Here is a 57671-nt window from a genome sequence, read left to right on the forward strand (position 1 = left end):
CGACCGTCAGCACCATGACTTGCTCGTGCAAGACATGATTGTGCTCAAGGTTGTGTGCCATCACCTGCGGCACGCCATGCAGGTTCTTGGCTAGATACATGGCCGAGCCCGGCACCGTCACCAGGGACTTATCCAATATTTTTTCTTCCAGTTCCTCGAACAGTACCCGTTTTTCATCCAGATAAGCCGCCAACAGTTCGCGGCCCTTGATCCAGGTGGTCATGGTCAGAAACAGCACCGTACCGATGAGCAGCGGCAACCAGCCGCCGGTCGGAATTTTCAGACTGTTCGATGACAGGAACAGGAAATCGATGGTAAGGAAAACCGACAAAAAAGTGATGCTGGTGATTTTGTTCCACTTCCAGAGTTCCTTGATGACGATGAATGCCAGGACCGTGTCGACGATCATGGTGCCTGTCACGGCAATGCCATAGGCCGAAGCCAGCGCCGACGAGGACTGAAAGCTCAGCACCAGCACGAATACCGAAACCATCAGCAGCCAGTTGACCACCGAGATATAGACCTGCCCCATCTCCTCGCCCGAGGTATGCAGTATCTGCATGCGCGGACAATAACCCAACTGTATGGCCTGCCGCGTCACCGAAAAGGCGCCGGAAATGACCGCTTGCGAGGCAATGACGGCGGCGAGCGTCGCCAGCAGCAGCAACGGATACAGTGCCCAGGTCGGGGCGAGCAGATAGAACGGGTTCTGTATCGCTTCGGGATGCTTGAGCAGCAGCGCGCCCTGGCCAAAGTAATTGAGCAGCAGGGCCGGAAATACAAAGCTGAACCAGGCATAACGTATCGGTTTCAGGCCGAAATGCCCCATGTCGGCATACAGCGCTTCGGCGCCCGTAATGGTCAATACGATGGCGCCCATGATCAGAAAGCCGTGCCAGCCCAGTTCGATCAGCAAATGCACGGCAAAATAAGGATTAATCGCAACCAGCACGCTGGGTGCGTGAGTAATATTGATAACGCCCAGGACAGCCAGTGTCCCGAACCAGAAACACATGATCGGCGCAAACAGTTTGCCGACATGGCCTGTACCTTTGGCCTGCAACACAAACAATCCGCCCAGCACGGCAATGGTAATCGGCACCACATGATGGGCTAACGGCGGGGCGACAATGCCCAAGCCTTCGACCGCGCTGAGTACGGAAATGGCCGGCGTGATCATGCTGTCTCCGTAGAATAACGCCGCACCGAGCAGGCCGATGGTGACGATAAAGCGCATCCTGCCCGGCTTATCCCGGGAACCGTGCAACGCCAGCGCCATCAGCGCCATAATGCCGCCCTCGCCTTTGTTGTCGGCACGCATGATGAAGATCGCGTATTTGGTCGTAACCACCAGCGTCAACGACCAGAAAACCAGCGACAGCACACCGAGCACATGGATGTGATCGATCGGCACGCCGCCGTGGAAAACTTCCTTGAGCGCATATAAAGGACTCGTGCCAATGTCGCCGAACACCACGCCTATTGCACTCAATGCCAAGCCGGCCAGTTGTTGCTTGGAATGACTTGGCTGAGTAGACACAGTTGCGTGTTGAATAGGCATGGCTAGCGTTCCAAATTTCAAGTCAGGATTAAAAGGAACCGGCGTTAACCAGGAAGTGCACGCCGATGGCTGCAAAGTAGCCCAGTAAAATCGCCGGAAGCCATTTCATATGGCTGCTGAAAGTATATTGGCCTTTGGCTTGTCCCAGCAAGCCTATTCCCGGCGCCGAGCCGATTGCCAGCAGACTGCCGCCGACGCCCAGCGTCAAGGTCAACAGCAGCCATTGGCCTTGAGGAATATCAGGCTGCATAGTAATCACCGCAAACATCAGCGTGCCGTTATCGACAAATGCCGAAGACAGGCCGATCAAGATATTCGCCAGCGTGGGGCTCAACTGGCCGTACAGCATATGCGAAATGGCATCCAGATAGCCAATATAGCCCAGGCCGCCGATGCCCATCATCGCGCCATAGAAAAACAGCAGCGTATCCCATTCCAGACGGCCGACTTTTTCGAACACATCGAGCTTCTTGGCGTGGGCATCGGCAATATCGAGATCACTGACATCGGCGCCCGAAAATAAATCGTACTCTAATTGCCTTAAGCTCCGCGAGTTTGAGGTTTTGTGCAGATAGAAAAAGAAAAATTGCAGCAATGACAAACCGGCCATCATGCCTGCCGCCGCCGGCAAACGGAGTTTCATATCAAAAGCGACAGCCAGGGCGATAGTGGCCCCAAACAGAAAAATGATGCGCTTTGCGCCGCGCGGCAAAACCACCCTCTCGGTCTCGACAGCCGGCTTGTCTTTGGGCAACGCAAAATGCATTGCCAAAGCCGGAACTAAAAAATTCACCAGGCAAGGCACGAACAGCTTAAAAAACTGAAGAAATCCCAATATGCCGTGTTGCCAGACAAACAAAGTCGATATACCGCCCAGAGGACTGAAAGAACCGCCGGCATTGGTGGCTATTACAATATTGATGCAGGCTAAGGAAACAAATTTCGGACTGTCTCTACCGACGGCGACCACTACAGCGCCCATCAACAACCCCGCCGTCAAGCCGTTGACGACGCTGGAGATAAAAAACACCATGAAGCCGGTAATCCAGAACAGTCGCCGATAACTCCAGTGTTTGCTGACCAGCCAGAATTTGATCGCTTCGAATATCCGCATGTCCTCCATAGCATTCAAGTATGTCATGGAGACCATGATAAACAGCAGCAATTCCATGTAAGTCTGCAAATTGCCCCTAAAGGCCGCGATGGCAAGCTGGTTTTGACCTTGCTGTTGATAGACTGTCACGATGACAGCCCAAATCAGCGCCGAAGCCAGCAACATCGGCTTGGATTTGCGCAGTTCGGTAACATCTTCGAGCATGGCCGCGATATAGGCGACGACCATCACAGCCAATGAAAAATAGCCTGCCCAGTGATGAGTCAGATCAAGCTGCTGCACCGCCGGCGTTACCGCTTCGTCTTCGGCATATCCCAAGCCCGGCACTAGCAATCCAACCGTTCCAAGCAGATAAAACAAATACCGCACTTCACTCTCCTGTGCCGATCAGACCAAGAAACTGATCGACAAGCCTTGATTATTAACAGATACAAAACGGCAGCCAGAAACTGCAGTTCACAAGGCCGGGCATTGTAATGAGCTGAGTGTAAAAAATGCGTAAAGAACCCAAATTCTTTCGTAGGAAGTGCTGATCTGCGATTGCAGTTTAGAGGAAGAGGCAGGCAATCTCCGGCCAGCGCCGAGTCTAATCGACCTCAATCTGAAACTGTTGAGAAGCGAGGAGTAGGCTGGGCTGGAGCTTTAGCGGAAACCCGGCAATGGGCGGCATGATGCTGGGTTTAGCAGCCCAGCATCATGCCATCAACATGCGGCGCAATACGCTCACACTATTGCGCCCTACGAATGCACCTTACCGCGTTGCTCGGGAGGATTCGAGAGAAATTCGGATTAACCGCTTCGATGATGGCGGATTGCTGACGCGAATCCGCCTTACGAGTTTTGTGTAAAAGTGCCTAACGTTTGAATTCACCAGCGTTGCGCGGCTTTTCGCAGGTCCGGTGGAATGATTTGGTTGGGCAGTTCACATTACGCCGATCGCTTTAAGGCTGGCTTTGCCGAGCTCGAGACGTTTAGCCGCATCGGCGGCCTCCCGAATGTCGATATTCAACGCGAAGACATATACATGACCGTTCTTCTTCGCCCAGCCGACCCACCAGCCGACTCCCGGATTCGGATAGTTCTCCCAACCGGTCTTGCCATAGAGCGTCCAGTTATCCTGCTGTTCCAGTCGGATAGATTCACGCACGGTCTCTTGTTGTGTTTGTGGAAATGGCAATGTCCCTTGAACCAGCCTAGCGAGAAACTCTGTTTGTTCCACGGCGCTGATTTTTAAAGGACCATCCAGCCAAAATCGATCAACAGCTGTCCCGACTTCTCCATTCCCGTAGCACATCGCGGCCAAGGAATCGCGCATGCGCGCAAGCCCGATACGTCTGGCGAGCTCCTGGTAGATGGCCACGTTAGACAGGGCGATGGCCTCGCGCAGGCTCATGTCTTTTTCCCATGCCTTGACGGATTGAGGTTTTCCGCCATAGGACAGAGTTTCATCGATACTCTTCACCGCGCCGATAGACAATCCTACGAGGGTATTGGCAATCTTAAAAGTGGAAGCTGGAATGAACGGCGTATAGGCCCGTTCACGATTGTGACCGATCAATTGGTGTTGTGTTACGTCATAAAGGACAAATGTGCCCGTCACGCCTGCACTGCGAAACAGTTGGTCCACTTGTGGGCTGTCCTGCCAATCAAGAGCGCCTACCTTGAACGAGTGCAGAAATAGAAGAGCCCCCAGCACAATTTTTATGACTTTCATGTCAAAACCTTCTTGTTTGATGAATAAACATTAGCGATGTAGGGTGGTTTCGCGCTAGCAAACCGCCATTGCCTCACGAGCAAAGCAACGACCCAAAAACATCTTCTGTTCGGAAAGATTCGAGAGAAATTCGGATCAGCCGCTTCGACGGCGGCGGATTACTGGCGCAAATCGCCTTACGAGTTAGGCTTTGTTTGTCATCGATCAACATGCGGCGCAATACGCTCACGCTATTGCGCCCTACGAATGCACCTTACCGCGTTAAAGCGGATTCTGTGGATGCAGCATCAAATACTTCCATCTCAGCTCGAGCATCTAACATTACGTCGTTTTGAATACTTTCCCAGTCAGACATACCGATAACTCATTTTTTGGAAATATAACGTAGAGCTAAGGGGCGTGCCGCTCACGGACGCTAAACGAAGCCCCAAAGCTTGATAAATTACAAAACTTTAAAACCGCCAAGGGGCGGCACGTCCCTTTGAGCGCCATGTTATGTCGCTTTGTATGTTTTGATTCAAAGGCTAAGTGCAAATAGAAGTAAAACTGTGGCACCAAGCTGAGAAATTGTGTACATGCCTCTATCAATCCTTTCTGGAATGCTTTTGTTTTTCCAAGTCTCGATGGCCCAGCCGCCGCGACCGAGAGTTGACGAGAGCGCAATAACAACCGCAGCAACACGAGTCCAATGACCTTTCTTTAACACTGAATACTCGCAATAGTGAAGAACGAGTAACGTACTCATTACTACAACAGACACGAGCCCAAGCGCTTTCCAGAAACGCGCTCGCATAACCCAAACTCTTTCTTCCCATTCGTTACGGTTTGCCAGTTCAGGAAACCACCGTTCACCGACAACAAAGAATAGTCGGGGCGACACATAAACCAAAATCCCCAACAGAAAAACCTTTCCAGATTCGAGCATTCGCTCCCCCAATTAGTGGAATTAGTTCAGAACAACATGACGTCAACATCAGTTTTTGCGAGTCCAGCCCAATGCAGCTTGGCTTGGCAACTTGTTAATGATGCTTGTTTTCTACTGCCTCACTAGAAGCAGCAAACTTTGATTGAGCACGCTTCATTTGCCAAACAAGCAACGCACACGGCCGCAGCAAGGAAATTAATTGCACTTGGACCACCATAAGTTACGAGCTGAGGCAATACTGCTAGCACCATAGCTGTAATATGAGTGCCTTTCGGTCGTTTTCTTAATGGTGGAATAATCATTGCGATTATTAGCCAAATTGCAGCTATGCCGAGAGATACGGCAAACGCACCAACAAATGCTCCAATTATTGCGGGATTCATAATTTATCTCCTGAGACATAACGTAAAGCTAAGGGGCGTGCCGGGCGGGGACGCCGAACGAAGCCGTAAAGCGTGATAAAAAACCAAGCTGCAAAATCGCCCTGAAACGGCACGTCCCTTTGAGCGCAATGTTAGGCTTCATCGCTCAGATTTTCCTTCTTACCAAATCGCCTGAGAATCTTTTCAACTATATTCGCTTCAGTTTCAGTGAACTGAGCTTCTTCACCTTCGGGCGTATTACTAATTTTTTGTTTTAGTTTGTAAAGCCGATAGCCACCGTACCCAAGACCGGCGGCACCTCCCACCGCTGCCCCACCAGCTGCTAACGGAACCCAAATTGGAGTGGAAGAAATAATGCCGACTGACATTAACGCACCAGTAATTCCTGACGCTCCGACAGTTGTGCCAAATATACCTGCACTACCAATAATGCTGCCCGCTGCGCCAGATAGGTATAGAGCACCAGCACCAAGAGCAGTTGAAGCTGCGGTAAGTAACCCTCCTATAGCTGCGGTGCTGAGATATGTTCCTGCAACGTAACCAGCAGCTGATGTAACAATCATTCCACCAGCCGCATGGGGCACAAGTGTGCCTCCAGCCGCGAGAGCAGAGATTATTGGGATGAGCGGTAGTGGCATTTGTATTCCTCCGAGTTTTTATTGAAACCTAACGCCATGCTCAGCTGCCATTTGCCGCGGGGATTTTTTGGGGGATAATAGCGAAGCGGCCCCAAAAAAGCCCCGCGGCAAATGGTCAGCTGGAGCTATTTGTTATGCGCTTTTACTAAAATTTTTGTGTATCCGATTTACGCCAATGTTCTGGAAAGCTTACCCATTCATGTTTTGACCTACTCCATGCAGCTGCCACAGGCTCAGGAAATTTTGGATCTTCAAAGCAGCCCACTGCAACACCAACTGCGCTTGGCATAAACTCGGCCTCCCAATGAACAGTAGTACCGCAATTAGGACAAAACACTCTTATTATTTTCCTACCTTCATCGTTAGTTTCAGTAAAAATATTTTTGTCACCACTGGTAGATATTATTTGATCATTACCAAAATATGCGCTAACTCCAAAGACAGACCCCGTTCTATTTTGACAATTTAAACAATTACAAGCGACAACCATTTTAGGATTACCACTCAAATTTATTTGTAAATTGCCACATGAGCACTGCGCTTTTCTTTCCATTTTCTATCCTCTGCCTTATCAAACTCTCTATGAATCTTTTGACGCATAACGCCTTGCTAAGGGGCAGCCGAAACGCAGTGTAGGCTATCCCGCGGAGGCCGCGCTTTTTGCGGCCGGAGTGAACTTGAGCAACTTGTTAGGCGCTGGTTTCATTGTGGTAATTTACAAGCGATTTCCGCGCTTCTTTAGCTTGGCCGGGATAACGCCCCGTAAGAATTTTACAGATTAAGGCAAAGACAACACCTACTACAAAAAAGAATATTACGATGGCATTTATTAGCCAAGCATATACAGCATTGCCTAGATCATCTGTGAAGGTGTACCAACAGACTGCAATAATTAAAATTACCTGGAGGATATTGCTCAGCCAATTCCATGCTGTGCGAATTATGCCTAGGAAATCAGATATTCTATTTTTAAATAGCTCGTCACTGAATTTTTCCATTGATATTTCGATGATTTTTGGCGCAAGCTGCTCGATTTTCTCTTCATCTTCCAGATCGGCAACTGGAATACCCAATTTTAACGCAAGCTCCCCAGTGGCTCTTTTCTTGTTCCTTTCCAATTCCCACGAAGATATGAACAAGATGATCAGCCCCAGAATTATTGAGACAATCACTGCTCCAGCAATATGACCAATAGCAATTAAAATATCCATAGTTCTATGTGCGCCTAACATAGAGCTAACCGGGCGCGGCCCTAAAAGCTGAAAAATGAAACCGCATTATAACCGCGCTCCGGTTGAGCGCCATGTTAGCCATTGAAGATCAACTCCTTCAAGCATGAAATATCTTCTTGTACTTTGGCAATGACGCCTGCAAATGAACTTGCTTCGAATGAGGAAATGCTTTCCCATGGGTTCCCTTCAATGTTGCGGGGATAACGACACAATTGGTCAGTCGGCGTGGCTCGCTTGTGCTTAGCAATCTGAAGCTTGAGTTCTTCGAGAATGCGTGGGTCGGGATTAACCAGAGCTACCTCTTCGTCACGGAAAGGGGTCTCGAAAGCGTACTTTATTTCCAGGGTAGAGATTGGCATACCGCTTGTGAAGATGCTCCAAGTCATGACCGGCGTTTCCACCAAATTGTTCGGTTGGAACTTTCTCAAGGATTGCGGCCTTTAGAAATAGCTCGACGCCATGGAACGTGAGTGACAAGACGACAGCGCCCTTAGGATAGGTTAATTCGTTGGGAGATGCAGCAAGGGCGCTACAGAGCCGCCCGGCTGACTCAAGGTATGCATCAGAGAACGCAAGAAACTGTAGCGAGGCGCTAAATGACTCGATCTCTGCGATGTGAACCATATGCCAAGTCATCATTGCTCCAGATGGCTAACGCCGCAATTAACTTGCGCGAACGAAGTGAGCGTCAATGTTAAATTGCATTGTTAGATGCATTTCTTTGCGCCTCTAGCTCATCATCATTTTCTTCTAACCAGGCTTCTAAAGCTTCAAATTCTGCTGGCCATATTTCGTTGTATTCGTACTCAAAGACATGTAAAACAAACTCTGTTGCTGGCTCTTGCTCCACACCAAAGTTACGAATCCAATTACTTTCGAACGTAGTCTCATACTCTGCGGGATTGGAATTGGAGTAGCCGTAAAGAACGCCGTCATAGTTAGGGTGAGCGCTTTCACTTAGGCGCTCGTGTAATGCCACAATCCCTTCGTGAGCACGCTCTGCTTTTTGGAGAACAGTGAGAATATTCACTGTTGTTTCCGGTGTAGATTCATTCCTTGAGCCCATTAGCAGTTTCTTAGTTACATCATCAAACTTAAAGAATGATAACTCCCCATTCACAACCGCATTCATTTTTTGATTCAGATAAATCAGTATGGCAAGTGTTTCCAAAGCGCTTCGTAACAGAACTCTAGCACCCAAATAATATTGGCGCTCGGAGAGGATCTCAATTTGCTCACCAAGGTCGTGCATTCTCCAAATCAGTGCCTCACGCACGACTAGACTGCGAAACGGCGCCTTCCATTTATGTGCAACAGCATTTCGTGAAATCAAGCCGCCAACATCCACAGATACTGGAAGGGCACCTTTCCAACGAGCCAATAGTTGTGCGTTTGTTTCCATTTTCATCTAACGTGATATATACGACATTGACTGTCCTATAAAAAATCTGATTTGTCGTATATTTCTCATAAATCCATTTAATTGATTGTTTTTATTACTCCAAGTGTACCTCAACAGGACACGGCGATCAAACAAACGCGACACTTCTTCTTCCCGAACAAATTTACTAAAAATATTCCGTACCATGGCAACGGCTGATCGATCTGACCGAATATGCATTGAATTCTCAGCCTGTTTTAATTGAAAGCCATCAGCTATCTGGCGCCATCCCATGTTAGAGGGCAAAACGACATATCATTGATACATCAAGCAGACCCATCCTGATTAACCAGACTTTCCAGTTCCCTATTCAAGGCGATATACGGCAACAAACTGGCCGGCAAGGTCATGTCAATTTCCTTGTAAATCCGCCGGTAGCGGTTGACCTTTTGCCTTTCGCGCGGCTGCTCGAAATAAGCGGCGCAGGTTTCGGCATTTTTGAGCGCCATCGTCTTGACCAGCTTGCCAACCGTACGCTGCATGCCTTCCTCCAGGTCATTGGCGACTCTTCTTTCCCAATGATCATGGCGCGGCATGGCTGCCAGGCGGTCATAGATAGTGTAAAGCCCCAGATAAGCGGTAGTGTCGTTGAACAGTTTCAGGATTGCGATGAAATCCTTCTCGGTTTCGGCAGACAGCGCCACGATCATCGGGAAATTTTCAAGGCTGTTGATAAATACGATCCTGCGAGCCAGCACCTCAGGAATGCCCTGCTGCCGGTAGGCATCAAAACGCGCCTGAAACAGCTCAGTTTCGATGAGGCCGGCTTGGTCAAAGTACATTTCGTAAGCCGTCAGATAGAGGCGGTAGCGGCGGATGGTCTGTTCGTCCGGATGGATTTTCCGGCCATGAATCAAAGCCCAGCGGCAGAAACCGGCCAGGATGCTTTCCAGTTCAAGCAACAGCGAATATTGCCTGTCGGCGGCCAGCTGATTGTCCAGCGCATGAATAGCCTGCCTGAAGGCATCGCCGTCCAGCACCTGGTCGAAGGTCAGGTAGCAGGTGACATTATCCATGGTGTTGACGTTTTGCCTGTCGATGTCGAGGCTCAGAAAGCTGCAGCCGGCCTGATTGATGATCTTGTTGCTGACGAAGGTGGCCCTGATTTCGCTGGCCAACGCATGGCTGGACAGATAATCACTGTAGCGCTCATTGACCTGTTCGGGAAAATAGGCCTGCAGATAACATTCACTGCAGGCCTCTTCGAGCAAAGAGACCTGCTCTTGTATCTGTTGCGTCAGCTGCATCTTGGCGGCAGCCATCAATACGGCCAGCTCCGGCCGGGTCAAGGTTTGCCCCGGCCGGGCCAGCACCTGCTTGGTCAGCGGAAAAGATTCGACCACCCGATCGAAAATGCCGGCGGCTTCCAGGCGCTCGGCCAGCAGCAGAAAAACCTCCGGGTTGTCGGCGCAACGCCGGACATCGAGCGACAGGCAAAGGCTTTGGGCGTAGTTATCGGCCAGCACCAATTGGCAGACTTCATCGGTCATGCTGACGAACAACTGTTGATAGTCGCTGATGACATTTTTCTTTTGCAGGCCGGTCAGCAGGATCTTCAGATTGACTTCATGGTCGGAGGTGTCGACGCCGGCCGAATTGTCGACCGCATCGGTATTGATGCGGCCGCCTTTCAGGCTGTATTCGATGCGCGCCTTCTGCGTGAAGCCCAGGTTGGCGCCCTCGCCCACCACGCGCGCGCCGAGCTCGGCCGCATTCGCGCGCACGTTGTCATTGCTGCGGTCGCCGACCTCTTCGTGTTTTTCTACAGCCGCTTTCACGTAGGTGCCGATGCCGCCCAGCCACAGCAGTTCGACCGGCGCGGTCAGCAGATAGCGGATCAGCGATTCGCCGTCCAGGATTTGGTAGCGCACGCCCAGCCATTTCCTGAGTTCGGCCGAAATCGGGATGTCCTTGGCCGATCGAAGATAAACGCCGCCGCCTTCGGAAATGAGGCTGCGGTCGTAATCGTCCCAGCTCGATCCCGGCAGTTCAAACAGGCGTTTGCGCTCGTTGAACGGCGCATCGCCCGGCATCGGATCGGGATCGATAAAGATATGCTGGCCGCTGAAGGCCGCCAGCAGGCGAATGCACGGCGACAGCAGCATGCCGTTGCCGAACACGTCGCCATCCATGCTGCCGATGCCGACCACCGTAAACGGTTCTTTTTGGATATCCTTGCCCAGCTCGCGGAAGTGTCGTTTTACGCATTCCCAGGCGCCGCGGGCGGTAATGCCCAGCGCCTTGTGATTGTAGCCCCTGGAGCCGCCGCTCGCGAACGCATCGCCGAGCCAGAACCGGTAGTCTTCCGAAATCCCGTTGGCGATATCGGAAAACCCGGCCGTGCCCTTGTCTGCGGCCACGACCAGATACGGGTCGACATCATCGTAAGTCACCAGGCCTTCGGGCTTGACGACCTGATCGCCGTCATAGTTATCGGTCAAGTCGAGCAACCCCTTTATCAAGGTAACATAGGCTTTTTTGCCGGCCGCTCTCAGATCAAGAGGCGCACCGTTTTTCTTGAGGACGAAACCGCCTTTCGCACCGGTCGGAATGATCAGCGCGTTTTTGCTGATCTGGGTTTGCATGAGCCCGAGAATCTCGGTCCTGAAATCGTCAGGGCGGTCGGACCAGCGTATGCCGCCGCGCGAAATCCGGCCGGCGCGCAGATGGATGCCTTCCATATCGAACGCATGCACGTATATCTCATGCTGCGGCCTGGGAGGCTGCATATCGATGACACCGAGGCTGTTGATCTTGAAGGCGACAAAATACTCGGACTGGCTGCGGCGCCGATGGAAATTGCAGCGCATGGTGGCGTCGATCAGATTGAACAGCGTGCGCAAAATCCGGTCGTCGTTGATGTCGGACACCGAGGCAAAGCTTTCGAGCAGTTGCAGGCGCAGCGGGAATAATATCTGGTCTTCCCTGACCATGAGATCCTGCCAGGCAGGGTCCGGCCTGAAGCGGGCTTCAAAATATTTGAACAGAAAATGCGCGACAGCCGGATTGTTCAACAAAGCGCGATGCAGACTGGCCAGTGTGGTGTTATGGCCCAGTTGCAAGTAATAATTGCGGTAAGCCCTGAGCACGTCGATGTCCTGCCAGTTCATGCCGGTCATGACCAGCAGGCTGTTGAGCGCGTCATTTTCGGCCTTGCCGTCCAGCATGGACTGGATCATTTCCAGCATGCGGCATTTCAGGCTGTTGAAACTGGCGCACTGGCTTTTGGCCGCCTTGACAGTGAAGCTTTTGATAAACAGCGCAGTGCCGTCGAGCGTGAGGCAAAACTGCATCTGGTCGATGACTCTCAGTCCCATGTTTTCCAGCATCGGAATGTATTCATCGAGGAAACGCTCCTGCCGGCTGAAAAAATGCAGCCGGTAATGCTCGATGTCCCGATAAGGGCTCAGCAGGTTGACGCGCTGGGCGCCTGATGCCAGCACCTGCTTCAAGTGCACGATATCCTTGATCGCGTAACGCGGCGACACCCGGGTTTTATATTCCACCGAGAACAATGACGGGTATTTCTGCCACAACCGGACGTTAATGTCCCGGCCGAAAGCCCTCTCCGCCAGTTGCATGAACGATACGGACCAGGGCCGGGCCAGCCGGTTCAGCTGGCTGTCCAGCCTGTCGACATTGATCGTGGTCAGTTCCCGTTCAGGGATCAGCGCCAGTTGCAGGCCGATGTAACTGCCGCCCGGGATAACTTTGCGGCTGTTTTCCACGCGACAGGCCAGCTCCCGGCACAGCAAATCGAACAGAACCGCCTCTATGCCGTCCCTGTAAAGCGCGATCGGCACGATGATCAGGGCTGATAGCCTGTTCGGGCTGGCGCTGGCCAGTATCAGCAACTTGATGACTTCGGGCCGGTAAAGATAGCGTTTCAGCGACTGCGCGATCAGGTGCAGCTGAATGTCATCGGACAGAAACACTTCGACTTTTGGAAACAGATTGAAGATTTCCTTGAGCTGAAAATATTCATGGCTGTTGCAGTAGACTTTGATGGCATGCAGCGTACGGTCTATTTTTTCACTCAGCGCCGGAATCGTATTGAGGGTTTCGTTCATCTCCACTTCATCGAACAGACCGAAGAACGCGTGCTCTATCCACGCGCCATCCGCCCCGGTCTGCCTGAAGCCCAGATAGACCAACGGACGCGCCTGGGCAATCGGGCTGATGACCGGAATGGCTTCAACGATGACTTCGGTTTGCCGGGCCAGTATGTTTTTCAGGCTGCATGGGAAATCCGCATCATAACAGGTATAAGGCGCAATATCGGTTAACGCGTCCTCTGCCAGACTGATCATTTGCTGCACCGGCAAATCGGAGGAAAACCGCTGCCAGGCGACAAAAACGAATGCGTCATCCTTAAGCCAGTCGATAAAGGCGGCGTATTTTTCCAGCGCGGCGATTTGCTTCAGCCCGTTCAGTTTGCCGTGCATCTCGGCGCGGCTGCGGTCGACCTTTAATGCGGCGGCAATGACCCGGGCAATGCCTTGCAGCAGCAACGCATCATATGTTTCGTCGACGAACCCCAGACGGATCACAATCAGCAGTTCGGTACCGCCCGATAGCGCGTCGTTTTCCAGATAAACCACATGCCCGTCGCGGCGCCTGACGCTTAGAACCGGGTGCGCCAGCAATTCGATAGCGATGTCCAGCTTGGTCTGCAAAGCCATGATCGAATCCACGATATGCGGGACATTCTGGCAATTGACCAGCAATAACCGGTTGTCGCCTTCGTCCAGCGGGACAATTTTCATCGCGGCGGCTTCGGGCTTTGTTTCGATAAAGTCCAGTATGTGATCGATCAGCCCGGCCAGCAGCGGAGCCGGAAAAGCAATCAAATAACTGTCGGGGAACAGCAGATAATCGGCCAGTTTTCTTAAAAACCGGCGCCTTTGGTGGTCTTGGTGGGAGTCAAGAAGACACTGGACGGCCACCAATTGCTGGCGTTGCCGCGTCCCTTTGACGGCATGTTCATCACTGATCAGCAAGATATCCAACGGCACTCCCTCATTTCAGGTATTTGACAATCTCCAGCACATTGTAGTCTTCTTGCCGCGTATACGTCACCGAATCCATCAGGGTCTTGATAAAAAAAAGGCCCATGCCGCTTTCCTTGGGATTTTCAAAGTCCGGTACCGGCACGGCTTCGAGATCGAATCCCTGGCCGTGATCGTAAACCTTGATTTTGACGGCATCTTCCTGAATTTGAATCGTTATTCTGACCGTCTCTTCGGGGTTGTTGTAATTGGCGTGCTTGATGGCGTTGATGGTCGCCTCGGTCAGCACCAGGTTTAAATGATAGGCCAATGCCTCGCGATCGCCGGCAAAATTTTCCAGGTATTTGCCCAAGCCTTCTCCGACACTGCCAATCAAATCCAGATATTTCGTCTGTGTCGGAATGACGACATCAACCTGGATGTCCGAACTGTACATACACCCCTCTAAGATTCACTTTCAAATGCCTCATCCAAATCAGCATAAATTTCAAAAACCCGGTTCAAGCGGGTCAGTTCAAACATCGACAGCACCTGCGGCTGCAAGTTGGACAAAGCCAGCTTGCCGGATCTGGCCGCCGTATTTTTATAGCCGGACAGCAAGGCGCCTAAACCTGAGCTGTCGATAAAGCGCACGCGCTCCAGCTGCACGATGATATTCGTCTCGCCCTGCTCGATCATACCCAGAATATATTCCTTCAATTCCCCGGAGTTGTGGGCGTCTATCCTTTCAACTTGAATGAACAGCACGTTATAGCCGTCTATTTTTTCCTGATTCAATTTCATCTTGTTTTTCTTCTGTTCCGGTTCAATCGGCAGGTCTGCCGGCTCGCAAGCCCGGCACCCTATAAAAATGTCATCTCTTTTTGCATGTTATCAGGATAATTAATTCATGTCGTCATCCAACAAATTTTTGAGATATCCCTTGTTTCATTAGTCTAAAATTCAGCAAAAAGTTCACGATTTTATGGGCGGAACCCGTATGGCAGACACATCGACAACAACCTTGCGCACGGCGATCAGCCAGGCTTATCTGGCCGATGAGAAGGATATCATCGCGGCGCTGAGGGCAAGCCTGAATACGTACGATGCGGCTGCCGTCGGCGCATCTGCCGAAGCGCTGGTGAACGCGGTCAGAGCCCGAAAGCGGCACACCGCAATTGAAGCGTTCCTGCACGAATACCAGCTCAACTCCCAGGAAGGCATTGTCTTGATGAGCATTGCCGAAGCCCTGCTCCGCATTCCCGACCGCCGGACGCAGGACCAGTTTTTGCAGGAAAAGCTGACTGTCGCCGACTGGCAGCGCCACGTCCAGCAAAGCGATTCCTTCTGGGTCAATCTGTCGACGCGCGCCTTGGTGTTTACGCGGCAATTCGAAGAACTGACGGCGCCATCGGAACAGCACTGGTTTCCGGTCTTCGAGCAACTGCTGTCCCGAATGGGCGCGCCGCTCATCCGCAACGCCCTGAATCAGGCCATGCAGCATATGGCCCTGCAATTTGTCATCGCCGAAACGATCGAGCAGGCCATCGCCCATAGCGAACAGCAGCCAACCTACCGTTATTCATTCGATATGCTGGGCGAGGCCGCGTTGACGGCGTCCGATGCCGAGCGTTATTTCCAGTCCTACGCCAGGGCCATCACTGCACTGGCCGGGCATGCTGGCAACAACGACATTTATGCCAATCCGGGCATTTCGGTCAAATTATCGGCGCTGTGCCCGCGCTATGAGCCGCTGCAACGGGCGCGTGCCGTTAGCGAACTGACGGACAGGCTGCTGCATCTGGCCAATCATGCGCGCGCGGCCAACATTTCCCTGACTGTTGATGCCGAGGAATCCGAGCGCCTGGACATGTCCCTGACGATCTTTGCCGCCGTGCTGGCGCAACTGGACGGCTGGCCGGGCCTCGGGCTGGCCGTGCAGGCCTACCAGAAACGCGCCCTGCCGGTCATCCGCTGGCTGGCTGCGCTGGCCGAATCGCGGCATTGCAGGATTCCGTTGCGGCTGGTGAAAGGCGCCTATTGGGACAGCGAGATCAAGCGGGCCCAGGAAAACGGCCTCAGCGATTATCCGGTGTTCACGCACAAATCGGCGACCGACGTCTCTTATCTGGCCTGCGCGCAGTTCATCCTATCGCGGCCCGATGCGTTTTATCCGCAATTTGCCAGCCATAATGCGCACACGCTCGCGGCCGTCCATCAAATGGGCAAGCAGCATCCGGGCTATGAATTCCAGCGCCTGCACGGCATGGGCGAAGCGCTTTATGACGAAATCATCGAACATCAGGGCTGGCAGGTTCCCTGCCGCGTCTACGCGCCGGTCGGGCATTATCACGAACTGCTGCCTTATCTGGTCCGGCGCCTGCTGGAGAACGGCGCCAACACGTCCTTCGTCAATCAGATCGACCATCCCGACATCAGCGTGGCGGATCTGACCGGCGATCCGGTGGCAACGGCAGAGGCGACAGGATTGAAATCGCCGATAGTCCTGCCGCGCGATATTTATGGTGAAAAGCGGCTTAATTCGAGCGGCGTCAATCTGGCCGATCCCGAGGTGTTGAAGCAATTGCAGCAGGACCTGAACGCCCTGGCCGACCAACACTGGACGGCCGCGCCGCTGATCGACGGCCAGCTCTGTTCGGGCGAGGAACAGGTTGTCGCCAATCCCTGGGACAACCGGCTGACGGTCGGCACGGTCAGTCATGCCGGACAGGACTCTATCGAGCGCGCCTTGGCAAGCGCCGCCAGCGCTTTTGAGGACTGGAGGCATTGCCCTGTCGAGACGCGTGCGGCCTGCCTGAAGCGGGCCGCCGACCTGTTCGAACAGCATCGTCTGGAACTGGTTTCGCTATGCGTGCGCGAAGGCGGCCGCACGATCAGGGACGCCCTGTCCGAAGTCAGGGAAGCGGTCGATTTCTGCCGTTATTATGCGCAATCCGCGCTTGAATTATTCAGCGAGCCCATCCGGTTGCCCGGCCCGGTCGGCGAAGACAACCGGCTGTATCACTATGGCCGCGGCGTCTATGTCTGCATCAGCCCGTGGAATTTCCCGATCGCGATTTTTACCGGCCAGGTCGCCGCCGCGCTCGCGGCCGGCAATGCCGTCATCGCCAAACCGGCCAGCCAGACTGCGCTGACGGCCATGCACTGCGTGCGCCTGCTGCACCAGGCCGGCATACCCGAATCCGTGCTGCAATTCGTGCCGACAGACGGCCGTACGACCGGCCAATATGTCCTGCCCCATCCGCAGGTGGCCGGCATCGCCTTCACGGGGTCGACAGCCACGGCTAAGTTTATCAACAGGCAATTGGCCGAGCATCATCAGGCCATCGTGCCGATCATCGCCGAAACCGGCGGCCAGAATGCCCTGATCGCCGACAGTTCGGCCCTGCCGGAGCAACTGGTGCAGGATGCCCTGCTGTCTGCATTCAATAGCGCCGGCCAGCGCTGTTCGGCCTTGCGCGTGCTGTTTGTGCAGGAGGAAATCGCCGATAAAACCATCGCCATGCTGACCGGCGCCATGCAGGAGTTATCAATCGGCAATCCCGGCCTGACCTCGACCGACATCGGCCCCGTGATCGATCATGCCGCGCTGGGGCCGCTGACGGCGCATCTTGAAATAATGAAGCAGCAGGCCAGGCTGTTCTATCAACTGCCGCTGGATGATGCCTTGCAGCATGGCAGCTTTATCGCGCCGACCCTGATCGAGATCGACTCGCTGTCGCAACTGACCCAGGAAGTCTTCGGGCCGATCCTGCACCTGATCCGTTACCGCGCAGCCGATCTCGACCAGGTCATTGCCGCCGTCAACGCCACCGGCTACGGCCTGACGCTGGGCATACACAGCCGTATTGCAGTGACGGCCGAAAAAATCCGGCAAGGCGCCAAAGCCGGCAATGTTTATATCAACCGCAATATGATCGGCGCGGTTGTCGGCGTGCAGCCTTTCGGCGGCATGCGGCTTTCAGGCACCGGGCCCAAGGCCGGCGGCCCCGATTATCTGCGCCGCTTGGTTGTCGAGCAGACCGTGACGACCAATACCGCCGCAGTCGGCGGCAATGCGGCGTTACTGACTCAGGATTTGCGGTAGGCTGAGTTGGAGCTTCAGCGTAAACCCGGCATCAGACTTCGAAATGCTGGGTTTACCAAGCCAGCCTACCCAGCTCAGGGTTTGCGTTAGGATTTACCAGCTCGATCTGCCATGCTACAGGCAAAGCCGCCCCGCAAGTTAATGAATCGCAAAAATATGCTTTGTGTTTCAAATGAGAATTGTTATCATTTGTAAAAATACTACTTTACCGGAGATTCCCATGTACGTATGTGTTTGCAAAGCAGTCACAGATTCCCAGATTAAAAACGCGATTAATAATGGCGTTTGCACGCGCAAACAGATATTCGATTGCCTTGGCGTCGGCAGAAATTGCGGGAAGTGCAATAAACAGATCAAGGAACTGCTTGACGGAAACCGCCGGCAGCCATCTATAATGCAGGAAGCATCAAATGAACCCATTCTTAACGCGTATTAGCAAACAAGAGGTGTAGCATGCAAGGAGACAGTCAGGTTATCGAATATCTCAATAGGGCGCTGACTAATGAGCTGACCGCCATTAACCAGTATTTTTTACATGCTCGCATGTACAAAAACTGGGGTTTTCAAAGACTGAACGAGAAGGTCTATCACGAGTCCATCGATGAAATGAAGCACGCCGATCGCTTGATCGAACGCATCCTGTTTCTGGAAGGTCTGCCCAACCTGCAAAGCCTCGACAAGATATTGATCGGCGAAAATCCCCAGGAAATGCTCGAATGCGATTTAAAACTGGAACACAACGCCATCCCGTTGCTCCGGGAAGCGATTGCCTACTGCGAAAGCGTTAAAGACTATATTTCCAGGGAAATCCTCGAACACATTCTCGAAAGCGAGGAAGAACATGTCGACTGGCTGGAGACCCAGCTTGAACTGATCGGAAAAGTCGGGTTGCAGAATTACCTGCAATCGCAAATGTAAAACGGCTCGCCAATGCGCTCCCGATCGTCTAATAACGAAGCATTCTTATACCGCAAGCCCTGGCCGCATCACGTATCTATTTTTTACTCCGGATTTAAGTACGAAGGCGACTGAAGCCGCCCCACAAACTATTCCGTTTACGAGAGCAAAAATGACCGCACAAATAGGCCAGCCAGCGCCGCTGTTATCGGTTTCCGACTGGGTTCAGGGCGGACCAGTCAATTTCGATCAGATGACTGGCCGGGTCGTGCTGGTGGAAGTGTTTCAGGTCAACTGTCCGGGCTGTTTTTTATATGCCTTGCCGCAAGCAATCTATCTGCATGAGCGTTATGCGGGTCAGGGATTGTCGGTTTTAGGCGTAGCGACGGCGTTTGAGGATTTCGATAAAAACAATCTGAACAATCTGGCCCGGCTGGCCGAAACAGGCCAGGTTGTCGGCGAAACGCTGCTCGCATTAAGCCAGCGCGGCGAACTGATCGACGGACGCCTGCCCTATCGCATTCCTTTTCCGCTGGCCATGGACCGCTTGAACAAGCGTGAGGGCGATATAACCGACGATGATATCCTGTTCTTCATCAGGACGCGCGTGCCCGACTTTGATCAACAGCCGGCAGCTCATCAGCGACAACTCTACAAGCGAGTACAGAGCTATTTTCAATCCCTGATTTACCGGGCAGAGACCTTCGAGCGTTTCGACCTGAAAGGCACGCCTTCGCATATTCTGGTCGACAAACGCGGCGTTTTAAGGGATTGCGCTTTTGGTGCCTGCCCGGAACTGGAAGCGCGCATACAGGATTTACTGCAGGAATAATCTTGTCAATCCGGACAATGCCTGCACGTAACCTTGACCCGATTGCGCCCGCCTGATTTGGCGCGGTAAAGCGCATGGTCGGCGCGAATCAGAACTGCGTCGGCCTGGGCATCTGCCGCTTCCATAGCCGCAATGCCGATGCTTACCGTCGTGGAGATGGACTGGCCGTCGATCTTCAGTGGCATGTCTGCAATTTTCTGACGCAAACGATCGGCAAAAACAACGGCCGCCGCCAAGTCTGTCCCGGACAGGTAGATAGAAAACTCCTCGCCGCCCAGCCGGCCTATCGTATCGATCCTGCGCAATTCGTGACGCATGAGCGTTGCAATATGCTTGAGTATCTCATCGCCGACCGCGTGGCCGTAAGTATCATTGATGTGCTTGAAATGATCGATGTCCAGCATAAGCACGGATACATGATGGTGTTCGAGGCGCTGCAGGCGCGCCAGCTCCTCGGCCAGCCGGGCCATAAAATGACGGCGGTTGAATAGGCCGGTCAGCGCGTCGGTCGTAGCCATTTCCCAGAGTTCGGCTTCCAGGCGCTTGCGCTCACTGATGTCGAGTTTGACGCCGACAAAATGATTGATAGCGCCATTCTCGTCTCTGACCGGAGCGATCGAGAATTCCTCATAATAAAGGCTTCCATCCTTGCGTCTGTTGATCAGTTCGCCATGCCAGGTGCCGCCTTTCAGAATGGTCTGCCATAAATTCTGATAGAACTCCTCGTCCTGCAGACCCGATTTCACCAGCTCCGTCGGCCGGAAACCGATCGCTTCTTCCTTTGCATAACCCGTCAACGTCTCGAAGGCCGGGTTGACCCATTCGATCCTGGCCTGGGTATCGGTAATGACGACGCCGTGATTAACGGCTTCGAGCGCAGCGACCAACAAGCGGTCGCGTGCCTCGACCAGCTTGCGTTCGGTAATGTCCTGATGAGATACGACAACATAGCGGCTATCGGTTTGAAAGCGCGTCACGCGCGCGACGAACCAGTGCTGTTCATTTTTCGAGTGACAGGCATATTCCATGACGAAAGTATCCTGTTCACCCTCGATGACAGACCGGATGCCGGCCGCCATTGACGCCGCCTGCTCCGAACCGGGACCGACAGCGTTATCGCAGACTGTCAGGTAATTGGTTCCTGACATGGAATCGCTATGTCCGGGGAAGTTTTTCTCGTAGAAATTGCGCCAGGACTGATTGACGATGACTATTTTGCCGTTCCGATCAATCACACAGATATGCGCGCTCAGCGCGTCTATCGTCGAAATGGCGAACTGCTCCGAATCGTGCAGGCGATGTTCCAGCCGGGCCCGGCTGATGGCATAACGGATGGCGCGGATCAGGCCTTCAGTGTCGAAGCTGCCTTTGACCAGATAATCCTGAGCGCCGTAATCGAGAGTACGCAACGCGAAATCCGTATCGTCATGGCCGGTCAGTACAATGATGGGCAGCGGGCCCGCCGCCTGCCGGCAGGCGTGCACGGTTTCAAGCCCGCTGGAATCGGGCAATGACAGATCCAGCAGCAAAACATCGTAAGGCAGACTCTCATGGAGCTGTGCCCGTGCCTCGGCAAGCGTAGCGACCCAGGTGATATAAAAATTCACGGACCGGGCCGCGAGCAAGGTCGAACGAATCAGATGGGCATCGCCCGGTTCATCCTCGACCAGCAATACGCGACAGAGTGTCGTATCGATCATATTTAACTCTTCCTGGGCAAGCGCGTCAGGGTAAACCAGTAGCTATCGATCTGGCGGATAGCGTCGATGAACTGTTCCATATCCACCGGCTTGGTGATGTAGCTGGCTGCGCCCAATTGGTAGGACGCCAGCACATCGCGCTCGGCATCCGAAGTCGTCAATACCACGATCGGAATGCTCGCCAGCGCCTCATCGGACTTGACAGCCGACAGCAACTCGCGGCCATTCATGCGCGGCATATTGAGATCGAGCAGAATCAGGTCAGGGCGCGGCGCCGTGCGGTAAGCGTCCCCCTCGCGGTGCAGAAAGGCCAGAGCCTCAACGCCATCAGCCACATGGTGCAGATTGCAGAAGACTTTGTTCTGCTTCAGCGCCGCACGCACCAGATTAGCGTCGGCCGGCTCGTCTTCGATCAGCAGGATATCGAAAGGTTGGGCATTTTCAAGCATCATTTTTTATTTTTCCATCCGGCAATTCGAACACGACCATGGCGCCGCCCTGTGGCGCGTTTTCTATCCAAATGCTGCCATTGCGGCTCTCGACGATGCGCCGGGCAATCGATAAGCCGATGCCCGAACCTTCCGTACTGCCGGGCTTCAGGCGTTCGAAAATTTCGAAAACGCGCCGGCGGTACTCGACAGGAATGCCGGCGCCATTGTCGCTGATACGGTAACGGCTCAGCGCGCCGTCGCGCTCACCGCTGATATAAACCTGTGGCCGGCTGCCGGCATCGACAGGCCTACCGTAGCGCAGCGCGTTATCCAGTATCTCCGTAAACAAATCCATCAGGCGCGGGCGGTCGAGCATGGCCTGCGGCAGATTTCCGGCCATGACGATGGCCTCCAGATCCGTCCATCGCGAAGACAGGCGCTGTTTGACAGCTGTCAGCGCCGCGTTCGCATCCTCTAACCGCAGAATGCCGTGCGGCTCGCCGGCCGCCAGGTAAAGCTGAATATCGCGCACCAGTCCGCGCAAATGGTCGGCATCTCTCTCAAGCGTATCGAGAGAGATGCCGATCTCCTGATCTTCATGCAGTTCTGTCAGACGCTGCCGGAGACGTTGTGTATAGATTGTGAAACGGCGCACCGGTTCCATCAAATGGTGTGCCGAGATCTCGGCAAAGCGGGTCAGCTCGGCATTGGCGCGCCGCAAGGCTTCTTCGGTCAATTTATGCTCGGTAATGTCCAAGCCTGAGCCGATATAACCGATAAAATTGCGGCTATCATCAAAGCGCGGTATGCCGACATCGGCAATCCATCGGTATTCGCCGTCATGGCGCTTTATACGATATTCCATCCGGAACGGCTCACGGCGGTCAAAATGGCTGACATAACAGTCGATACAGCGTTGCAGATCGTCCGCGTGCACCACCTGCACCCAGCCGTCGCCTATCTCCTGCTCCATGCTCCGGCCGGTGAAATCCAGCCAGCCTTTGTTGAACCAGAAGCAGCGCTTATCCTTGCCTGCCATCCATATCAGCACGGGTGCCGAGTCGGCCATGAGGCGAAAGCGCATTTCGCTTTCCTTGAGCTCGCGCGTCATGTCTTCCGCTAAGGCAAGCGCGCGTGTCCGTCCCGTCGCCAGCAGCCAGGCCAGCAGCGACAGCAACAGGCTCAGCGCGATGCCTACAATAGCGATGAGTTTCGGTTTGCCCTTGCTCATACGCGCTTCGAACGCCGGTTGGGAGTGTATCGCCAGCGTCCAGGGGTGGTCTGCGATCTTGATGTGCCTGATGGTGTTGAAGCACGGGGGCTGTGTATGAATATTGCCGGGCATGCCGTGGCTGTCGTACATTTTTGCCTGCTCGGACACGGCCTCGCCATCGTAAATTTCGAGCTCGAGTTCGGCAGCGCGCTCACCGCCGATACCGACCATCAGATCATCCATGTGGAACGACTCATACACCCAACCGACAATACTGGCGCGGCGCTCTGCCAGTGTGTCATGCGACAGGCCGTTCCTGTAGACCGGCAGATACATCAGAAAACCGGCCTGCGCCTGCTCATCGGTTTCCTGGATCAATTTCACCTTGCCTGAAACACTGGTTCCGCCCAGATCCCGCGCCTGGATCATGGCCGCCCGCCGCACGGGCTCGGCATACATGTCATAACCAAAGGCGCGCAGATTGCGGCCGCTAAAAGATTCCAACTGGACAATGGACGTATAGATTTCGCGCTCGCCTTCCGGGCGGATCGTATAGTCGGCAAAGCCTTGCCGGCGCATGGCACTGATATGCTCGTCCCTGTCCGCTTTCGGTACGATGAGCGAATAACCGAGCCCCTGAATGCCGGGATAACGCTGTTCAAGTTGTAACATCGCAACGTAGTTTCGGAACTCGTCTCGTTCGACATTGACGGACGCTGCGAATAATCCGCGCGCACCGCGCAATACCTGTTCGTAAGTGGCCATGCGCTGTTCGATGCGCGCCACGGTTTCGCGCACGCTAAAATCGAAATCGGTTTTCAGGTTCTGCTCGGCCTGTTGCCGGGCGTTATGCCAGACCGCATAGGTTGCGCTCAGCGAAATGCTCAGCACAAGGAAGAAAAGCAACTGCGGACCTATCTTGCCATGCGGGGAATGAGTATTTCCAATAGTCCGCCTCATGAGCGGATCTCATCATCCGATAGCTTAATAGGCAGTTCGAAAACAAACGTGCTGCCCTGTCCCTCGCCCGCCGATTCCGCCCGGATGCGGCCGCCATGATGTTCGACAATGCGGCGGCACAACGCCAGCCCCATGCCTGTCCCTTCAAAGCGGGCTCGCGATTGCAAGCGACTGAAAAACTGGAACAGACGGTCAATCTGCCGTGGATCGATGCCTATGCCGTTATCGCGCACACTGACGCGCCAGCTGTTCGCCGATACAGCCGATTCCACTTCAATGCGCGGCGTCTGCCCGGCCTCATGATACTTGACGGCATTGCCGATCAGGTTCTGAAACAGCCGGGTCATTTCGTCACGGCTGGCAAAGATGCGCGGCCACTGGCCAGCGATATTGAGCTCGGCACCGGCCTCTTCAATGGCAGGAGCCAGAAAACCAAGCGCTTCATCCAACGCCTCTTTGCTCGACATCCAGCGCTTGGATTCGGTCTTGCGGCCCACGCGCGAGTAATCGAGCAACGATACGATCATCTCATCCATGCGCCTGGCGCCGTCCAGCGCAAAATTCAGGTTTTCCCTGTCCTCATCGTCCAGCTTGCCGCTCAGCCCCCTTTCCAGCAGCTGCAGATGACCGACCACGGCGCGCAACGGCTGGCGCATATCGTGCGAAACACTGTAGGCGAACTGTTCGAGATCGGCGTTCGATTGCAGCAGCGCCGCTTCGGCGGCTATGCGTTCGGTGATGTCCTGATTGACGATGATCGCCCCCATAGTCTCTCCATGATCATCCCGAAGCGGAATGGCCGAGTTCAGGATTGTTTTGCGCGTACTATCAAAGCATTGGATATCGACGACCTCATCAAGTGACGTCTCGCCGTTTCTGATGGCGCGGGCAGCCGCCCATTCCTGCGCTTCGATGAGCTTGCCGGTATCATGCCACCAGCCGGTGTATTCGCCGTAGTGTTCCGGCCCGATATACCGGGCGCCGCCCCATATGCGTCGTCCCGCTTCGTTGGCCGTCTGGATTGCGCCTTTGGTGTCGGTCACCCAAACGCCTACCGGCAATGAATCCAGGACAGTGCGCAGCAAAGCCTCTTTCTGTCTCAGCGCCTCCTCCGAACGCTTGCGATCGGTAATGTCTTCGACGATGGACCAGATATAATCCTTGCCGTCTGCGCCCTTTATCAGCACGCCGTTAAGGCACAAGGGCACCAGACTGCCGTCCTTGCGCCGGTATTCCTTTTCATAGGGGCCGTAGCGTCCGTTGCGCGCCAGTGATTCCAGTTGCCGAACCTCGTCAGCGGCATATTTTTCCGGCGTCAGCGTCCAGTAATCCAGCGTTCTGAGTTCCTGTTCCGAATAGCCGCAGATGGTCATAAAAGCGCGATTGAACTCAACGAAATGCCCTTGCATATCGGTCAGGGCGATGCCCAATGGCGCCAATTCATAAAGTCCCCGCAGCTTTTCTCCGCTGGCCCGCAAAGCGGCCTGGGCCTGATGCGCAGCCGTGACGTCACGGTTGCTGGCGCGATGGCCCATCGCTTGCCCGTCGTCGCCGGTAATGGCCCGACAGTAATGGGTGATCCAGCGGATCTCGCCGTCGCGCCTGACGATGCGAAAATCGACCGGCTCCCTGACTCCGCGGGCTATATCGTGAAAGTGCCGCGTCATGACCGGGCGATCCTCGGAATAAACTATGCGCATAAGCAGGTCGGGGTCAGCGATAAATTCGGCTTGCGTATAACCTGTGACCCGCTCGCAGGCAGGCGACATGTAAATGATTTCCTGGTCCGCTCCCTGCCAGTATTCCCAGTCGAACATATAATCGGCCACTGTGCGGTATTTGGCTTCCTGTTTCGACAGCGCCTCGATCGCCTCCTGCTGACGCTTCCAGCTCTGATAAGCCAGCCCCATCGAAACCAGCGCCATCAGCATCAACAGCGCCCCCAGTCCTACTTGTGCCCGGCTTTGCTGATAGCTTTGGTAAATTAACATTGCCGCCAGGGCAAAGGCGAGCAAATCGGCCAGCAGAACGCCCAAAACCAATCGCTTCGAACTGGCAGGCGCCGGCGACATTTTCAAACTCACGCCGTCTCCGCACTATGCAGGCGGGCCCGCCAGGATTCGACCGGCTCAGGTCTGCCATACAGATACCCCTGATGAATGATTGGGCCGCGCGCGTTCAGAAAATCGGCCTGCACCTGAGTTTCAACCCCTTCCGCGACGACTCGCAGGTTCAGATGCTGCGCCACCGACAGAATGACTTCCACCAGTGCGGCATCGCTGAGATCGACAGTCGCCTCCTGGATAAAGCTCTTGTCTATTTTAAGTTCATGGATAGGCAGGCGCTTCAGGTAAGCCAGACTAGAATAGCCGGTACCGAAATCATCCATGGAAAAATGCACGCCCAATCCGGTCAATTCCGTCATTTTGGCCACGACATCATTCATGTCGGCGATCATGAGCCCTTCGGTCACTTCCAGTATCAGGTGCGCCGGACTCACGCCATTGACGGCTAACAGGTGCTTGATATTTTCGGCAAAATCGGCCTGCCGAAAATGGCGCGGGCTGATGTTGACCGATATGGACAAGGCAGCGCCCTCGTTTTCCAGATCCGCCAATAACCGGCAGACTGCGGCCAGCACCCAACGGTCCAGGGCGGTAATAAGGCCGGTCGCCTCGGCCAATGGAATGAATTGATCGGGCGGGATCAGGCCCCGTTCCGGATGCTGCCAGCGAACCAGCGCTTCTGCGCCGACCTGCCTGCCTGCGGCATTGACCTGCGGCTGCAGATAAAGCCGCAATTGATTGCTGCCGATGGCGGTACGCAACTCGCCTTCCAGACGGAAGCGTTCCTTGATGCTCTCGCCCATCGCCGTCTCGAAAAACACGGTGTTGCCGCCGCCTTTTGCCTTGGCTTTCGCCATTGCCATGTCGGCCTGGCGCAACACATCCGTGGCGGTTTCCTGCAACGGCTCGGACAGTAAAGCGATACCGATGCTGACGTCAAAATGCACGGCTTCGCCTTCCAGTTCGATGCTTTCGTGCAGTACGGCCCGCAGCGTTTCGCTCAGGGCAAGCGCTTCGCGGCCGGCGGCTTCAAGACAGGCGGAAAGCTCCGGCAACAGTATCGCGAATTCGTCGGAATCCAGCCGCGCCAGCAACTGGCCCGGCTTCAATACCCGGCTCAGGCGTTCGGCCACTTTTTTGAGCAAGGCATCGCCAACGGCAAACCCGCGCGCCTCATTGATATTTTTAAAGCGGTCGATGTTGATCAGCAGCACCTCGGCAAAGCCGCCCTCGCGCCGCACATGAGCCAACAGTTGTTCCAGCTGCTTCAGGAACAGCGCGCGGTTGGCCAGCCCCGTCAGGGTATCATTCCAGGCCAGAAGCTCGACGGTTTCCTGGGCGTAACGGATTTCGCTCAGATCGGCAAATACGGCCATATAGTTTGTGACGCTGCCCGCCTCATCCCGGACAACGCTCAGCGTCACCCATTCCGGAAAAATCTGGCCGTTTTTGCGCTTGTTCCAGATCTCGCCGACCCACTCGCCGCTCTGATGCAAAGATTGCCATAGGCTCTGATAGAAGAACGCATCGTGTCGGCCGGAAGCGAGTATACGGGGATTTTTTCCGGCTATTTCCTGCTCGGTATAGCCGGTAATGCGCATAAAAGCCGGATTGACCGCCACGATATTGGCATCGGCATCCGTGACCATGATGGCCTCGCCTGTGGTTTCGAACACGCGCACGGCAAGGCGCTGGCGCGCCTCGACCTGTTTATGCGCAGTAATGTCGCGGCCGAACACGACCAGTCCCTTGCGGCGGCCGTCTTCATGAAAAAGCGGCACTTTCGTGATATAAAATATCAGTGATGATCCATCCGGGCGCGGAATGGTTTCTTCCGAATGCCTGATGCCGCGAGCCTGCCAGACCGCCTCGTCACTGGCTTCGCATTCTATGAACGCTTCACGGTAGAATTTCTGGTATAAAGCCAGCTCCGAACTTTTCCTGCCGCGATAGTGAATATTGTCGAGCTGGAAAAGCCGAAGCGTGAAGTCATTCGCCTCCAGCCAGCGCCCTTCGCCATCCTTGAAACAGACGATGTCCGGCAATGCATTGGTCAGGGTCTGCAAATGCATGCCGGTCTCGGCCAGACGCTGCTCCAGGCGCCGGCGACTGATGGCGTAACGAATGGCCCGTACAAGACTGTCGGTATCGAAACAGCCTTTGACCAGATAGTCCTGGGCTCCCAGCGTCAGTGTCTGCAGGGCAAAATCGGTATCGTCGCGGCCGGTCAGCACGATCAGCGGCAACCTATCCGCCGCCTGCCGGCCGGCATGTACCGTATCGAGGCCGCTGGAATCGGGCAACGACAGATCCAGCAGCAAAACATCGTGAGGCGGGCTGTCATGTAACTGTGTCCGTGCCTCGGCAAGCGTCGTGACCCAGGTGATATCGAAATTCACGGACCGGGCCATGCACAGGATGGAACGGATCAAATGGGCATCGCCCGGCTCATCCTCTACCAGCAAGATGCGGCAGGATTCAATTTCATCCCTGGCAGGTTCTTTTTTGCCAGATAGTGAAATGGCGTCTGCAGAGGCATAAACGGTAGAATCTTTTACAATCAATTTAACTTCCTTACAGCGTATAACAGCACGCTTTATCGTCGAATAACTATAACTATACGTTAATATAGTTAATCAGAAAACAAGGAAGAAGCTGAGTGTTATCCGCTTTAAGGCAGTCATTCTCAACTTCGGCCGTTTACAAAATAGAAAGCGGAATAGTAAATCCGGCATTTATCCCTTGATCGGCACAACCGACTTCTGACGTTGTATTGCCCCACTTTATTAAGGGATAATAGGTTAATTGTCATCTCGCTCTTACTTTTCATCTGCTCAATAAAAATCATGAAAAAATCTAGCCTTATTATGCTCGTCGCATTGACGGTGGTACTGAACGGATTGTTCGGCTGGCTCAACAACCGGCCGGTCGACGTCGGTCCCGATGTACCGGACGGCAAACTGACCAGTCTGTCCTTTGCGCCGTACCGTTACGGGCAAAGCCCCATAGAAAAAATACTACCGACGCCCGAGCAAATCGAGGAAGACATCAGCCTGCTGGCCGACAAGACCCATTCGATACGCACCTATACGAGCCTGGAAGGCTTCGAGATAGTGCCGGCTCTGGCGCGCAAGTATGGGTTGAGCATGATTCAGGGCGCCTGGCTGACCTATGAACAACCTTTCGACCCCGCCCAGTTCAGCCCCGAAGAAGTGCAGAAAATGAACGAAGCCAAGGAACATAATCATCTGGAAATTCAGGAACTGATCCGCTCGGCAAACGCCAATCCGGACGTCGTCAAGCGCGTTATGGTCGGGAATGAAGTGTTGCTGCGCGGCGAGATGGAACCGGAAAAGTTGATCGAATACATCCGCGAAGTCAAAAAAGCCGTCAAACAGCCTGTTTCCTATGCCGATGTCTGGTCCTTTTATATGAAATACCCCGAAATCGGCAAGGAAGTCGATTTCATTACCATCCATATTCTGCCCTATTGGGAAGACGAGCCGCTGGAAGTCAATGACGCCATCGCGCACATCGAAAAAACTTACAAGCAGGTTTATGACCAGGTGCAGGCGCTATACCCTGGCAAACCGATCCTGATCGGCGAATCCGGCTGGCCCAGCAATGGCCGCCAGCGCGGCTGGGCCGTACCGAGCGTCGCGAACGAGGCGAAATTCATCCGCGGCTTGATCCAGGTATCCAAGAAAAACGGCTTCGACCTGAACATCGTCGAAGCCTTCAACCAGCCCTGGAAAAGCGCGCTGGAAGGCGTCGTGGGCGCGAATTGGGGGCTGTTGTCCGCCGATCGCACGCCGGTCTTCCCGTTGACCGGCAAAGTGGTTGAAGATCCGAATTGGGTAAACAAGCTGATGGTATCGACCGTCATCCTGCTGCTGGCCGTCGCCTATTACTTCAAGCCCTTGTCGCAGCTGCCGCTGCCGCGTTTGGCCCTGTTTCTGGCTTTTGCGCAACTGCTGGCGTCGCTGCTGGTCATGCATGCCGATGAATTATGGGCCGCCAGCTTCAACCCGCTGCAAAGCGCCGGCACTGTCGCGATCGTTATCATCAACACGCTGTTGGCCGTTTGCCTGGTGCAGCGCGCCATGGCCGTGCTGAACAATGGATCAGCCAATGAGAAACTCGGCGCCTGGCTGCAGGGCATCTATCTGATCCTGATCGCGCTGGCTGTCTATAAAACCTATACGCTGGCGCTGGACGGGCGCTATATCAGCTTCCCTTATGACATGACCTCTATCGCCGTGACCGGCATGCTGGGCCTGATCGCCATGCGTTATCTTGATGAGAGGACGTTGTCTGCAGGAATGCTGGACTTCGACAGACTGATCGGCTACAGCCAAGCCAGCCCGAAACGCAACAGGATTATCGCCTATGTCCTCGTTGTCATGGGTCTGGCGCTGATTGCCGGCGAGACGCGCGCTTTCCTGATCAGTCGCGACTTTATCGAGGCCCATCCCGACCTGGCCGAACGCTTCAAGCTGGCTTTCATTTATACAGTCACCAACAGCCAATTGCTGGTCTGGCTGGCCAGCCTGGGCGCGCTGGCGTTACCGCTTTGGGCCGGCGGCTATGAAAGCGCTGAAAATGCCTTGCTGACGCCACAGAGCGTTGAGGCCGCAGAGCAGGAATAACAGCTTGTGAATGTGGGGGCGACTTTAGTCGCCTTCATGCGCATCGTTTAAGGCATGGAACCACGAAGAAAATCCAGGCAAGAATTCCGTGCTGTTCGTGGCTTATTATTGACTGAAGTTACGCATAGGCGATTTCATCCCGTTTGCCGCGCCGAGCACCGCAGTTTTTTAGCGGCGGTAGGCTGTTAAAAGAGAAGAACTCGCCTTCGGGTGCGACAAATCGGGATAGCCGATCTGAATTCAACTTACTGCATAACATCAGTTAATGATATGTTAAGTGTCGCCTCACCGGCACAGAATATTCTTAACGCATCTCCAGCATGATTTTTCTGATTTTACCGAGCACTTCCTGCTGCTGCGCTGAAGAAAGCTTTTTGAAATCCTGCTCGAATTCGGCCCAGCTATAGGCCGCCCCATCCTCGATTTTATCCGATAGGCCAATGCCGCAATCGGCGAACACCTGCTGAATCGGCTGGCCCGCGCCTTCCAGCGTAATCGCCGCCGTCAGAACCTGTTTGATCATCGTATTGACGCGAATAAAAATGGATTGCCCGGACAGAATGTCGTCGATAATTTCCCTGGCATGCTCTTCCGTGTAGCCGCGGCGTTTGGAATCCGCAAACGTTTTCATCGAAATTGTGACCGGCGGTTTTTTGTCGACTTGATACTCGACATCAAAAGACCGGCCTTGTGACGCAATCAGGCTATTGGAATCGACCACAAATTGCAGCTTGTTTTCCTTGCAGGCGACCTCGAGCCTGATCAGTTCATACTGGGCACTGCTCGGCAACGGCGATCTGGCATAGCTGTAAGACTGGTTGGTCAAGCGGTCCCGATCCTGCTGGTAGCTCCAACCGCCGGCAGCCAATACATTGATGGGTAAAGCAATCAGAAGCGCCAGTATGATCCTGGAGGTGGATTTGCCGAAAAAAATGCGGTGCTTCATTTCGAGTCCTGAAATTTGGAAAGCTATTAACTTAATAAGATTGAAGTCGAAAGTCACGACTAAATTAAATAAATCTTAAAGCCGCTGGATTTCTGGTTCTGCCGCGCTAGCATAGGAAGATACGCTTACGGTAACTAAACAACCACCCGCTTGAGCAGGTGGTTGTTTAGTTTGAACAGTTGTTTTTGCCGTAGATGCGGGTAAGCATATCATTGCGTTTGTATGCCCCACTTTGCTTGAAGATAGTCGTGGCGAGTATCGAAGATGCGTTTCAATTTATCGCCGATTAACAGGACATGCAGCAATTCGCCCAGCCATCTGTAAGGCATGGCGTAAAACACAATATCTTCCAATATGGCGCCATCAGAGCATTCGCTTAATTTCACTTCATGGCTCCAGAATTTGAATGGGCCAATGCGCTGCTGGTAAATGAAACGCAGCGGTTTCTGGCAATGACTCACTTCCGACAACCAAGCCATTCTTATACCCCCTACCGCTTTCATTCGATAGCTGATCATCAAGCCGGCATAAATTTCGTCGGGCACTGGCGAAATAATGTCGACATGAAAAAAGTCGGGGGTGATGTCATTGAGATAATGCGGCGAAGAAAAGAAGTCCCAGGCCTGCTGACGGCTCATGCTTAGACTTTGCTTCCGGTAGAGCTGATAAATTTTCATGATGTCGGGTTTGGTCTGTTTGAGGATCGCTTTAACACTTCGATCATCAGTGCTCATCAAACAAATGACTACCGTTTTGCCAGCCTGATTTCTTTTGGCTCTATCGCAAAATTTGCCAAGGAAAGCAGCGTCAAAGGTCGGTCCCGTACGAGTTGTCAATCAGGCAGCGCCATTTACCGTCTGAGGACTTTTTGAATATGTAGGTAGGGCGTCTGTACATGGAGACCTTGGATTCCGTGAACCGCTCTGCCAAAAGCTCAAGCTTGCAGATGACCAGTGCGACGCCGCCGCCCTCGATGACTTGAAAGTCGCTCTGACGCACCAAAAGGCTGTCGTTGAAGTATGCAAATATGGCCCGGAATGCTTCAGAGATTTGGACCTTGCCATGTGCATATCTTCCAGGCTCGACGACCAGCGTGGCGTCTTCTTCGTAGAAGTCCATCAATGCGTCAATGTCGCGCTGATCAATCGCTTTGTCCGCTCTCCGAATCGCTTCAATTACTTCGTGTTCTACCATTGCCTTCGCTCCTTATTGAGACTTGTTTGACGAACTTGTTAGCGTGCACTCACAGATTGCGGGCTTTCTCCCATAACCGATCCTGTCCCACTTGCTTATACCAGTGTTCGAATTGAGAGCGGTATAGCTCAAAGGGTTCAGACAGCTTTGGACGGGGATCTTCGCTCAGAGAGTACGCCATGCCCTCGGTAAACCATTCAGGCGCTCGCCAGGCCCTGATCATGCCCAGTTTTTCATTTTGAAGGTGATGAATCATTTCATGGCGTACATAGAAAGGTTTCCAGGCGCGGGGGCTGATAACGATGCCCAAAGTACCTATAGTAGCGGCCGAACGTTTTCCTAATCCGAAGGATTGAAAACAGTTCTCGGAGCTGCAAAAAATGACCCTCGGCTTTTTTTCGATTGCGCTGACCGACGAGCCGACAAAATGCAAAGCCTCATTGTACAGACGGGCCGCTTCCTGATGGCGGGACATGTCGTCTGTGCACAAGGTGCCATTAGCGCAGTACAATCCCGTCAGTTCAGGCGCCGCAACCCGAACGGGCTTAAAGAATGCCCAGGCAGCGATAGGGAGGCAAAGCATGCTGGTAAACAATAAACATTTAAACATATGAATCTCTCAAGATGCACATCGTTTGAGTTAAGCCGCGAAGCTGTGCCGCGGCTTGCATGAATTGTTATGCATTTTTCACCTCGATAAACCATTTTGGCTGCATGCCATCAAAATCCGTTCGAATGTTTGATGGCAGATAGCTGGCGGAGTCTAGAACAATGGCAAGGCCTCCTGATCTTTTAAACACGACCCAGTGCCAGAAATTTTTACCGTTTTCCTGATGATGCTTGATGGACAGCAGCGCCAGATCAGGCAAAGCGTCCCATGATTCAAAAGGCAATTCATCAGCGGAGGTTTCAATACCTGCGGCGGAAAGCATGCGCCTTACGTATTGGGTATCAGACCAGAGAGATTTATCTGAGGCATAGATACCCATTGCATTAGCTATTTCTTTCATCTCTGCGTAAGTCTTGCCCAAGATATTGGCCACAGATGCGATTCCGCAACCGGTTTTTTCTTCCTGTATCACTGGAATCACAGCTTGTGACGCCCCATGCATAATTAGACGCTTTCAGCATATCTCCCCACTCTTCTGCCAGCGCTCAAACCATTCGGTCAATTCGCGCGTATCGCCCAGGCTGCGGAGCTGGCGGTCGACGGCATCCTGATTGCCCCATACCGCCTCGGCCCAGGCGCCGCCGGCTACGCGCGATTCGATGTCCTTGCAGTAGAGTCCTTTGTCGCGCTGGACGTAGAATCCGTAGGTGCGGCAAGCCACCGGCCGATGAGCATAGACCCGGCAGGCCCCCGCAGCCTGATCCAGCAGCGGGCAGACGATGGGCCGCGATGACTGTCCGGCCAGCGCGGCAATGTCCCGGCCGATTTCCCGAAGCTGCTCCGAGGGCAGCGCGGCCAGTCCCTCCCGCAATAACGCCCATTCCGCCGCCGTGAGCCGCGGTATTTCGGCGAGCCGCCGGCAACAACTGTCGCAGCCCAGGCCGCATAGCCAATCGGGATTGTCGCTCCGGATGGCTTGTACGCGTGCTTCAATATCGGCATGGAGTTGGGCGAGTGCATTCATCTTGGTAATCTGACCTTGTTATTTCTAATGGCGCTGTGAAAAAGCCTTTATCGGGAGTTGAATAATTGTGGAACACTGAATGTGCCCAGGCATTTGCCTCCAAATCAGCCTGACGGCGGACTGGCCCGCCGGCTATGTGATTTTTTCTGCTTCAACCTCAATCAACACCATGGCTACATGCGCTTTACCATCTGCTCCCAGCGGCACTTTATCCAGATAACTCGAAGCAACCGCTTCGATAAATGCCTCCCTCTTTTCTTTGGGAATGCGTTCCGTGTAGGGTAACCATGTTGTTCGAATCCACCCTTCCAGCCCTAATTTTCCGTCATGCGTCATATCTTTAGGAATGAGTTCGACACGATTTATGGAAAATCCGGATTCTTTCAACAGCACTTGAGTTTCATCGATGCCGACAAAGTTATAGGGAAATTCAAATTCAGTAAAGTACTGCGCCCATTGCTTTGAAGCTTTAACGTCGTTAATAGCTGAAATTATACCTTCAGCATCGCCTTGTCCTCCCATGCGCAGGAGGATTTTTCCTCCAGCCCTGAGGCTCTTATATAAGCCTTGAATAACAGGCTTATGATCCTTGACCCAATGCAGCACTGCGTTTGAAAAAACCACGTCAAAACAGCCTTCAAATGATAAGTCGCCAGCGTCCATCGCCTGAAACGAAAGATTGGAATAGCTGTCTTGCGGGTATTTTTCCTTTGCCAGATCTATCATCTGACTCGAGTTATCAATGCCGACAACCGATCCATCACCGACTGATCGAGCGATTTCCGCCGTTACTTTGCCGTCACCGCAGCCTAAATCGAGAACGTCTTCCCTTCCCTTTAAGCTCAGATTTTCAATAAGCTCTCTTGCCCATTCTTGCTGAGCTTGTGAATTTCTCTCATAATCTTTAGCATTCCAATTGTATGTATTCATATTTTCCTTTTCACATAACGTTTGACTTGAGCAGTCTGCTTCAGTATTGAGTCTCCAGACAGGGAGCAATGGCGTGAACATTCGCTTGATTCGAACGCTTGCAGCAAAGCTCATAATAGCGCGCAAAGCCTGGCAAGACAAAGGCGAAGCGAACATTGCCAATGGATTCGACGCGGAAAATCGAGGTCTGGGGCACATGAACGGCCAGTTCGACGGACAGCCGTGTAACCCCTGTGCACGGAGGCAAGAGTGGACATCAGCGAAAGCATCGAAATACTATATCCCGAAAAAACGATATTCATTTCTTCTCTGTGATTTAAACAATGCAAGCCACAAAAAAACAAGAACATCCGGAAAAAAGCAAACGCTTTGAGACACCATGGCATCTTCTTGAGCCATGGCAGGCGGCGGCGTGGCTAAAGGTCGACCCTGAAAAAGGCTTGGATCACGAAGAATCGCAGCGCCGGCTGGACGCTTTCGGGCCGAACATGATCATGGAGCAGCGCCGGCGCGGTCCGATGCGCATGTTTATCGGGCAGTTCACCGATTTTATGATTATCGTGCTGATCTTGGCCGGCATCGTGTCCGGCTTGATCGGAGAATCGAGCGATACGATCGCGATCGCCGTCATCGTGGTGTTGAATGGGGTTATCGGCTTCATACAGGAATTCCGCGCCGAACGGGCCGTGGCGGCGCTCAAGCGGCTCGCCAGCCCAACGGCGCAAGTGCTGCGCGGCGGCAGTATTCAGACCGTGGCGGCACGGGATCTGGTTCCGGGCGATTTGGTGCTGCTGGAAGCGGGCAACGTCGTACCCGCTGACCTCAAGCTACTGGACGTTGCGCGGCTCAAGGTGGAAGAAGCGGCATTGACCGGCGAATCTCTGCCGGTAGAGAAAAGCCGCGCCGTATTGCGAGAGTTGGAGTCGCCACTCGGTGACCGCCGCAATATGGCTTACAAGGGCACCATCGCGACCTATGGCCGTGGCCTGGGCATGATCGTCGCAACCGGAATGGAAACAGAACTGGGCAAAATCGCGAGGCTTCTGAGTCAGGATAAGGAAAGCAAAACACCGCTGCAGCAACGCTTGGCCGTGTTCGGCAAGCGCCTGGCATTGTTGGTGCTGACCATCTGCGCGATCATTTTCGCCGTGGGCCTGTTGCGTGGCGAGCCGCCGGTGCTGATGTTTCTGACTGCCGTCAGTTTGGCCGTGGCCGCCATTCCAGAGGCCTTGCCTGCCGTGTCTACCGTATCTCTGGCCCTGGGCGCCCGAAGGATGGTACAGAAAAACGCGCTGATCCGGCGCCTGCCTGCGGTGGAAACGCTGGGTTCGGTGACCTTCATCTGCTCGGACAAGACCGGCACCCTGACCCAAAACCGCATGCAAGCCGAAGCCTTCTACGTGGAAGAAAGCATGCGGGAAGGCATCGCTCAGGATTTTCCGCCGCCCTTGCTCCACGCCCTGGCTCTGAACAACGACGCCCGCCGCGACGAGCAAGGCATCGTGGTGGGCGATCCTACCGAAACGGCCTTGTATGAAGCCGCCGTCCGCGCAGGCTATGACGGCGCTGAGCTGGTCAAAACGATGCCGCGGCTGGACGAGGTCCCCTTTGACTCCGAACGCAAACTGATGTCCACCCTGCACCAGGATGACAGCGGCTTTGTCGTTTATACCAAAGGCGCCCCGGAAAATCTGCTGCCTCTCTGCGTCGAACAATGGCATGCCAGCGGCCCGCAGCCTTTGGCTGTGGAAAACGTCATGGCAACGGCGGAACAAATGGCCGCGCAGGGGCTCAGGGTCCTTGCGCTGGCGTGGAAGCGGCTGGCCGAAAGACCTTCCCCTCAGAGCGGCGATGCGCTGGAAAGCGGACTGTGCTTTCTGGGCCTGGTGGGCTTGATGGACCCGCCGCGCCCGGAAGCGAAGCAGGCGGTGGATTTATGCCGCAGCGCGGGCATCGTGCCGGTCATGATTACCGGCGACCATCCCGCCACTGCGAAAGCCATTGCCCTTCGGCTCGGCATTGCGGATGAAGACTCCGAGGTACTGACCGGGCAGGACCTGGCCAATATGAGCCTCGAAGAATTCGAGCAGCGGGTAAACTCTGTGCGCGTCTACGCGCGCGTGGCGCCGGAACAAAAGATCAAAATCGTGCAGGCGCTTCAGGATAAGGGCGAATTCGTCGCGATGACCGGCGACGGCGTCAACGACGCCCCGGCGCTCGGCATTGCCAATATCGGGGTATCGATGGGTAAGATCGGCACCGATGTGGCGCGGGAAGCTTCGCACATGGTGCTGCTGGACGACAATTTCGCGACCATCGTAACAGCGGTGCGCGAGGGACGGCGCATTTTCGACAATATCCGCAAATTCATCAAATATGCCTTAACCGGCAATTCGGCGGAAATCTGGACACTGTTCCTGGCGCCTTTTATCGGTCTGCCGATCCCTTTGCTGCCGATTCACATCCTCTGGATCAATCTGGTGACGGACGGATTGCCGGGATTGGCCCTGGCAGTAGAACCGGAGGAACGGGGCATTATGCAACGCCCGCCGCGCCCGCCCCAGCAAAGTATTTTCGCCGAAGGGATGTGGCAACACATTCTGTGGGTCGGCCTGTTGATGGCCGGCGTGTCCCTGTTTGCCCAAGGCTGGGCCTATGTGAACGATTCCCCGCGCTGGCAGAGCATGGTCTTCACGGTGCTGACGCTGTCACAGATGGGCCATGTGCTGGCGATTCGCTCGGATCGGGTCTCGCTGTTTCGGCAAGGGCTGTTTTCCAACTTGCCTCTTTTCGGCGCAGTGATGCTGACTTTCGGCTTGCAAATGGCAGTGTTATATGTGCCTGCCTTGCAGCCGATATTCAAAACCCAGGCCTTGAGCCTGAATGAATTAATGTTCTGCCTGGGGCTGTCGTCGGTGGTATTCGTGACCGTAGAAATCGAAAAATGGGTACGCCGCCGGCGGACCTAGCCTTGACAGCTCAGACATACCGGAAAAATCCGATGCATACGGCATCGGCGAGCAAACCAGAGGCGATGCTCACGCCCCGTTACATCGGCCAGGCAACGGAAGCCTCTGGAATATCGGTGTTCGCCATTACGCTGCACACTATTCCCGAAGGCTCTGTAGCGGCCATGCCCTTACATCACATGGGCTGATCTTGACCAGTAAGAACCTTCGAGCCTGACGCCCATCCCCTCTCCGACCGAAAACCGGCCTGGTCGCCTGGCCACTGAAACATGCGCTCGCATCAGCGCTGAAAGCATGAACTTTATTTTCTCTTTCTTGCTCGAAAAATAGCCAGGCACATGCTTCGGGATTCCTCGATAAGCCGGAGATCGCTCAAACTTTCAGGAGAAAACGATCATGGGTAGCAAGAGTGCGAACACCGCAAAAGACATTGTTTTGATTACCGGCATCGCCGGTTTCCTCGGCCAGGCATTGAGCAAGGCGCTGGCGCAACATTACTGCATTGTCGGCCTTGATCGGGGCGCCGCCTCGTCAAAGTTTCCGGACTTGATAGATCTGGACCTGACCTCGGACAGCGCCGTTGAAAAAGCCCTGGATGACGTGCGCCAGCACCATGGCACGCACATCGCATCGGTTGTGCATCTGGCCGGCTATTATGATTTCACCGGCGAGCCGAACCCGCTCTACGAGAGCGTCAACGTCAAGGGAACCCGGCGCCTGCTGCGGGCATTGCAGGGCTTTGACGTCGAACAGTTCATCTATGCCAGCACGATGCTCGTGCATGCGCCCACCGAGCCCGGTATACCTATTACGGAAGACTCGCCGCTACAGCCAAAATGGGCTTATCCGCAGTCGAAACTGGAAACCGAGGAAGTTGTCATCAACGAGCACGGCGCTATCCCTTATGTGTTGGTCCGCATTGCCGGCGTCTATACCGATAACGTATTGCCGCCAACGCTCGCGAATCAGATACAGCGGATCTATGAGCGCCAGTTCACGAGCCGGTTTTTTGCAGGTGACATCTCGCACGGCCAGTCGTTCATTCACATTGAGGACCTGATCGAGGCTATCGTGCGCATGGTCCGGCAACGCAGGCAACTGCCTGCCGAACTCAAACTGCTCGTAGGCGAGCCGCTGACAATGGGCTATGAGGCGCTGCAAAACGAAATCGGCTATCTGATTCACGGGGAAATATGGCCGACCGAAACGCTGCCGAAAATGCTGGCCAAGGTCGGCGCCGGGCTGCAGGCGCAGATGGAAATCGCGATACCGGATTCGATCGACAAAGGCGAAAAGCCTTTCATCAAGCCGTTCATGGTAGACCTGGCCGACGATCATTATGAACTGGATATCTCCAGGGCCAGAAACCTGTTAAATTGGGAGCCCCGGCATTCATTGCGCGATACGCTGCCGGCGATTGTGGCTGCGCTCAAGGCCGATCCGTTGAGCTGGTACAAACGCAACAAACTGACTGCGCCGGAATGGGTCGAGACCATGACCGCCGAGCCCGAACCAGCCGAACACCTGCTGCATGAATATAATCGGTCTTGGCGCAACGCGCACCGCGAAAACCTTTGGGCGCATTTTCTGAACATGGCTTTGGGCACTTGGCTCATGAGCAGCCCGCCTATCCTGGGTTACCGGGACGCTACCATGGCCGTCAACGACCTGGCCGCCGGCGCGCTGGTACTGGTGTTCAGCGCGCTGTCGCTGTCGCGGCGCATGGCCTGGGCGCGCATCGCCAACGCGGCCGTAGGACTGTGGCTGCTGTTCGCGCCGCTGGTGTTCTGGACGCCGAGCGCTTCGGCTTATCTGAACGATACGCTGGTCGGCTCTCTCGTGATCGGCTTTTCAATGCTGGTTCGCCCCATGCCGGGCATCGGCCTCATTGCCAGCCTGAAAGGCCCCGACATTCCGCCCGGCTGGGATTACAACCCGTCGTCATGGATGCAGCGTGTGCCAATCATTCTCCTGGCCTTTATCGGGCTCTACATCTCGCGCTATCTGGCCGCCTACCAATTGGGGCATATACCGGACGCCTGGGACCCTTATTTCGGCGATGGCACCGAGCGCGTCATCACGTCCGATGTTTCCAAAGCCTGGCCCATACCCGACGCGGGGCTAGGCGCGGTAACTTACCTGCTGGAGATACTGACCGGCATCATCGGCGGGCGCGACCGCTGGCGCACGATGCCCTGGCTGGTCATTCTGTTCGGCGTCATGATCGTGCCGCTGGGCGCCGTCAGCATTTTCTTCATCATCATCCAGCCCATTCTGATCGGCACTTGGTGCACGCTGTGTCTGGTAGCGGCCGCGGCCATGCTGATCCAAATTCCCTATTCCGTTGATGAACTGATCGCCACAGGCCAGTTTCTGGCCGAGCGCCGCCGCAAGGGCAAATCGGTCATTCTGGCGTTCCTGCGCGGCGATACGATGGAAGGCGGCCGCAAGACCGAACCCGATAGTTTCGAAGGCTCGCCCTGGACGATCATCAAGGACATGGCCGGCGGCGGCGTCAATCTGCCCTGGTCGCTGGTGCTGAGCACGGCCATCGGCATCTGGCTGATGTGCACGCGGCTGATTTTCGGAACGCAAGGCGAACAAGCCAACAGCGACCATCTGATCGGCGCTCTCGTCGTAACAATTTCCATCACGGCGTTGGCCGAATCGGCACGCCCGGTACGCTTTGTCAATGTGCTGCTGGCCTTCGCCCTGATGGCTACGCCGTTGATACTGGAGGGCGGCAGCACCCTTGCCGACTGGTCAGGGGTTGCGGCAGCGCTGTTGTTGATAGCGGCGAGCGTGCCGCGCGGCAGGATTGAGAACAGGTATGGCAGTTGGAGCCGGTATTTGGTTTAGCGGTTGGATTCTAAAAAGTGTAGCCCAGAAGGTACGCACTGCGTACCTTCTGGGCGCCGAAGTGAGCGGCAAGTTCGAAAAGGTACGCGATGCGTACCTTAACAAAGCTACGGAACTAAAACCACGAAGAGACCATCAGTTAGAAACTTCGTGTTCTCTGTGTCCTTCGTGGTTAATAAAATACGTGAATATTATTCAAAGTAATCCCAAGGATACTCAGGCTGTAAAATGGGCCGGTAACCTGCCGGTGCCGGGAACGGTGCGGAAATAAATTCATAAACGCCGACCAGTTCGCGAGCCACAAACATGCCCAATCCCTTCGCCAGGCCGATGGGTACGCCGACGGCGCCTTGGGTCCGCGTTTCCTGCACAATATTGCCCGGTATCTCAAGAAAACCGCAGGTCATGCCCGCCAGACCCCGGCCGAATTTCTGCGAGGATGATTGTGCATGCGCTTCAGGCAATGACAACATAGTCAGCGCTGTAAATATCACCATTAGATAAACGCGTAACTTTTTCATATATCTACCTTCCTTCGTGTTTGTTGTATTCTTGTTGTGTGGAAAGGATATCTTACTGTATAGATTAGACATTAAAAATTGAAGTCGTTCCGTTTAACCATCAATCCACGCTCGACCCACCAAGCCTCAAAGAATCCCATCAGCACATAGCTGGCCAGCGCCACGGCCAGAGACATTAAGTAAGGCGTGCCGATATTCATGAAGTGGTGGCCGATTACCCATGTCGACATGCCGGCCAGCAGCGTGACGGCGGCGCTCAAACTGCCGCCGAAGCGCGTGAACAGGCCGAAAACGACGACGATGAAAATGCCGGCGCTGCCGAACGCCGACGCCTCTTCCACCAGCGTATAAACACGCTCGGCATGCAGCGCCAGGACAAAGGCGATGATGCCGCACACCATGACCAGAATCCGTGCGGCTTTGACCTTGTCCTGATCGCTGATCGTCTTGACGGCAGGCACGATCAGATTATGGGACACCAGGGCCGAGGCCGCCAACAAGGCGCTGTCGACCGTCGACAGAATGGCCGATATCAGCGCGCCGGCGAAAACGATGTATAAAAACGTATTGAGATGCTCGCGGGCCAGATGCGGCAGTATCTGCTCAGGCTGCGCCAAGCCCGGCACCAGTTGAACGCCGAGCAGACCGATGAAAACCGGAATCAGGCCCACTGCCAGATACAACAGGCCGCCATGGATGCAGGCTTTTTGCGCCACTTCAGGCGAGCGGCTGGCCAGCACGCGCGCCACAAGTTCCTGCGACAAAACCGATCCGCAGATCGGAATGGCCCACTGCTCGATTTTATCAACCCATGCGTTCTCCCCCGCACCGAACAGGCTAAGCCGCTCCGGCTGAATATGCGCTATGGATGCCTCGAGCCCGCCGCCGGCCTTCAGCACAAAAAGCAGCAGCAGCAATAAGCCGATAATCAATGCAATGCCCTGCACGGCGTCGGTCACGACATCGGCCAACAGCCCTCCGTACATGGTATAGATGACCACAACCAGCGCCGCGACGGCAATCGCCCATTCCACGTCAAATCCCGACGCGGACGACAACACCTGCCCAAACGCTCTGATCTGCGCCGCCGCCCACATAACCGAAGTCGGCGCGATCAGCAACACGGCCAGACTTTGGATTTTAGCCGAATAGCGCTGCTCGAAAAGATCGGCCAGCGTGGTCAGGTTGCGCCGCCACAAATGCACGGCGAACACCATGCCCATCAGCACCAGACAGACGGTATAGCCGAACGGATCGACGGTCGCGCCCGACAGACCGCTTTCGTAGACTGAGCCGGCCGCGCCTATGCAGGTTTCGGCACCGAACCAGGTTGCAAATACGCTCAGGCTGGCCATGCCCGGACCGAGGCTGCGTCCGGCCAACAGATAATCGCTTTCGCTGACGATGCGGCGCGAAAAATACACGCCGATCAACAATTGCAGCAGGATATAGGCAATAATCCCGTAGAGGACTGTAGGCATTTTCTTTAAATGGGCTCAAAAAAGGCGCCATTTTAACGTACCTTGCTGAAACGCGAGAGGTGGAATTTTGTGAGGAATGAAAACACGAGGACAGAGGTCACGAAGATCAAGCCAAGGATAATAATGGATGTTACACATGGACGTTTTTATCCCGGCCGCGCCGAGCACCACATTTTTTAACAGCGGCAGGCGGGTTGATAAACCCAGCATTTCTGGACCGTCCATGCCGGGTTTCCGCTAAAGCTCCAACCCAGCCTACACGTGCTATATTCCAGAGTGGCTCAGCTTCAATAAGGCCTCGGTCTGCCGCTCTATGGTCCTGCTGACAGCCGGCTCCAGCCGATCCAGCCAACGCCGGGGAATGGCATCGATCCCATAATGGGCACCGGCCAGCATGCCGGCCAATGCGCCCGTGGTATCGGCGTCTTCGCCCCGGTTGACCGTATCGGTCAGACACGCTTCGAAAGAATCGGTATGAAAAAAATGGTAAAGCACGGTTTGCACTGTCTCGACGATATATCCGCCGGCACGGCCCGGATAGGGATCGAATTGGAATTCGGGGTGCGCTTTTATCAAGGCGGCCGCCTGCTGCCGGCAGGGTTCGATGCCTTCGCCGGCAACCAACGCTTGCAGCATCCGCCCCAGGCACAATGCAGCCGCATCGGACAACGGATGATGATGCGTCAGGTGGCATTGCTCCAGGGTTTGCCGCTCGAAGGCCGGTGCGTTCCCCAACGTTGCAATTGCGACCGGCAAATTGCGCATGCAGGCGCCGTTTCCGGCTTCGGCTTCGTTAACCGGGCCTGCCAGCGCTCCGGTTTTAATATAGCGCCGGATGCCGCGGCGGCAGGTGTTGCCGATATCGACCGGCTGAGACCGTAGCCAGGCCGCGAATGAATCGGCCACGCGCGTCAGATCCCAGCCGCCGCAGTCAATCATGGCCTGCGCCAGCGCGATCGACATTTCAGTGTCGTCGGTAATCTGGCCGGGCCTTAGTTTTAACCAGCCGCCGCCGGTAATGTCGCGGTGCAGGCCGTATTCGGTGCGAATTTGTTCGGGCGTCATAAATTCTACGGTAGCGCCTAACGCGTCGCCGCAGGCAAAGCCCAGATAAGCGCCAAGAGCGCGGTCTTTTAGCGTCAAGTTCATTTTGTATATTCCCATTGTTAGGGGTCCCGCGCTCTGCGTGAGAACGATAGATTTGTGAAATATTCAGGCTAATAAGATATTTGCACCTGATAACTGCCGCCTATCACGAGGTATTCGGATTCCCCGCGCAAGGTGTGCCGGGGCAGCAGTTCATTGAAAAACAGCAATTTCACTTTCGGCACTTTCGCTTCGATAATATAGTCGCCGAATTCACTGGCCCGGCTGTATCGATCGGTAAACGAAACGATGTTGTTCAGGCGCAGTACCATCCGGTGGCCGTCGTTTTTTTCCTGCACACAGTCTGTAAGTTTGTTGACGCCCCGGTACAACGTCAAATGGCTGCCTGCCGGCGTGTTGAAGCGCATCGCGACCCATTGGCAAAATTCGTAAAGCAGGTCGAGCTGCAGGTAGATGCAATTGTTGTGATAACGGCTGTTCATTTTGTCCTGGATGTATTCCATCCAGGCCCTGGTCGTAAAACCGCTGATCGGCGCCTTGTGATAAGTCGGCAACAAACCAAAGCGGCTTTCCACCCAGCCTTTTAATACGGCGCTTTGCGCATTGTTGGAATCAAAACTCCAATCCTGCAACAGGCTCAGATAACTGCTGCGGAACCGCCGCCGGCCTTGTGCATCGACCTTAAGCCGCTGCTCGTCCTCAAAGCCGAAAACCAGGCTCATGTAATCCTGAAACAGAGCGCCTGCCTGCGCCACGGTCTGTGCCTCCGCCAGTTTATCGAACAGGCCGGCATTGGTTTCGCGGGTGCCGTGTATGTGCAATTCGCAAGGGTGTTCGTTAAAATCGGCGCTGGCCAGAAAAGCTGTCGAAATGCCCAGCAGATTGGTGCTGTGACCGGTCAATGCGATATTGCGGCCGCATTGCGGTATTGCGTCATTCAAAATCAACCACCTGCTCTCCTTTATTTCTTATTGATCCAATGGTACAGGCAAAACACCCTAGGAAAAACAAAAACCGTTAATGATAAATTGACGAATTTGCTTTATATTGCGACGCAGCTTAGCCGTTAAAAGCGATGCTCAGGCCAAGGATGCCCGTCAGATGCAGACTTGAATTTGCAAGCAATACCTTATTTTCAGGAAAAAATCATCATGCTGACCCTCTATCAATTCCCTATCTCCCATTACTGTGAAAAAGTGCGCTGGGCGCTCGATTACAAGAGGCTGGACTACCGGACCGTCAATCTCCTGCCCGGCCTGCACATGGCCAAGGCCACGAAGCTGAGCGGTACATCATCACTCCCTGTTCTGGTCCATGACGGCAGGATAATCAAGAATTCCAGCGATATTGTCGATTATCTGGATGCGCATTTTCCCGAATCGCCGCTGACGCCTGACAATCAGGCATTAAGGCAGGAAGCCATGGAATGGGAGAAATTTGCAGATGAACAGATAGGCATTATGGTCAGGGCGGTCTGTTATCATGTCTTGCTGGACCATCCGGACATGCTGATCCCGATATTTACCAACGGCGGCCCCTGGTATGGGCGCTTTGTCATGCCCTTCATATACCCGAAACTGAGCAGCGCCATGCGCAACAAGATGAAGCTCAATCAAAGCACTTCGCAGACAGCGCTTGAACAGCTCGATCGAGCGATCGACAAACTCGATGCGCACCTGCAGAACCGGAAATTCCTGGTCGGCGATTGCTTTACGCGGGCGGATCTGGCGGTCGCTTCATTGCTGGCGCCTTTGTGCAAAGCGGAAAAATACGGCGTCGATTGGCCGCAACGATTCCCCGAGCCGCTTGAGAAGATCAGCGAGAGCTATTCCGGGAAAACGGCCTGGGTCAAGCGCTTATATGCAGACTATCGGTGATTGGCAAGCGTCATGCCTCAACGGTCAATTTGAGGTAGAATTGCATCTTTCCAAGGCTATCTTGTCCATCGCTGCATCAACAATAAACTTATGAACAACTCCATCATCTATGCGCTTGATTTTGACGGCGTGATTTGCGACAGCGCGGTCGAAACCGCGATAACAGGCTGGAAATGCGCCGGCCAGATCTGGGATGACATGCCCGGCCCTGTACCGCCGCAATCCTTGATCGACCAGTTTCGCCGGGTACGGCCGATCATCGAAACCGGCTATGAAGCAATACTGGCCATGCGCCTTTTGCATCTGGGCGAAACGACGGATGCAATCTACAGCGATTACGCCGGCAAAACTCAGGCGCTGATGCAAGATGCGCAAGTGACTGTCAATGACCTGAAAAAACTGTTCGGCGAAACACGCGATGCCTGGATAGACTCGGCGCTGGCCGAGTGGGTCGACATGAATCCGCTATTCTCCGGCATCGGCGACAAACTGCGGCGGCTGGGGCAGCAGGGCCTCTGGTATATCATCACGACCAAGCAGGAGCGCTTCGTCAGACAGATACTGAAAGCCAATCAAGTTGATCTGCCCGACGCGCATATTTTCGGTCTCGACCGCAATATGAGCAAACAGGAGGTTTTGAAAGGATTACTGGAAAAACATCCGCAGCAGTCGATTCATTTTGTCGAGGACAGGCTGCCGACCCTGTTGAATGTGCAAAAAAACGATGAACTGGCCCGCATCAAGCTCATCTTTGCCTTATGGGGTTATAACACCGACGAAGACAAAGCCATCGCCGCCCAAAATCCCTTTGGTAACCAACTGCTGGAAGACTTTCTGGCATAGGCAACCTTGTAACTGATGTTATGCATGGGCCGTTTTTTATCCTGCTTGCCGCGCTGGCGGATAGGTTTTTCGTTCAACTCACGCACCTTGCCGCCTGAACGGTGATGCGCGTGTGTGGGTGCAAATTTACTTGTGCCCTTTGCGGGTATTCGCACTTAACCATCTTTAAAAAATAGCAGCGTTTCGGGTCGAATGAATTCGACCCTACAGTTTACCGTCGCACTGGCGGTATTTTTTAAACCTGTCTCAATTCAACTGATGCGTAACATCAGTTACTTTAATAAAGACCTACTCTTCCGGATAAAGGCCCGAACCGACGATATAGACATCCGCACCTGACTGGACCTTCCGCACGAAGGTCAGTTTGCGTGCGGGCGTATTCTGCCCGGGCTTGTACCAGTGAATATCCATCCAGACGCTGCCTTCTTTCATGGCGGCGGCGATTCCCTCCTCGATCACCGCATGTTCCTTCAGATCCCTGAGATTAATGAGGTTCCTCCCTTCCAGGCTGGGGAAGGCTGGATTCACCAACTCGGTGCCATCCGGAGCAACCACGAACACATAGGTGTTCATGAAGACGAAAGGACCTGTTTTATCGCGCAACTGTCCGAAGGCTTCTTGCCCTTGCTCGGAGATCAGGATGGCGGCGCGATTAACAACATCTTCGATGAAGGCCTTGTCCATCTGCATGTTGTAAATGCCGCAGCCGATAATGTGCGGCGTCCCGGATGGGAAATTCACGCGCTTCAGGAACGTGGACTTCCAGATCGGGAAGATATTCCGGGGCTTGGGGTGCATGTAGTGGATCCATCCTTCGCCTGAAGGATTACTGACCGCATTGAAGATCATCCAGCCGACAGGCCTGCCCAGGATGTCCTTCACCCCATGCATATTCTCCCCCTCGCCTTCCGGGTTGGCGGCATGAAACACTTGGGTTCCATCCATTGCCCAGGCAAAGAAATAGATATCATCATGGAGCCACTTGGATCCCTGCTTGCGGAATTCGGGATAAGCCTGCTCGCCCTGCATTTCGAAGACGGCCGCGCCCTCCCGCACCAGCTCCATCAGTTCCGCAGCAGTCATGGCTTTAACTGGAGCTGCTTTGGGCGCATCGGCTAAATAAACACCGCTCCCCACCATCACCCACTGGTCGCCGATTTGCGCTTTGGTCACGTAAGCCGATTTCTGCGTGGCAATACTTTCTCCCGGCTTGGGCCACATATAATCGACCCAGCCGGAACCTTGTGTCCGCACTATCTCGAGCATCTCGCGGATAAACTGTCTGCCTTGGGTATCTTTCCAATCCAGAAAGCTGCGCCCTTCCAGGTTCGGAAAAGGCGGGAGAGCGAGATTGACTCCATTTCTATCGAACACAAATATATACTCGTCCTTGGCGATGAAAGGACCGGCCGGATCATGGAAGAGCTTAAAAGCCGCCGCGCCATGCCGCTCGATTTGTTCGGCTGCATTTTGCACCGCATCCACGGCAAAAGACTTTTCCATGCGATCATTGTACATGCCGCTGCTGATAATATAACGTTTGCCGGACGGGGCTGTTGCCAGCCGCGCATAGGTGCTTTTCCACCGCGGCAGCAATCCGCCCGGTACAGGCCATTGGTAGTGATACCAGCCTTCCGGTTTATCGGGAACTGCCGTTGCGGCATCGATAAGTCCCTGGATAATCGGCTTTCCATTGATATCCTTCAATTCCAGCACATTCCTGCCTTCCAGCTCCGGATCGGGATGGACCAGCATGTTCCCTTCAGGGTCCAGCACAAAGACGTAGGTTTCTTCCCTCCGCCAGCGGCTGCCGGAGACGCGGAAATCACTAAATGCCGCTTCGCCTTTGCTGCGAACGGACTCTGCCGCGTCATTCACCAAGGCGACGAGTTCGCGTGTCTCCTCATATTCGTAAGACTGTTCGGAATGTGTGAGCATTTGAAGTTCCTCTGCTGTCAATGAGGTTCGCACCGCCAATTCTTGTTTCTTTGGAACTTCTCTGTCACTAAAAGGTTTCCGGTTTAAAAACAGGTACCGATGAAAGCATTTGATTTCAAAGTCCCTTCTGCTGAAATTTCACCCGTGCCTTGGCCTATTGTTGATCTGCCGCCCTCAACCGTGAGCCCATACCTTTTGTATGTTCAACAATTCCCCTCAACGAAAACCCGACTCTTCCCCCCGCCCTGTCTTTCAACCACAACCTTGGCGCCTATCCTTTCGACCAGTATCGGCACGTGCGAGATGATGCCGACTTTCCGGCCCAGGGCTTGCAGCGTGTCCAGGCTGGCGATGGCGATGTCGAGGGTCTCCGGGTCCAGGCTGCCGAAGCCTTCGTCGATGAACAGCGATTCGACCTGGGTCTTGTTCGAGGACAACGAGGCCAGGCCCAGCGCCAACGCCAGCGAGACCAGGAAGCTTTCGCCGCCGGACAGGCTGTGTACGCTGCGCACGTCGTCAGCCATGTCGCGGTCTATAATCTGCAGTTCCAGTTCGCTGCCCGGCACGCGCTGCAGCCGGTAGCGCCTGGCGAAGTCTTCCAGATGACGGTTGCTGTGCGCCAGCAGGGCTTCCAGAGTCAGGCTCTGGGCGAAGCTGCGGAATTTGGCACCGGATTTCGAGCCGATCAGCTCATTCAGGCTTTCCCATTGCTGCCAGCGCGCCTGCTGCTTGTCCAGCTCCGCTTTCAGCCGGCTGCCGGCGCTGATTTTCTTGTCGTCCTCGCGCAGCAGTATCAGTTTTTCTTCCTTCTGCGAATTTAATAGTTGCCGCTGTTGCCGCAATTCCTGGGCGATCTGCCTGGCGAGTTCCTCGGTCTCCAGCGGCGCATGGATCTCGTGCCGCTGTCTCTCGTCCGCTTTGTCTTTCAACAGTGCGGCCGATTCGTGCAGCGCCTTTTCCAGTGCCGCTCGGCTGGCTTTCTGCTCATTAAGCCAGGACTCGTCCTTTTCGAGCAGTTGTTTCAGGCCGTCCAGATCGATGCCCTGCCTTGCCAGCGCCTGGTTCAGCGCGGCCTGGGCCTTTTCCAGATTGCCGGCGCGCCGGTCGGTCTCGGCCTGCCAGTGCCTCTGGTTTTGCCGCTGTGTTGCCAGATCGGTTTCGGCCTGAACGGCGTCATTGCCGGCCTGCTCGTAGACGGTTCTGGCTGCCTGGACCTTGCGGTTCAACATCTGCTCGTGGCTGTCGACCGTCTCGCCATCGGCATCCGGCAACAAGGCATTGCGCTCTTCCGACAGTTTCTGTTTTTCTTCTGTCTTCAGTGCGATTTCGGCCTGCTTGGCCTGGCAGAGTTGCCGGCTCTGCTGCAGCGTCTGGGCAGCGAGCTCTTCTTCGCGATTGGCATCAGCCAGGGCCCGAGCGACTGTCTGTACATCCTGCTCCGCCTGCTGCCATTGACCGACCTGGGCGGCCAGACTTTGCCTGAACCGGTCGGCATCGCGCATCAGCTCGGACTGCCAGCCGTCGATCCGGGCGAACGGCGCCTGCAACAGCCCGGTCAGTGCGCTCAGTTGCGTTTCCGTTTCCTGAAGCTGGTCTGAAAAATGGTTCAGATTGGCTTTGCCTTCGACCAGCCGGCTGTCGAGCGCTGCCTGCCGTCCCATCAAGCTTTCCAGTTTCTGCTTGCCGGCGTCGAACAGAGCCTGAACCGTTTTGATCTGCTTTTGCAGTGCTATGGCTTGTTTTTCCTGCTGCTTGACCTGCTCCCACTCGGCCGTTAAATGTTCGGCCTGCTGTTCCAGCAGCGGTAAAAGCCCGGCATCGGCAAGGGCCAGTCCGGTTCTGTCAGGCAGGGCCAAAGCGTGCCACTCGTTATGGCAGTCCGCCAGTTTCTCCTGGGCCTGAGCCATTTGCTGTGTCAGCGCTAGCTTTTGTTCCTGTTTCTGGTCGATCAATTTTTGCAGCCCGGCGATCGATTCGATCAGTGCCACTTTTTCGCTTTCCAGTTCCCTGACTCTGGCCTGCTGCGCGTCTTCCAGCGGCGTATCGATACGGTCATGATCGCGCCAGGGATGCTCGAGCGCTCCGCAGACGGGACAGGGTTGGCCGGGCTGGAGTAGATCGCGGAATTCCTGGGCGTTTTTATGCGTGGCGGCCTGGATCAGGGCCAGAGATTTTCTGGCCTCTTCGAGCGCGATGGCATTGGCTGACTGTTGCCGGGTTGCCGTTTGCAGTTGCCCGGCCGCATCGGTCAGCGCCTGCCCGATGGCGGCCAGTTTATCGCTGTCCTGCGCCAGAGCCTGCTGCAGCGCCAGCGCTTCATGAGCCAGCTTCAGGCCAGCATTGACTTGTTCGCGTTTGATTTCCAGATCGTCTTTGGTCCGGTTCAGGTCCTCAAGCGAATATTGGCCGACCTGCTGTTTCAGCGGCTCCAGTGTTGCCTGTTGCTTGTCCTGTTCCTCTCGGCTTTCGATGATGGCTTTTTTGATTTCGGCCATCAGGCGTTCATCGCCATCGGCCGTGTCTTTGCAGGCCTTGAGTTTGACCTTGATCTCCGCCTTGCGTGCCGTCAGCATCTGGTAGCGTTCCAGCTCGCCTTGCCAGCGGTTCCATTCGGCCGCGACGGGTTTCAGCGCCTGATTTTCTTCCAGCCAGCTGTTGAGCTGTTGCTGCTGACCGTTTCTTTCGGCTTGTTGCGCCAGCAAGTCCTGGTGATGCGCTTGCGCGTTTGCCAGTTGTTCCTGCTGCCGGTCCTGTTCGGCACTCAAGGCATTGATATCGGCCTGCATGATGCCGATGCGTGTGTCCAATTCACGGGCTTTGAGCAATAACGGTTGGGCATCCTGCCGTTTTTTCTCGGCGGCCAGCAGGGCCTCGGAGGCAGCCGCTGCCTGTTTTTTGGCCGCATTCAGCTTGAGCTCGGCGGCTTCCTGCAATTCGCCGCCGGTTTCCAGTTTTTGCTGCGCGTCAAGGACTTCGGCCATTGCCGTTTCGTAGTGCGCCAGCAGGGGCTTAAGCGGCTGTGCGGCTTCAACTTTTTCGATCAGCAGGCGTTCGGGTTCGGCAGCGTCCCAGGCTTGCCGGCTGCTTCCAAAGGCCTCACCGGCCGCCTGTTCGGCCGCTTTCAGGCTGTTCAGCGCCGTATACCAGTCGAGGATTTGCTGATTGGCATTGATCGCTTTTTCCAGATTGTCCAGTAACGCGATGCATTGGTCGCGTTCCTGCTCCAGCGCTTGACGGTCGGGCTCGGCCAGCGGCATCTGGCCCTGCAGCTGTTCTTCGATGCGCTTGAGCGCTTCTTTCTCCTGCTTGGCGCGTTCGAAGGCCTCGATCGACAGCACTGAATAGATATCGGTGCCGGTGATGCGCTCGAGCAGATTGGAGCGGTCGTCCTTTCTGGCTTTCAGGAAGGCGGCGAAATCGCCCTGCGCCAGCAGGACCGAACGCCGGAACTGGTCGAAATTAAGGTCGATCTTTTCGCTGATCGCTTCCAGCGTGCTCTTTTTGCCCTGCCCTATGCGCTGACCGCTGGCGATATGGGTCAGCGTGATATCCTGCGCCTGCAGCCGGCCGGTCGCCTTGCCGCGCGCCTTGCTGACTTCCCAGCGCGCCCGGTAGGCTTGTTTGTCCTTGCCGATGAAATCGACTTCGGCAAACCCCGAGGCCGTGCCGCGCCGCAGGATCGAGCGCACGTCATTGCTGGTCACGCGCAGGTTTTCATCCTCGCCCCTGTGTCCGACCGCAAAGCCATGCCCGTCCGGCAGGCGCGGTATTTTGTCGTACAATGCCAGGCACAAGGCGTCCAGTATCGTGCTCTTGCCGGCGCCGGTCTGGCCGGTGATGGCGAACAGGCCAGTCTGCGCGAGCGGGCCGTCGTCCAGTGAAATCTCGAACGCGTCGGCCAGGCTGGCCAGGTTTTTGCCGCGGATCGCCAAAATACGCATCAGTCGCCTCCCTGCACGCTTTCGACCAGTTCGCTGAACAGCGCCGTCAAGGCTTCCGGCGCGTCCTGGTCGTAGCGGTTCTGGTAGCAGCGCTGGAAAACGTCCAGCGGCTGCAGTTCTTCCAGCCGCTGTTCGATGTCGATATCGGCCAGACTGTGCTGACTGCCGCGGTAGGCCGTCGATATTTTCAGCAGGCGCAGCGGCAGTCCGGCGATGGCTTCCTCGATCTGCTGGCGCAGGCCCGGTTCCGGCTTGTCAAGCCGGATTCTCAGTTCCACGAACGGGGTTCGCTCGACCGGCAGGCTGCGGTCGAGCTCCAGACTTTTCAGTTGCGCGATCACGTCAGGCAGCGCGGCGAAATCGTTGCCGTCGGGAATCCGGATCATCTCGACGCTGCGCGGAATTTGAACGGCGATCGTTTCCTCTTGACCGTCCCCGATATCGACCTGCAGCACCTGATGCCGATAGCCGGCTTCATCAAATGACAGCGGAATCGGCGAGCCGCTGTAGCGGATATGCTCGTGCGGACCGACTTTTTGCGCCAGATGCAGATGGCCCAGAGCCACATAGGCGATGTCGCCGGGGAAAATATCGGCTGGCAGCGCGTGCTGATTGCCGCCCAGGATCTTGCGCTCGCTCAGTTCCGACACGCAGCCGTTCACCATGTAGCAATGGCCGGTCAGGATCAGACGTTCGCCGTTATCGGCCTTTTGCTGAAGGGCTTCGAATAATTGCCCATACAGGTCTTTAACACCGGCAATCAACGGATCATCAGCCCCGTCATTGTTAGGCAGGTCGGCATTGCGCAGAAACGGCATGGCGCCGCACCAGACTTTGACAGCGCCCTGGGCATCGGTCAGCGGCACGATCAGGCGCTGCCAATCGATTTTGCCGTCTTGCTTGCGCACCAGACCGCCGACGACATGCACGCCCAGCGCCTTCAGTATCGGGGACGGCGCATCGAGCCGGCTGGCCGAGTCGTGATTGCCGCCGATCAGCACGATATCCAGATGGGGCTGCTGCGTTCTGGCCTTGACCAGAAACTCATAAAGCTGCGCCTGGGCTGCGGCCGAGGGATTGGCCGTATCGAAGATGTCGCCGGCGATAATCAGCGCATCGGCCTGCCTGTCCTGCAGAGTCTGCAGCAGCCAGTTCAGGAACTGCTGGTGTTCGAAATGGCGCGAAACGCCATGCAGATGATGGCCGAGATGCCAATCCGCCGTATGGAAAATTCTTAGCATGTCTGTCCTTGATGTTGCCGGCTCAATAGGTTTTCATGAGACCGTCCAGCGTCAGGCCGCAACTGGGCACGAACGCCTGCATGAAGAATATGACTTCGGGCTGATCGGATTCTGCGATGGTTTTGGCCAGCTGCGCCGCGGCCATCTCGAATTCGGCATTGCCGGCTTTCAGCTCGGCCTGGCATTTGAGATAGGCCGAAATCTTGTCGGCGGCCTTGATGATGCGCACATGCTCCTCCGGCATGCGGTCATGATGAATCAGCACCTGAAAATCGGCCTGCAGTTCCGCCGGCAACAGGTTCAGCAGTTCCTTCTCGGCCTGTTTTTCAATCTGCTTGTAGGCCAAGCTGATTTCCTCGGAATGGTATTTGATCGGCGTCGGCAGATCGCCCGTGATCACTTCGGTGATATCGTGATACAAGGCCGCGGCGGCGACGGCGTTGGCATCGACATTGCCGCCGTAATAGCGGTTTTTGATCAAGGCCAGCGTATGCGCGATGACGGAGACTTCCCAGCTGTGCTCCATGACGTTCTCGTCATGGGCGTTGCGCTTGAGTCCCCAGCGCTTGATCCAGCGCAGCCTTGACAGGTAGGCGTAAAAACTGCTCGTTATCGTTGTTTCTTTCTTCGTTTTCATACGGATAGCCATAGCAATCGGTTTTTGCCGCACATGATACTGAATATGAGCCTTTTTTGCTGCATTGTCATCGCGGCGGTGCGATTCGATAGTTGTTATAATGCCGCCCAGCTCTCAACTATTTGAAAAACATCATGCTTATTCAGTGGTATCCCGGCCATATGCACAAGGCCAGCAAAGAGATCAAGCACATCCTGCCGCAGGTTGACCTGATCATTGAAATTCTGGACGCGCGCATTCCGTTCAGCAGCGAGAACCCGATGCTGAAAGCGCTGCGGGGCGACAAGCCCTGCATCAAGGTGCTCAGCAAAAGCGACCTCGCCGACCCTGACTTGACGCAGGCGTGGCAGGCTTATCTGGAGCAGGAAAAAGGTGTTAAGACCTTGGCATTGACCATCGAGCAGCCCGAAAAAATGCGCCAGATCGCCGATCTGTGCCACAAGATGCTGCCCGGCAAGGACAGCAGCGGCCGGCTGATACAGGCCCTGATCGTGGGCATACCGAATGTCGGCAAGTCCACGCTGATCAACATACTGGCCGGCCGGACCATCGCCAAGACCGGCAACGAACCGGCCATCACCAAAACCCAGCAACGCATCGATATCGGCAACGGCATCGTCCTGTGGGATACTCCCGGCGTGCTCTGGCCCAATGTCGAAAACCGGAACAGCGGCTACCGGCTGGCGACCACGGGCGCGATCAAGGACACGGCCATCAACCATGAGCATATCGCCTTTTTCGCGGCCGAGTATCTGTTAAAGCATTATCCCGATTTGCTGAAAGCCCGTTTTCAGATCGAGCAACTGCCGGACGGCGAGCAGGAACTTATGGAGACTATCGGCAGAAATCGAGGCTGCCTGCGTGCGGGCGGACGCGTGGACATGGATAAGGTCGCCAAGCTGCTATTGTCCGAACTGCGCGCCGGCACGATCGGCCGCATCAGCCTGGAAACGCCGGCCATGATGGAGCAGGAACTGGCCGAACTGGCTGTCATCCGCGAACAGAAAGCGGCAAAAAAACTGGCCAGGAAGCAGAAGTGGAAGGATTCGAAGTAAGCTGTTCCTCGATGATTTATCAATGACTGCGGAGCGCCCTTGTGAGCGACGCTCCGGCCAACGTCCTCGCTGCCCCTGCCGCGCCGTCCGGGCGTTCTAGCCCGCATAGGCATGGGTGACCTTAAAAGCGCCAGTGCCCGGCGCGACAAATGTATAACAACCATTAATAAAATTCCGACAAGCCAGACACCAGGCGAATAACCCGCAGGGCCATGAACCGCATGGCCTTCCAGTCCGGATGTTAGACCGCCAATAAATCGATTTTTGATGACCATTTTATGGTTATTAAGGTTTGGATATGGTAGATATACGGAAACTTTATAATCTTGTTAGGCGTTGCAAGTGGTCGGCAGCACTCCTGGCGCGGGACGGACGATAAAGGAGCACCCTATGCACATCAAGACCTGGCACGCAGTCCTTTTTCTGGCCTTAATGAGCTGCGCCCTGGTGATCGTGGAACTTCCCCAGGCCACCTGGCTGACTTCGGCCGCTTTCAGCCTGGCCTTCGGGGAGGCGGCGGTGGCGTTGATGGGCGCCGCAGCCCTATTGGGCGGCCGCTGGAAAAGCGTCGAATCGCTGTTCGGCGGGCTCGACCGCGTTTATCTGACGCACAAATGGCTGGGCATCTGGGCGTTAGCTTTTGCGTCGTTTCATTTCGTGTTCAAGGCCAATCTGGAAGCCTGGCAAACCGCCTCGATCCTCTCGCTTCCCCCTTACTACACCCGCCTGGTGCGGCAGCTGAGCTTCATCGCCCTGATGCTGATCGTCATGCTGGCATTGAACCGGAAGATTCCTTACAGCGTCTGGCGCTGGTGGCACAAGCTGTCCGGACCGCTGTTCCTGATCGTCGTCCTGCACTGGCTGAGCTTCAAATCGCCTATCGCCATCGACAGTCCCGCCGGCATATGGCTGGCCGCGCTATCGGCATTGGGCGTTGCCGCCGCCGGCTACAAGCTGCTGCTCTATCCGTTTCTGGCTAACCACGCCGAGTACCGCATCGTCGAGGCGAACGCCGGTGCCAATGCGCTGCACCTGGAGCTTGCGCCGGTGAAGCGGGCTCTTTCGTTCGAGCCAGGACAGTTCGGCTTCATCCGGATGAAGGAAGACGGCCTGCGCGAACCGCACCCCTTTACGATCGCAAGCCGTAGCGAGCCGGACGGTCATGTGCATTTCGTGATCCGCGCCCTCGGCGACTATACCCACAGGCTGGTAAAGGAAGCGCGCGCGGACATGTATGCGGACATCTACGCGCCGTACGGGCGTTTCAGGCGTCCGCCGGCCGCGAAACGGGAAGTCTGGATCGGGGGCGGCGTCGGCATCTCGCCGTTCATTGCCTGGCTGACGGATGAATCGGCGAAAAATTTAGACAAGGTCACCCTGTTCTATTTCTTCACGCCAGGGCGCGAGTTTCCCAGCGCCGAGGTGCTGGACGATCTGGCCCGCCAGTACGGCGCGGAATTCATACCCGTATCGACCGGTCCGTCGAGCCCGGAATTCGTCAAACGGTTTGGCGAAATCGCCCGAAATGCGGGTCCCGCGGCGGTGGATATCAGCTTTTGTGGCCCCAAAGGCCTTTTGAAGCGCATCCAGGCGCTGATGCGCGAAAACAAAATACCGGACGCGAACCTCCGGTATGAGTACTTTGA

Annotated in this window: 46 protein-coding genes (1 of these 46 running past the window's edge); 12 read left to right on the forward strand and 34 right to left on the reverse strand. The window is 55.0% G+C overall.

Annotated features, from left to right (window positions below; translation table 11 throughout):
* The 13 genes from IT781_RS02800 to IT781_RS02860 form a co-directional block, all read right to left on the reverse strand.
* Positions 1–1561 (reverse strand): potassium transporter Kup (locus IT781_RS02800; protein WP_194968617.1); only part of this gene is annotated, 1561 nt, incomplete at its 3' end.
* A gap of 28 nt (positions 1562–1589) precedes the next feature.
* Positions 1590–2903 carry a sodium:proton antiporter NhaD gene (gene nhaD / locus IT781_RS02805; protein ID WP_194968714.1) on the reverse strand — a complete coding sequence of 438 codons (1314 nt, stop codon included), beginning with the start codon at positions 2901–2903 and terminating at the stop codon, positions 1590–1592.
* Between the two features lie 694 nt (positions 2904–3597).
* Positions 3598–4380, reverse strand: a complete 783-nt coding sequence (gene blaOXA, locus IT781_RS02810) for a class D beta-lactamase (RefSeq protein ID WP_370526907.1) — start codon at positions 4378–4380, stop codon at positions 3598–3600.
* Positions 4381–4906: 526 nt separating this feature from the next.
* Complete coding sequence (locus IT781_RS02815) at positions 4907–5314, reverse strand: hypothetical protein (RefSeq protein ID WP_194968619.1); 408 nt, start codon at positions 5312–5314, stop codon at positions 4907–4909.
* A gap of 122 nt (positions 5315–5436) precedes the next feature.
* Positions 5437–5697, reverse strand: a complete 261-nt coding sequence (locus IT781_RS02820) for a hypothetical protein (protein WP_194968620.1) — start codon at positions 5695–5697, stop codon at positions 5437–5439.
* Between the two features lie 131 nt (positions 5698–5828).
* A complete protein-coding gene (locus IT781_RS02825; protein WP_194968621.1) occupies positions 5829–6260 on the reverse strand; it encodes a hypothetical protein in 432 nt (143 codons plus the stop codon).
* Positions 6261–6480: 220 nt separating this feature from the next.
* Positions 6481–6888, reverse strand: a complete 408-nt coding sequence (locus IT781_RS02830; protein ID WP_194968622.1) for a GFA family protein — start codon at positions 6886–6888, stop codon at positions 6481–6483.
* 136 nt (positions 6889–7024) lie between these two features.
* The gene (locus IT781_RS02835) at positions 7025–7546 is read right to left on the reverse strand and encodes a hypothetical protein (RefSeq protein ID WP_194968623.1); all 522 of its coding nucleotides are present in this window, start codon (positions 7544–7546) and stop codon (positions 7025–7027) included.
* 95 nt (positions 7547–7641) lie between these two features.
* Positions 7642–7953 carry a hypothetical protein gene (locus IT781_RS02840; protein WP_194968624.1) on the reverse strand — a complete coding sequence of 104 codons (312 nt, stop codon included), beginning with the start codon at positions 7951–7953 and terminating at the stop codon, positions 7642–7644.
* A gap of 308 nt (positions 7954–8261) precedes the next feature.
* Positions 8262–8969, reverse strand: a complete 708-nt coding sequence (locus IT781_RS02845; RefSeq protein WP_194968625.1) for a DUF5677 domain-containing protein — start codon at positions 8967–8969, stop codon at positions 8262–8264.
* Positions 8970–9274: 305 nt separating this feature from the next.
* Positions 9275–14017: an NAD-glutamate dehydrogenase domain-containing protein gene (locus tag IT781_RS02850; RefSeq protein WP_228778879.1), complete on the reverse strand. Its 4743-nt coding sequence runs from the start codon at positions 14015–14017 to the stop codon at positions 9275–9277.
* Between the two features lie 10 nt (positions 14018–14027).
* Positions 14028–14453 carry an ATP-binding protein gene (locus tag IT781_RS02855; RefSeq protein WP_194968626.1) on the reverse strand — a complete coding sequence of 142 codons (426 nt, stop codon included), beginning with the start codon at positions 14451–14453 and terminating at the stop codon, positions 14028–14030.
* An 8-nt stretch (positions 14454–14461) separates the two neighbouring features.
* A complete protein-coding gene (locus IT781_RS02860) occupies positions 14462–14800 on the reverse strand; it encodes an STAS domain-containing protein (RefSeq protein ID WP_194968627.1) in 339 nt (112 codons plus the stop codon).
* 196 nt (positions 14801–14996) lie between these two features.
* Here IT781_RS02860 and putA point away from each other — a divergent pair, with 196 nt between their 5' ends.
* The 4 genes from putA (at position 14997) to IT781_RS02880 (ending at position 19833) form a co-directional block, all read left to right on the forward strand.
* Positions 14997–18104, forward strand: coding sequence for a bifunctional proline dehydrogenase/L-glutamate gamma-semialdehyde dehydrogenase PutA (gene putA, locus IT781_RS02865; protein WP_194968628.1), 3108 nt, complete (start codon positions 14997–14999; stop codon positions 18102–18104).
* Positions 18105–18324: 220 nt separating this feature from the next.
* Positions 18325–18540, forward strand: a complete 216-nt coding sequence (locus IT781_RS02870; RefSeq protein ID WP_194968716.1) for a bacterioferritin-associated ferredoxin — start codon at positions 18325–18327, stop codon at positions 18538–18540.
* Positions 18541–18557: 17 nt separating this feature from the next.
* Positions 18558–19022 (forward strand): bacterioferritin, encoded by a 465-nt coding sequence (gene bfr, locus IT781_RS02875; protein WP_194968629.1) that lies wholly within the window; start codon positions 18558–18560, stop codon positions 19020–19022.
* Between the two features lie 151 nt (positions 19023–19173).
* Positions 19174–19833, forward strand: coding sequence for a TlpA family protein disulfide reductase (locus IT781_RS02880; protein WP_194968630.1), 660 nt, complete (start codon positions 19174–19176; stop codon positions 19831–19833).
* A 5-nt stretch (positions 19834–19838) separates the two neighbouring features.
* On the opposite strand, the gene IT781_RS02885 is transcribed toward IT781_RS02880, so the two are convergent.
* The 5 genes from IT781_RS02885 to IT781_RS02905 are packed head-to-tail and all read right to left on the reverse strand — an operon-like array spanning position 19839 to position 28767.
* On the reverse strand, positions 19839–21533 hold the full coding sequence (locus tag IT781_RS02885; protein WP_194968631.1) for a diguanylate cyclase: 1695 nt from the start codon (positions 21531–21533) through the stop codon (positions 19839–19841).
* A gap of 2 nt (positions 21534–21535) precedes the next feature.
* Positions 21536–21985: a response regulator gene (locus tag IT781_RS02890; protein WP_194968632.1), complete on the reverse strand. Its 450-nt coding sequence runs from the start codon at positions 21983–21985 to the stop codon at positions 21536–21538.
* Positions 21975–24137: a CHASE domain-containing protein gene (locus IT781_RS02895; protein ID WP_228778873.1), complete on the reverse strand. Its 2163-nt coding sequence runs from the start codon at positions 24135–24137 to the stop codon at positions 21975–21977. The genes IT781_RS02890 and IT781_RS02895 overlap by 11 nt, the downstream gene beginning before the upstream one ends.
* Positions 24134–26221 carry a PAS domain S-box protein gene (locus tag IT781_RS02900; RefSeq protein ID WP_194968633.1) on the reverse strand — a complete coding sequence of 696 codons (2088 nt, stop codon included), beginning with the start codon at positions 26219–26221 and terminating at the stop codon, positions 24134–24136. The genes IT781_RS02895 and IT781_RS02900 overlap by 4 nt, the downstream gene beginning before the upstream one ends.
* The gene (locus IT781_RS02905; protein ID WP_228778874.1) at positions 26218–28767 is read right to left on the reverse strand and encodes an EAL domain-containing protein; all 2550 of its coding nucleotides are present in this window, start codon (positions 28765–28767) and stop codon (positions 26218–26220) included. The genes IT781_RS02900 and IT781_RS02905 overlap by 4 nt, the downstream gene beginning before the upstream one ends.
* A gap of 282 nt (positions 28768–29049) precedes the next feature.
* Here IT781_RS02905 and IT781_RS02910 point away from each other — a divergent pair, with 282 nt between their 5' ends.
* Positions 29050–30852 (forward strand): glycosyl hydrolase family 17 protein, encoded by a 1803-nt coding sequence (locus tag IT781_RS02910; RefSeq protein ID WP_194968634.1) that lies wholly within the window; start codon positions 29050–29052, stop codon positions 30850–30852.
* Between the two features lie 304 nt (positions 30853–31156).
* Here IT781_RS02910 and IT781_RS02915 read toward each other — a convergent pair whose 3' ends face one another.
* The 7 genes from IT781_RS02915 to IT781_RS02945 form a co-directional block, all read right to left on the reverse strand.
* On the reverse strand, positions 31157–31798 hold the full coding sequence (locus IT781_RS02915) for a hypothetical protein (RefSeq protein ID WP_194968635.1): 642 nt from the start codon (positions 31796–31798) through the stop codon (positions 31157–31159).
* A gap of 209 nt (positions 31799–32007) precedes the next feature.
* A complete protein-coding gene (locus tag IT781_RS02920; protein WP_370526903.1) occupies positions 32008–32532 on the reverse strand; it encodes a hypothetical protein in 525 nt (174 codons plus the stop codon).
* 73 nt (positions 32533–32605) lie between these two features.
* Positions 32606–32992, reverse strand: a complete 387-nt coding sequence (locus tag IT781_RS02925) for a DUF4440 domain-containing protein (protein ID WP_194968636.1) — start codon at positions 32990–32992, stop codon at positions 32606–32608.
* A 49-nt stretch (positions 32993–33041) separates the two neighbouring features.
* Positions 33042–33602 (reverse strand): hypothetical protein, encoded by a 561-nt coding sequence (locus tag IT781_RS02930; RefSeq protein ID WP_228778875.1) that lies wholly within the window; start codon positions 33600–33602, stop codon positions 33042–33044.
* Between the two features lie 67 nt (positions 33603–33669).
* On the reverse strand, positions 33670–34104 hold the full coding sequence (locus IT781_RS02935; protein ID WP_194968637.1) for a hypothetical protein: 435 nt from the start codon (positions 34102–34104) through the stop codon (positions 33670–33672).
* Positions 34105–34116: 12 nt separating this feature from the next.
* Positions 34117–34626 (reverse strand): YkgJ family cysteine cluster protein, encoded by a 510-nt coding sequence (locus tag IT781_RS02940; RefSeq protein ID WP_194968638.1) that lies wholly within the window; start codon positions 34624–34626, stop codon positions 34117–34119.
* 132 nt (positions 34627–34758) lie between these two features.
* Positions 34759–35556 carry a class I SAM-dependent methyltransferase gene (locus IT781_RS02945; RefSeq protein ID WP_194968639.1) on the reverse strand — a complete coding sequence of 266 codons (798 nt, stop codon included), beginning with the start codon at positions 35554–35556 and terminating at the stop codon, positions 34759–34761.
* A gap of 323 nt (positions 35557–35879) precedes the next feature.
* Between IT781_RS02945 and IT781_RS02950 the strand changes: the two genes are divergently transcribed.
* The 3 genes from IT781_RS02950 to IT781_RS02960 all read left to right on the forward strand — a co-directional run bounded on the left by IT781_RS02950 (position 35880) and on the right by IT781_RS02960 (position 41384).
* Positions 35880–38525, forward strand: a complete 2646-nt coding sequence (locus IT781_RS02950) for a cation-translocating P-type ATPase (protein WP_194968640.1) — start codon at positions 35880–35882, stop codon at positions 38523–38525.
* 2 nt (positions 38526–38527) lie between these two features.
* Positions 38528–38713 (forward strand): hypothetical protein, encoded by a 186-nt coding sequence (locus tag IT781_RS02955; protein WP_194968641.1) that lies wholly within the window; start codon positions 38528–38530, stop codon positions 38711–38713.
* 208 nt (positions 38714–38921) lie between these two features.
* Positions 38922–41384 (forward strand): NAD-dependent epimerase/dehydratase family protein, encoded by a 2463-nt coding sequence (locus IT781_RS02960; protein ID WP_194968642.1) that lies wholly within the window; start codon positions 38922–38924, stop codon positions 41382–41384.
* Between the two features lie 191 nt (positions 41385–41575).
* Here IT781_RS02960 and IT781_RS02965 read toward each other — a convergent pair whose 3' ends face one another.
* The 5 genes from IT781_RS02965 to IT781_RS02985 all read right to left on the reverse strand — a co-directional run bounded on the left by IT781_RS02965 (position 41576) and on the right by IT781_RS02985 (position 45434).
* Positions 41576–41905, reverse strand: a complete 330-nt coding sequence (locus tag IT781_RS02965) for an exosortase system-associated protein, TIGR04073 family (RefSeq protein WP_194968643.1) — start codon at positions 41903–41905, stop codon at positions 41576–41578.
* A gap of 71 nt (positions 41906–41976) precedes the next feature.
* Positions 41977–43386 (reverse strand): sodium:solute symporter family protein, encoded by a 1410-nt coding sequence (locus IT781_RS02970; RefSeq protein ID WP_194968644.1) that lies wholly within the window; start codon positions 43384–43386, stop codon positions 41977–41979.
* A gap of 15 nt (positions 43387–43401) precedes the next feature.
* A complete protein-coding gene (locus IT781_RS02975) occupies positions 43402–43611 on the reverse strand; it encodes a hypothetical protein (RefSeq protein ID WP_194968645.1) in 210 nt (69 codons plus the stop codon).
* Between the two features lie 39 nt (positions 43612–43650).
* Positions 43651–44535: an ADP-ribosyl-[dinitrogen reductase] hydrolase gene (gene draG, locus IT781_RS02980; protein WP_194968646.1), complete on the reverse strand. Its 885-nt coding sequence runs from the start codon at positions 44533–44535 to the stop codon at positions 43651–43653.
* A gap of 68 nt (positions 44536–44603) precedes the next feature.
* Positions 44604–45434, reverse strand: coding sequence for an NAD(+)--dinitrogen-reductase ADP-D-ribosyltransferase (locus tag IT781_RS02985; RefSeq protein ID WP_194968647.1), 831 nt, complete (start codon positions 45432–45434; stop codon positions 44604–44606).
* Between the two features lie 210 nt (positions 45435–45644).
* On the opposite strand from IT781_RS02985, the gene IT781_RS02990 reads away from it, so the two are divergent.
* On the forward strand, positions 45645–46370 hold the full coding sequence (locus IT781_RS02990) for a glutathione S-transferase family protein (protein ID WP_194968648.1): 726 nt from the start codon (positions 45645–45647) through the stop codon (positions 46368–46370).
* 90 nt (positions 46371–46460) lie between these two features.
* Positions 46461–47213 (forward strand): HAD family hydrolase, encoded by a 753-nt coding sequence (locus IT781_RS02995; protein WP_194968649.1) that lies wholly within the window; start codon positions 46461–46463, stop codon positions 47211–47213.
* A gap of 288 nt (positions 47214–47501) precedes the next feature.
* Here the strand turns inward: IT781_RS02995 and IT781_RS03000 are convergent, their stop codons facing one another.
* The 4 genes from IT781_RS03000 to yfbR form a co-directional block, all read right to left on the reverse strand.
* On the reverse strand, positions 47502–49151 hold the full coding sequence (locus IT781_RS03000) for a cache domain-containing protein (RefSeq protein WP_194968650.1): 1650 nt from the start codon (positions 49149–49151) through the stop codon (positions 47502–47504).
* 203 nt (positions 49152–49354) lie between these two features.
* Positions 49355–53092, reverse strand: coding sequence for an AAA family ATPase (locus IT781_RS03005; RefSeq protein WP_194968651.1), 3738 nt, complete (start codon positions 53090–53092; stop codon positions 49355–49357).
* Positions 53092–54333, reverse strand: a complete 1242-nt coding sequence (locus IT781_RS03010) for an exonuclease SbcCD subunit D C-terminal domain-containing protein (protein ID WP_194968652.1) — start codon at positions 54331–54333, stop codon at positions 53092–53094. Before IT781_RS03010 ends, IT781_RS03005 begins: the two co-directional genes overlap by 1 nt.
* 22 nt (positions 54334–54355) lie before the next feature.
* On the reverse strand, positions 54356–54970 hold the full coding sequence (yfbR, locus tag IT781_RS03015; protein WP_194968653.1) for a 5'-deoxynucleotidase: 615 nt from the start codon (positions 54968–54970) through the stop codon (positions 54356–54358).
* A gap of 134 nt (positions 54971–55104) precedes the next feature.
* On the opposite strand from yfbR, the gene ylqF reads away from it, so the two are divergent.
* Both ylqF and IT781_RS03025 read left to right on the forward strand, forming a co-directional pair.
* Complete coding sequence (gene ylqF, locus IT781_RS03020; RefSeq protein WP_194968654.1) at positions 55105–56025, forward strand: ribosome biogenesis GTPase YlqF; 921 nt, start codon at positions 55105–55107, stop codon at positions 56023–56025.
* A 390-nt stretch (positions 56026–56415) separates the two neighbouring features.
* A protein-coding gene (locus IT781_RS03025) for a ferric reductase-like transmembrane domain-containing protein (RefSeq protein WP_228778876.1) crosses the window boundary here: on the forward strand, positions 56416–57671 show its 5' portion. It continues 10 nt past the right edge of the window; only the first 1256 of its 1266 coding nucleotides appear in the window; the start codon lies at positions 56416–56418; the stop codon falls past the right edge of the window.

Source organism: Methylobacter sp. BlB1 (assembly GCF_015476545.1).
Lineage (GTDB): Bacteria > Pseudomonadota > Gammaproteobacteria > Methylococcales > Methylomonadaceae > Methylobacter.

Coding starts and splice junctions, on each gene's coding strand:
- nhaD (WP_194968714.1), bottom strand. CDS start 2,903: ATGGTCGTCGCCTATATCGCGGCCATGCTCGAAGATGTTACCGAACTG.
- IT781_RS02815 (WP_194968619.1), bottom strand. CDS start 5,314: ATGCTCGAATCTGGAAAGGTTTTTCTGTTGGGGATTTTGGTTTATGTG.
- IT781_RS02820 (WP_194968620.1), bottom strand. CDS start 5,697: ATGAATCCCGCAATAATTGGAGCATTTGTTGGTGCGTTTGCCGTATCT.
- IT781_RS02825 (WP_194968621.1), bottom strand. CDS start 6,260: ATGATTGTTACATCAGCTGCTGGTTACGTTGCAGGAACATATCTCAGC.
- IT781_RS02830 (WP_194968622.1), bottom strand. CDS start 6,888: ATGGAAAGAAAAGCGCAGTGCTCATGTGGCAATTTACAAATAAATTTG.
- IT781_RS02835 (WP_194968623.1), bottom strand. CDS start 7,546: ATGGATATTTTAATTGCTATTGGTCATATTGCTGGAGCAGTGATTGTC.
- IT781_RS02840 (WP_194968624.1), bottom strand. CDS start 7,953: ATGACTTGGAGCATCTTCACAAGCGGTATGCCAATCTCTACCCTGGAA.
- IT781_RS02845 (WP_194968625.1), bottom strand. CDS start 8,969: ATGGAAACAAACGCACAACTATTGGCTCGTTGGAAAGGTGCCCTTCCA.
- IT781_RS02855 (WP_194968626.1), bottom strand. CDS start 14,453: ATGTACAGTTCGGACATCCAGGTTGATGTCGTCATTCCGACACAGACG.
- IT781_RS02860 (WP_194968627.1), bottom strand. CDS start 14,800: ATGAAATTGAATCAGGAAAAAATAGACGGCTATAACGTGCTGTTCATT.
- putA (WP_194968628.1), top strand. CDS start 14,997: ATGGCAGACACATCGACAACAACCTTGCGCACGGCGATCAGCCAGGCT.
- IT781_RS02870 (WP_194968716.1), top strand. CDS start 18,325: ATGTACGTATGTGTTTGCAAAGCAGTCACAGATTCCCAGATTAAAAAC.
- bfr (WP_194968629.1), top strand. CDS start 18,558: ATGCAAGGAGACAGTCAGGTTATCGAATATCTCAATAGGGCGCTGACT.
- IT781_RS02880 (WP_194968630.1), top strand. CDS start 19,174: ATGACCGCACAAATAGGCCAGCCAGCGCCGCTGTTATCGGTTTCCGAC.
- IT781_RS02885 (WP_194968631.1), bottom strand. CDS start 21,533: ATGATCGATACGACACTCTGTCGCGTATTGCTGGTCGAGGATGAACCG.
- IT781_RS02890 (WP_194968632.1), bottom strand. CDS start 21,985: ATGATGCTTGAAAATGCCCAACCTTTCGATATCCTGCTGATCGAAGAC.
- IT781_RS02895 (WP_228778873.1), bottom strand. CDS start 24,137: ATGAGGCGGACTATTGGAAATACTCATTCCCCGCATGGCAAGATAGGT.
- IT781_RS02910 (WP_194968634.1), top strand. CDS start 29,050: ATGAAAAAATCTAGCCTTATTATGCTCGTCGCATTGACGGTGGTACTG.
- IT781_RS02915 (WP_194968635.1), bottom strand. CDS start 31,798: ATGAAGCACCGCATTTTTTTCGGCAAATCCACCTCCAGGATCATACTG.
- IT781_RS02920 (WP_370526903.1), bottom strand. CDS start 32,532: ATGAGCACTGATGATCGAAGTGTTAAAGCGATCCTCAAACAGACCAAA.
- IT781_RS02925 (WP_194968636.1), bottom strand. CDS start 32,992: ATGGTAGAACACGAAGTAATTGAAGCGATTCGGAGAGCGGACAAAGCG.
- IT781_RS02930 (WP_228778875.1), bottom strand. CDS start 33,602: ATGTTTAAATGTTTATTGTTTACCAGCATGCTTTGCCTCCCTATCGCT.
- IT781_RS02935 (WP_194968637.1), bottom strand. CDS start 34,104: ATGCATGGGGCGTCACAAGCTGTGATTCCAGTGATACAGGAAGAAAAA.
- IT781_RS02940 (WP_194968638.1), bottom strand. CDS start 34,626: ATGAATGCACTCGCCCAACTCCATGCCGATATTGAAGCACGCGTACAA.
- IT781_RS02945 (WP_194968639.1), bottom strand. CDS start 35,556: ATGAATACATACAATTGGAATGCTAAAGATTATGAGAGAAATTCACAA.
- IT781_RS02950 (WP_194968640.1), top strand. CDS start 35,880: ATGCAAGCCACAAAAAAACAAGAACATCCGGAAAAAAGCAAACGCTTT.
- IT781_RS02960 (WP_194968642.1), top strand. CDS start 38,922: ATGGGTAGCAAGAGTGCGAACACCGCAAAAGACATTGTTTTGATTACC.
- IT781_RS02965 (WP_194968643.1), bottom strand. CDS start 41,905: ATGAAAAAGTTACGCGTTTATCTAATGGTGATATTTACAGCGCTGACT.
- IT781_RS02970 (WP_194968644.1), bottom strand. CDS start 43,386: ATGCCTACAGTCCTCTACGGGATTATTGCCTATATCCTGCTGCAATTG.
- IT781_RS02975 (WP_194968645.1), bottom strand. CDS start 43,611: ATGGACGGTCCAGAAATGCTGGGTTTATCAACCCGCCTGCCGCTGTTA.
- draG (WP_194968646.1), bottom strand. CDS start 44,535: ATGAACTTGACGCTAAAAGACCGCGCTCTTGGCGCTTATCTGGGCTTT.
- IT781_RS02990 (WP_194968648.1), top strand. CDS start 45,645: ATGCTGACCCTCTATCAATTCCCTATCTCCCATTACTGTGAAAAAGTG.
- IT781_RS02995 (WP_194968649.1), top strand. CDS start 46,461: ATGAACAACTCCATCATCTATGCGCTTGATTTTGACGGCGTGATTTGC.
- IT781_RS03000 (WP_194968650.1), bottom strand. CDS start 49,151: ATGCTCACACATTCCGAACAGTCTTACGAATATGAGGAGACACGCGAA.
- IT781_RS03005 (WP_194968651.1), bottom strand. CDS start 53,092: ATGCGTATTTTGGCGATCCGCGGCAAAAACCTGGCCAGCCTGGCCGAC.
- IT781_RS03010 (WP_194968652.1), bottom strand. CDS start 54,333: ATGCTAAGAATTTTCCATACGGCGGATTGGCATCTCGGCCATCATCTG.
- yfbR (WP_194968653.1), bottom strand. CDS start 54,970: ATGAAAACGAAGAAAGAAACAACGATAACGAGCAGTTTTTACGCCTAC.
- ylqF (WP_194968654.1), top strand. CDS start 55,105: ATGCTTATTCAGTGGTATCCCGGCCATATGCACAAGGCCAGCAAAGAG.